The following is a 57,245-nucleotide window of genomic DNA, read 5'->3' on the forward strand; positions in this document are numbered from 1 at the left end:
ATGGCCGATCCCACCGACCTGCTCATAGACCCGCGCACGTCTGGTCGAGTCCTTGACGGCTCTCACGTCGCGGTTCTCGACGACGACGATCAGCCGCTCGCTGAGCCGGGCGACGTCGGCCGAATCGCTATCGCGAGCTATATGAGCGCCCAACGCTATGCGAATGCGGCGATCCCGTCGGTCGACATCGACGACCGGCACTACGTCCTCACGACTGATGTCGGTCGATTTGAGCAGAACGGCACCCTCCGCATCCTCGGCCGATCCAGTCGGTGCGCCAGCGCCACGGCATGCGGCGACCTCCTCGGGCTCGAAGACGATGTTCGCCTACTCCCCGATGTCACCGACGTCGCCGCCCAGGTGGCCGCTGACGGGACCTCGCTGTCGGTCGTCCTCGCGCTCCGCCGCCAGCCGACCACGGAGCCCGCACTGCTGAAGTACCTCGCCGCCCGAATCGCGGTCCAACGCCGGGTGCAACTGCCCGTCAGCGTCCACACGGTCGAGCGACTCGTTTTTTCCTCCACCGGCAAGTTCGATCTGACCACAACCCTCGCACCAACCAGCCTCGTCACTGAGTCACTCCCGAAGAACTAAGGAGCACCGTGAAAAACACATCGTTCGCAGCAGTCGTCTACTGCCTCATTCCACCGCTGATCTGGGGCGGCATGTTCCCGATCGCAAACAGCCTTTCCCCGACGGTCAATGCTTTTTACATGACGCTCATTCGGTATGGCCTCGCCGCCGCGATCCTTATCCTGATGCTCCTGCGCGCCGAAGGCCGCCCTGCCTTCGGCACCGAAGGTAAGACCGTTCGACTCTTTCTTCTCGGCGCTTCCGGATTCGCCGGATTCGGCCTTCTTGCTTTCACCGCGCTGAGTTACACGAGCGCTCCGAATGTCAGCCTCATCATGGCGATGATGCCTGCCATCGGGGCCATTGTCGGGGCCGTCGCCACGCGGAAGGTTCCCCCGCTCTACACCGTCGGCAGTATCGTGCTCGCCTTCATTGGAGTCGCGCTCGTAATCACTCAGGGCGACGTCGGCAAGCTGGCCAGCGGACAGCTCGGACTGGGTGAATTCCTCGCGCTCCTCGGCGCGATCTGCTGGGTCAGCTACACCCGAGGTGCCGGGGCATTCCCCGGATGGTCCGCTCTCCGGTACACCACCCTGACCACGGCGCTCGGATGCATCTCCATCGCCGCCGCGGTCATCGTCGCGACGGCCGTCGGCTACGTGTCTGTGCCCACCGTCGAGCATGTCCTCGCGGGCTGGCCGCAGTTGGCCTACCTCATCATCTTCGCTGGAGTCGTCGCCGTCCTGTCGTGGAACAAGGGCATCGGCATGCTCGGTGCGCTCAACGGCACGCTCTTCATGAACCTGGTCCCCGTCACGACGTTCACCATCAGCATGATCGGCGGCTTCCGCCCCGGTCCGGTCGCTCTCCTCGGCGCTGCGATCGTCCTCACTGCGCTCCTTCTCAACAACTGGCTGAGCCGTCGAGCAGCGGCGCGAGTCACCCCCTCGGCCGTCGTTCCGGCACCCCGCGAGCCTCTCAGCCAGTCGAGGTAATTGTCGTCGTCTCGAGAGAGTCGAAGTAGTGTGAGGGGGCGAATACGACCAGTATTGGCCCCCTTTCATGAGAGGACGTCATGGCGCCCCGGACCTTCCACCCAGAACTCGGCTCCGTCGATGTCATTAACCTTCTCCGCGCCGTTGCCGATCCCGTCCGTCTCCGCGTCTTTGACATTCTCGATGACGGCAATGAATACACGTGCTCCGCGCTCGCTCAACGGCTTGACATCCCTCTGCCAACGATGAGCTACCACCTCAAGACTCTCCGTGAAGCCGGATACACGCGGAGCCGCAAAGACGGCACCACGCGGTGGACTTCTCTTCGATCAGACGATCTCGACGGCGCCTTCCCGGGACTGCGTTCCACTCTCTCGACTCTCGCCGAGGCGAGCGCGCGTCAACGCTGACTCCGTCAACGGCAGTGTCTGTGTGACCTCTCGCGTTCCCTCGTTAGAGGCTGAGTCCAGGCAGAAGGGCTACTCACGCCTCGTCCACCTAGCGGGCGTCGAGCAGTTCGTCCTCAACCTCGGCGTCGCTGCGTCCCCGACGGCGGCGCCGTGCTTCGCGGCGCTCCTCTGCCGCGACCACCTCGGGGTCGTCGGCGTTGCGGAGGCGGTACTCGTGCCGAATCGCCCAGCCGAGCCCCCCAAACCCCATGACAGCGAAGAGCACCCACTGAATCGCGTAGCTGATATGCAGGCCCTCGTCGGCGACAGGTTTCATCGCCGCCAGCGGGGGAGCATCGAGGGGAGCCGGCGCCTCGGCGACAAGCAGACCGTATGCGGCGGTGCGCAGCGGCTCCTCGAGCTGCGCCGAGAGGTCGTCCAGCTGGATCGTGGCGATCTGACCGGCCGGAGCGGAGCGGCCCTCGATGCGGCCTTCCGCCGGCTTCAGCCGGGCGATGACCGTGACCTGGTCCTCGGGCGGAGCGGGGACCGTATCGGGGGAGTCCTGGTTCGAGCCAACAGGCACCCAGCCGCGGTCCACGATGAACACGCTGCCGTCGCCGAGACGGAGCGGCGTCAGGACCTCGAACCCCGGATTGCCGTTGTAGGGGCGGTTGCGCACGAGCGTCTGGCCGTCGACCTCGTACACGCCGCTGACCTCGACGGGACGGTACTCGAGCGAGTCGTCCCAGGCCGCGGCAGCGGGCAGCAGTCCGTCAAGCGCGACCGGATCGGCGGTCCAGTTGGCCGTCACCAACCGGTTGGTGGAGGCCGCCTGGTCCAGGCGAGCGACCTGCCACCGCGAGAGCAGCACACATGCGACGGCGAAGACGACGGCCAGTGCGAGGTAGCCGAACCACCGCCGTGAAAAGACGAAGCGCCAGGACGGGTGAGGCGCGTCCTCACTCATTGCGCGGCCCCGCGATCGACGGTGTAGAGCGGCTTTACCTCGAGCGGAAACTCCCGTGCAAGGAGGAATTCGCGCAAGAACTCAAGGTGCTCGCCACAGGCGAGCCAGGTCTTCCGGCGATCCTCCGCGTGAAGACGGGGATTGCGCCACTCGATGGCCCAGGTCGCGGTGTTCGGACAGCCGGCCCGAGAGCAGGCGTGAACGTCCGGTACCCGACCCAGCGGGATCACGAGTGCTGTCCCGCGGGGTCGCCGCCCTCGGGCACGTCGGTGCCGACACCGCTGTTCGTGGCAGCCGGGGCGTCGGCAGCCGGCCGCGGAGCGGGCCGGGACAGCACAATCGCTCCCGGTCGTTCGACGTTGCCCCTCTCGCCCGCACTCCCGACATTGGCGAGCACGACGGCGAAGTACGGAAGGACGACGGCTCCGATCGCGAAGAAGAGCAGCCACCAGCCGTGCGCGAAGAGGAGGCAGATCACGCACAGCAGGCGGATGCTCATCGCGATCGAATATTTGATCGCACGGGAGCGCCGCTCGGCGCTCGGCGACGGCGGGAGGGAGGTGAGTGTCTCGCGTGATTTCACAGCCCTGTAAGCCTACGTCCCACGGGGTGGGGGCAGGCCGGGTGGCCCGCATCCTCGGATCTGTTGCGCTGGGCGCCTCTAGGATGTACGGGTTGTCCGGCGCCGCCCGCGTGCCGGCAGGAGGGACACCATGACCACGCCGCGCACCGTCCTCGTCACCGGGGGCAACCGGGGGATTGGGTACTCCATTGCCCAGGAGTTCGTGGCCGCCGGTCACCGGGTCGCCGTCACGGCGCGCTCGGGCTCGGGTCCGGAGGGGTCGCTCACCGTGGTCGCCGACGTGACCGATGCCGCCTCCATCGACGCCGCTTTCACGCAGATCGAGGCCGAACTCGGTCCTGTCGAAATCCTGGTAGCCAACGCCGGCATCACCCGCGACACTCTGCTGCTGCGCATGACGGAGGAGGATTTCACCTCCGTCATCGACACGAACCTCACCGGCGCCTTCCGCGTGGTCAAGCGCGCATCCAAGGGCATGCTCAAGCAGCGATTCGGCCGCGTCGTGCTTATCTCGAGTGTGGTCGGCCTGTACGGCTCGCCCGGTCAGATCAACTACTCGTCGTCGAAGGCCGCCCTGGTCGGCTTCGCTCGCTCGCTCACGCGGGAGTTGGGCGCCCGCAATATCACCGCCAACGTTGTCGCCCCGGGCTTCATCGAGACCGATATGACGGCCGCGCTCCCGGCCGAACAGCAGGCCGAGTACCGCAAGAGCATTCCTCTCGCGCGCTATGGCACGGCGGCAGAAGTCGCGAAGGTCACCCGCTGGCTCACCAGCGACGAGGCGGCCTACATCTCCGGCGCTGTGATCCCTGTCGACGGCGGCCTCGGGATGGGGCACTGATTCGATAACCCTCTTGGGCTGAGACAGACGAAGATAAGCTGCGCTCGTCAGCTGAGCGCTGGCCCTCGGCTTCCCGGGGCTGGTCGCGATCGCCGGCCGTGAGAGCTCAGCCGCGGAGGCCGAGGACCGGCAGGAGCTGCGCGAGGTCGAGGCCGCCGACGACGAGGTCGGCGCGCTCGCGCACGAGAGGCTTGGCGTTGAAGGCGACGGCCAGGGCAGCGACGGCCATCATCTGGAGATCGTTGGCCCCGTCGCCCACAGCGATCGTGCGCTGCGGAGGGACGCCGGTCTCGGTTGCCCACTCACGCAGTGCCTTCGCCTTCGCCGCCGCGTCGATGACCGGGCCGTCGACGGCTCCTGTCAGGAGGTCGTCAGAGCAGCAGAGCCGGTTTGCGCGGACGAAGTCGAGGCCGAGGGCATCGGCGACCGGGTCGAGGATCTCGTGGAAGCCCCCGGAGACGACTCCGACCCGACCGCCAGCGACATGAACCGCGGCGACCAGTTCCGCCGCCCCGGGGGTAACTCGGACGCCTGCGCTCACCCCGGCGAAGACCGCCTGCGGGACACCCGCGAGTGTCGCGACCCGCTCGCGCAGGCTCTCGCCGAAGTCGAGCTCGCCGCGCATCGCCCGCTCGGTGATGGCGGCAACTCGCTCCTTGGAGCCAGCATGCACCGCGAGGAGTTCGATGACCTCGTCTTGCAGGAGGGTGGAGTCCGCGTCGAGGACGACGAGGAAGCGGGAAGGCGTCGCGGAACGCTCACTCAAGGGCCGGGCCAATCGGTTGGGTGGGCGTGCTGATGAGCACCCGCGGGGATGCTACGGGTGGACGACGACCCCCTTGCCGACAACGGTGATGCCCGACTCGGTGACGGTGAACCCGCGCTCGCGATCGTGACCGTGGTCCACACCGACCCGAGCGCCGGGCTCGACGACGACGTCTTTGTCGAGGATAGCGCGCACGACGAGCGCGTCCGGGCCGATCCGTACCTTGTCGAAGACGACGGAGTCGGTGACCGTGGCGTTCGACTCGATGACAGTCCACGGGCCGACGACGCTGCGCTCGATGTGCGCACCCGAGATCACCGTGCCCAGCGACACCACCGAGTCGATCGTCGAGCCCATGTTGCCCTTACCGTCGCGCACGATCTTGGCGGGCGGCGAGTTGAGCTGTGAGGAGAAGATCGGCCACTGCTGGTTGTACAGGTTGAACACCGGCAGAGCCGAGATGAGGTCTTGGTGCGCCTCGAAGAACGAGTCGATGGTGCCCACGTCGCGCCAGTAGTAGCGGTCGCGATCGGTCGAGCCGGGGACCTCGTTGAGCTTGAGGTCGTAGACGCCGGCTTCTCCGCGGGCGACGAAGTCCGGAATGATGTCGCCGCCCATGTCGTGATCGGAGGTGGAGAGTTCGCCGTCGCGGATGACCGCGTCGATCAGCGCGTCGGCATCGAAGACGTAGTTGCCCATCGAGGCGAGGACCTCATGGGGTGCGTCAGCGAGCCCCACCGCGTCCTTCGGCTTCTCGAGGAACTCCGAGATCATCGTGGGGACGATTCCGTCGCCCGCCTCGTCGCCCGCGAGCTGGATCACGCCGAACTGGTCGGCGAGTTCGATCGGTTGGCGGATAGCCGCGACCGTGGCTTTGGCGCCCGACGCGACGTGCGCGTCGATCATCTGCGAGAAGTCCATCCGGTAGACGTGGTCGGCGCCGACCACGACGACGATGTCGGGCTTCTCGTCGCGGATCAGGTTGAGGCTCTGCAGGATGGCGTCGGCCGAGCCGCTGAACCAGCGCTTGCCGAGGCGTTGTTGCGCGGGCACCGAGGCGACGTAGGAATTGAGTAGTCCGGAGAGGCGCCAGGTCTGCGAGACGTGGCGGTCGAGCGAGTGCGACTTGTACTGGGTCAGCACAACGATCTGGGTGAGACCGGAATTGATCAGGTTGGACAGCGCGAAGTCGATAAGCCGGTACTGGCCGCCGAACGGCACCGCGGGCTTCGCTCGGTCGGCCGTCAGGGGCATGAGTCGCTTTCCCTCGCCGCCGGCGAGGACGATGCCGAAAATCTTCTTTGACTGCATGGCCTAACAGTAGGGGCTGGGGCTGGTGAGCGGACCCGTCTGTCGCCGGACCAGTGCGCTGTACTACGGTTCGGGGGTGCGAGTCGATTTGCTGACCAAGGAATATCCGCCCGAGGTGTACGGGGGCGCCGGTGTGCACGTCGCCGAGCTGACGAAGGCGCTGCGCAGCGATCTGGAGGTCGTGGTGCGCTGCTTCGGGGCGCCACGGGAGGAGGAGGGGACGTTCGCGTACCCCGTCCCCGCAGAGCTGGCGCAGGCGAACGGCGCGTTGCAGACGCTCGGGGTCGACCTGCAGATCGCGCAGGACGCGTCAGGAGCCGATCTGGTTCACTCCCATACCTGGTACGCGAACGCGGCGGGACGCCTGGCTCAACTGCTGCACGGCATTCCGCATGTGGTCTCGGCGCACAGCCTCGAGCCGCTGCGGCCGTGGAAGGCCGAGCAACTCGGCGGCGGCTATCGCGTGTCGAGCTGGATCGAGCGCGAGGCGTACGAGAACGCCGACGCCGTGATCGCGGTGTCCGGCGGCATGCGCACGGACATCCTCCGTTCCTACCCGGCGCTGGACCCGGCGAAGGTGCACGTCGTCTACAACGGCATCGACCTCGATGCATGGCACCCGATCGAGGACGAGGCCGTCCTGGCGGAACTCGGCATCGACCCGTCGCGGCCGTCCGTGGTTTTCGTCGGTCGCATCACCCGGCAGAAGGGCCTGCCCTACCTCCTGCGCGCCGCGGCGACCCTGCCGCCCGACGTGCAGCTTGTGCTCTGTGCAGGTGCGCCTGACACTCCCGAGATCATGGCCGAGGTGACGGCGCTTGTTCGCGGTCTCCAGGAGGAGCGCACCGGCGTCGTCTGGATCGACCGGCATCTGCCGCGACACCAGCTCTCCGCCGTGCTGACCGCCGCGACCACGTTCGTCTGCCCGTCGATCTATGAGCCGCTCGGAATTGTCAACCTCGAGGCGATGGCCTGCGGTGCGGCCGTGGTCGGCACGGCGACCGGCGGCATCCCTGAGGTCGTGGTCGATGGGGTGACGGGTCGGCTCGTGCCGATCGAGCAGGTGACCGACGGAACCGGCACTCCCGTGGATCCCGAACGCTATGTCGCGGATCTGGCCGCGGCACTCGCTGAGGTCGTCGCCGATCCCGAGGCGGCGAAGCGGATGGGCAGGGCCGGCCGCGAGCGCGCGCAGAGCCACTTCAGCTGGACCCAGATCGCACGGGATACCCGAGCCATCTACGAGTCGCTCGTCTGAGCTGCTCAACTCCCTCCCTTTAGAATGGCTGCCATGCCCAGCGTTATCTCGTTCGTTGATGTCTCCTTTATCCGGAATGGCAAGCGGATCCTCGATCACGTGTCCTGGGACGTGGCCGAGGACGAGCGCTGGGTGATCCTCGGTCCCAATGGCGCCGGTAAGACGTCGATCTTGCAGATCGCCGCCGCGCAGAACTACCCCTCGACCGGGGCCGCGCACCTGCTCGAGGAGACCCTCGGCCGAGTCGACGTGTTCGAGCTGCGGCCGCGCATCGGCTACGCGTCTACCGCGATGGCCCGTCGTCTACCGGCCGGCGAGACGGTGCTCGATGTTGTCATGACAGCGGCGTATGCCGTGACCGGGCGCTGGAACGAGGGCTACGACGCGATCGATGAGCGCCGTGCCCGCCGTGTCCTGGCCGAGTGGAGGCTCGAGCACCTCGCTGAGCGCACCTTCGGCACCCTCTCGGACGGCGAGCAGAAGCGCGTCCAAATTGCCCGCGCGATCATGACCGACCCTGAGCTGCTCCTGCTCGACGAGCCGGCGGCCAGCCTCGACCTCGGTGCCCGCGAGGAACTCGTGCGACTGCTGGGCGGCTTCGCGAAAGACCCAGCCTCGCCCGCGATCATCATGGTCACGCACCACGTCGAGGAGATTCCCGACGGATTCACGCACGCGCTGCTCCTGCGCGAGGGCGCGGTCGTGGCGGCTGGCCCGCTCGAGGAGTCGCTGACCGAGGCGACCCTGGGCGAGACCTTTGGGCTCGACATCGCACTCGCGCGCGAGAACGGGCGCTTCTCGGCCCGCGGTCGCGGCTGAGGATTCATGACGCGCGCGGTGCGCCTTCTCCGTCCGTTCCCCGTCTGGTATTCTCGATAGCTGGTTCGGGCCCGTGCCCACCTCCTTCCACCCGTTCCCGTCAACGACAGGTGCGGTTCAGGACTATCGACGACAGGACACGACCATGAAGACCGACATTCACCCCGAGTACTCCGCGATCGTCTTTCGCGACCTCGCGTCCGGTGAGACCTTCCTCACCCGTTCGACCGCGAAGAGCAGCAAGACGATTGAGCTCGACGGCGTGACCTACCCCGTCATCGACGTCGAGATCTCCTCCGCCTCGCACCCGTTCTACACGGGCAAGCAGCGCATCATGGACTCGGCCGGCCGCGTCGAGAAGTTCAACCTGCGCTTCAAGAATTTCGGCAAGTAGCACGTCCTCGAAGGGCCCTCGACCTCGCGGTCGGGGGCCCTTCGTCGTTCTCGGGGCTGGTTCTGTCAGCAGCGGCTTCGAGTCGACGGATGCGCACGTCGGTCGGTGCAGCACGACGTAGCCGCCAGCGGCGGTGGTCGGGGCTGGAGACTCGCGGGGACTCGGGAGGAGCGGTACTTCGGGTATCCCTAGCGCGATGGGGGAGCGGACGCGGTAGCGTCCCGGCATGGTGTCTTTCGCGGACAAGCCGATCTTGCCGTTTAGCACAGCCGACGAGTGGGACGAGTACCTGCGCGGGGAGCCCGACCGGGGAGGTGTCCGGCTCAAGCTGCGAAAGAAGGCGGCCACGGATCCGGGAATTACCTATGCCGACGCGCTGGACGTCGCGCTCTGCCACGGCTGGATCGATGGGCAAGCGGGTGCCTTCGATGAGCAGTTCAAGCTCCAGGCGTTCACTCCAAGGCGTCGGGCGAGCCCGTGGTCGAAGGTCAACCGTGACCATGTGGCTCGGCTGCTTGTGGAGGGGCGAATGCTGCCCGCGGGGCTCGCGGAGGTCGAGCGGGCCCGGGCAGACGGGCGCTGGGACGCGGCGTACCGCCAGCGCGACGCAGAGGTGCCGGCCGACTTCCAGGCGGCGCTCGACGGCGATCCGGTGGCGCAGACTTTTTTCGCGACGGTGGGCGGGCAGAAGCGGTTCGCGTTCCTGTTCCGGCTCTCGCAGCTCAAGCGGCCTGAGACGCGAGAGCGGCGGATCGCGGAGTACGTGGCGTTGCTGCGGGAGGGGCGCACCCTCACCTAGGGAGCGTCAGTGGCGGACGGGCCAGGTGCCATCAGCGACGAACGAACCGTCGCGCGCTCGGCGCATGTACTCCTGGAACGACTCGGCCTGGGTGCGGCACCAGTCGATTTGCAGGTTATGCAGGGCCTCGGCGTCGACGCCGAGTTCGTCGGTATAGGCGCGGCCGAGGGCTTGGGCGACGCGGCCAGCGGCGATCGCATCGGACCCGGCGTCGTGGGCGTCGGTGAGCGCGACTCCATAGTGCTCGGCAGCGACGGTCAGAGTCCGTTTGCCCTTGCGGAAGCGGTCGACCGCCTTGTCGATGACGAGCGGATCGATCACCGGGCTCGGATCGAGTAGCACGGGCACGCCCCAGCGGCGCGCTTCATGTGCCAGGAGCGAGAGATCGTAGGGAGCGTTGTAGACGACGACCGGGATGCCGCGGGCGAGAAGTGAGCGCAGCGACTCCGAAATCTCGGCGACGACCTCGCCGGGAGGGCGACCGTGCTCGCGGGCGTGGTCGGTGGTGATGCCATGCACGGCACTCGCACCAGGCGGAATCTCGACCCCGGGATTGGCCAGCCAGGTCGTCCCCTCGAGGGGCTCGCCCGCAGCGTCGAGCACGCCGACGTACGCAGTGACAATGCGGCTCGTGCGGACGTCGATGCCGGTTGTCTCGAGATCGAACACGGCGAGGAGATCGAACCAGCACGCCCCCGCGGCCGGGGCGATTTCGCCCGGCCTGTCAAGCTCGGGATCACTCTCGAACTCGGCATCGTCGAACAGGGTGGGCTCGGTCTGCGCGGTGGTGCTCACGCGGACAGCATAAACGGGGCCTCTGACATCGGCCCGAGGCCCGTTCCGTGCTGCCGGCTCAGCGCGCCACGGGCGCCTTCGCAACGTGCAGCCAGAAAAAGCCCTGAGTGCCGAGGGTCATCGTGAGCGTGCCGTCCTCGGAGAAGCCGGGGAAGCGTCCACCGCCGAAGAGGTCGTTCAGAGTCGATCCGGGGTTCTCGGGGTCGGTGATCGTCACCGAGACCGGGTTGTGGTTGAAGCTGAAGACGCAGAGCACCTCCTCGGGCTGGTCGCCCATCTCGCTGCCCGAACCGGCGTAGTCGCGCACGAAGGCGAGCACCGACTCGTGGTCGGTCTCGAGCACACGCATCGAGCCGAGGCCGAACGCCGGGTGTCCGCGACGCACGTGCAAGACGTTTCGCATCCAGTGCAGGAGCGAGCGGGACTGCGCGAGCTGCGCCTCCACGTTGACCTGGTTGTAGTGGTAGACGAGTGACTGCACGATCGGCTGCACGAGCTTGCCCGGATCGGCGGCGGAGAAGCCGGCGTTCCGGTCGGGCGTCCACTGCATGGGCGTGCGTGAGGCATCGCGGTCGTTGAGCCAGATGTTGTCGCCCATCCCGATCTCGTCGCCGTAGTAGAGGAAGGGGCTGCCGGCGAGGGAGAAGAGGAGCGCGTTGATGAGCTCGAGCTCCGCGCGCGAATTATCGAGCAGTGGCGCAAGGCGGCGCCGGATGCCGATGTTGGAGCGCATCCGCGGGTCGTAGGCGTACCAGCCGTACATCGCCTGGCGGTACTCCTCCGACACCATCTCGAGAGTCAACTCGTCGTGATTGCGAAGGAACACGCCCCAGGCGGCTCCGCTGGGGATATCGAAGGTCTCGGAGAGCACTTTCTTTAGCTCATTCGCTGTCTGCGCGCGGAGGGAGTAGAAGACGCGCGGCATCACCGGGAAATCGAACGCCATGTGGCATTCGGGCTCCTCCTCGGTGCCAAAGAACGCGGCGACCTCGCGCGGCCACTGGTTCGCCTCCGCGATCAGAATGCGGCCCGGGTAATCGCGGTCGACCATTGTGCGCAGGTTCTTGATGAAGTCGTGCGTCGGAGGCTCGCCCTCACCGTTGCCCTCGTCGGATTCGTAGAGGTAGGGGATTGCATCGAGGCGGATGCCGTCGACGCCGAGGTCGAGCCAGAACTTAACCACGTCGTGGATCGCCTCGTGCACCGCCGGGTTCTCGAAGTTGAGGTCGGGCTGGTGCGAGAAGAAGCGGTGGAAGTAAAACTGGCGGCGTTCAGCGTCGAATGCCCAGTTCGAATCCTCGGTGTCGACGAAGATGATGCGGATATCGGGCCACTTGTCGTCCGTGTCGTTCCAGACGTAGAAGTCGCCGTACGGGCCCTCCGGGTCCGAGCGCGACTGCTGGAACCACTCATGCTGGTCGCTGGTGTGATTGAGCGGGAAGTCCATCACAATGCGCATATTGCGCTCGTGGGCCTTCCGCACCAGGTCGCGGAAGTCCTCCATCGTGCCGAACTCGGGGAGGATCGCAGTGAAGTCGGAGACGTCGTAGCCGCCGTCGCGCAAAGGAGACATGTAGAAGGGCGGGAGCCACAGGGCGTCGATTCCGAGCCACTGCAGATAGTCGAGCTTGGACGCGAGTCCGTTGATGTCGCCGGCGCCGTCCCCGTTGGAGTCGTAGTACGACCGGATCATCACCTCGTAGAACACCGCCCGGCGGTACCACTGGGGGTCGAGGGCGAGTCCGGGGAGTTGGATCGGCGACGTGAAGCTCACGGTGCTCCTTCTGCTGCTGCCTGAGCGGATGACCGTCTCGCGAGACGGGGGCGGTACGCCGCGATGCGAGCGCGTGCTCATGGTTGCGGCTTGGATCAGGGCCACGCAAGGCGTTGCGGCGAGAAGTTCCACGGGCTTTCCCTACGATGGGGAGCGTCATGACGTCACCCTCCCCCTACGCCGCCGACCTCGGCCGTCTCCTGATCGAGGAGGCCTCGGTGGACGTCGCGGGAGCGCCGACCGCGTACTGGACCTACGGATCGTCGACCGCGTCGACCGTGCTGGTTCTGGTGCACGGGTTCCGCGGTGAGCACCACGGCCTCGAGCCGGTGATCGCTCGCCTCCTGGGTGGGGGAGCGGACGTCCGGGTTGTGGCGCCCGACCTGCCGGGTTTCGGCGCTTCTCCGCCAATGACCGCGGAGCCACATGACGTTGACGGGTACGCCTCCTGGCTGAACGGGTTCCTCGACGCGCTCGGGTTGCGCGGTCTGGCTGTCGTGCTCGGCCACTCCTTTGGCTCCATCATCGCGGCGGCGGCGGTTGCAGACGGGCTGCCGACGCCGCTCCTGGTGCTGGTGAACCCCATTGGGGCGCCGGCGCTGGCGGGACCTCGCGGCGTTCTGACGCGCCTCGCCGTCCTCTACTACAGGCTTGGTGCGGTGCTGCCGCGCCCGCTCGGCGACCGCCTGCTCAGCGCCCCACCGATCGTGCGGGTGATGAGCCTGGCGATGGTGAAGACACAGGATCCGTCGCTGCGTCGGTTCGTGCACGACCAGCACGATCGCTACTTCAGCGCGTTCGCCTCGCGGGACACCGTGCTGGAGGCGTTTCGTGCCTCGGTCTCGCACGACGTTGGCGAGTACGCCTCTCGCATCGCCGTCCCGACGCAGCTGATCGCGGCGGCGCAGGACGACATCACTCCGCTCTCTGCGCAGTACCGTCTGCTCGAGCAGTTGCCCCACGGTCGACTGCACGTGATCGATGGTGTCGGTCATCTGATTCACTACGAGACGCCGGACGAGGCCGCCGCAGTCCTCCGCGCAGCCCTCGAGGAGGGGATCGACCGATGAGAATCGTCGTCGACTGCCGGTATACCCGGCTCGAGCGCCACGACGGCATCAGTAGATATACGGCCGAGCTGGTCCGTGAACTCGCGCTGCTGCACGACGTGATCATGTTGATCAGCGACCGCCGCCAGCTCACGATGCTGCCCGCGCTGCCGTGGGAGCGGGTGACCGGTCCGAGCAGCCCCTTCGAGCCGTTCGTCGCGCTGCTGGTCAACCGACTACGGCCAGATGTGGTGTTCTCGCCGATGCAGACGATGGGGTCGCTCGGCCGCCGCTACCGTCTCGTTCTCACCGTGCACGACCTCATCTACTACCGCCACCGCACGCCGCCGCGCGATCTGTCGGCGCCCGTGCGCGGACTCTGGCGCCTCTACCACCTGGCCTGGTGGCCGCAGCGCAGACTGCTCGAGCGGGCGGATGCCGTGGTGACCGTGTCGGAAACCACGCGAGATCTGATCCGCGAACACCGCCTCACGACGCGGCCCGTGGTCGTCGTGCCGAATGCGGCGACCGAGCCGGACGAGGCGAGCGCCGCACTCGCCGCGTCGCTGCCCGACCGGTCGGAGGCGCGCTCCCTGGTCTACATGGGCTCGTTCATGCCGTACAAGAACGTCGAGTCGCTGGCGCGGGCGATGCGCCTCCTGCCCGACTACGAGCTGCACCTGATGAGCCGGGCGAGCGACGAGACGGTCGAGACGCTGCGTGCGCTGGCACCGACTGCGAAGCTGGTGTTTCACCAGGGGGCTCCGGATGCGGAGTACCGTGCGGTCCTGGCACGGGCGACGGCGCTCGTCACGGCGAGCCACGACGAGGGATTCGGAATCCCGCTGGTCGAGGCGATGGCCCTCGGGACGCCGGTCGTCGTGAGCGATATCCCGATCTTCCGCGAGATCGCGCAGGATGCGGCGGTCTACGTCGATCCGTCAAGCGCCAAGGCCATTGCCGACGGCGTGCGCTTGCTCGAGGACGGCGCGGTGTGGCGCAGGCAGTCGGACCTAGCGCGCGAGCGGGCGGCGGCGTACTCGTGGCGCGACTCCGCCCGGGTGCTCTTCGGGCTGCTCGGCGATCTCAGCGGCCGCTGAGTCTTAGGTGCCCGCGGTCGGGCTGAGAACGTCATCGAGGTCGACGTCGGCGACCACGACGTCACCGGAGTCGTCACAGCCGACGACGCGCAGTGCACCGTCGACCATCGCGAAGTCGTGCCGCGAGCCGTTGCCCACCGAGATGCCGTGCGACGGCAGGTCGTCGCTGCTCAGAGCGCGGAGGAGGCTGCCGATCACGGCGCCGTGGGTGGCGACGACGACGGAGGAGCCAGGGAAGCGCTCGGCGAGTTCGAGCAGCGCTGCGGTGGCGCGCTCGACGACCTCGGCCCGAGTCTCGCAGCCGGGGACCCGCCCGCCCTCGATGCCACCGGGGAACCGCTCAGTGAGTTCGGGTCCGGTCATCCCCTCAGCGTCGCCGTAGGAGCGCTCGGCGAGACCGGGCACGGCCAGCGGCTCGTCAAGGCCGAGGCCGCGGGCGATGATCCCGCCCGTGTCGTAGGCGCGCTGGAGAGGGCTTGCGACCACGGCGTGCCAGTGCCGGTCTCCGAGGAGGCGGGCGGCTGCGCGGGCCTGCGAGCGGCCGACCGGGTTGAGGGGGATGTCGCTCCTGCCCTGGATGCGGCGGGCAGCGTTCCAGTCGGTCTGGCCGTGTCGGACGAGGGTGAACTGGGTCACGGGGGCCTCTCGGGAGGTCGGGGTCGGGCGGGTCGGAGCGGCCGTAGCGGAGTCAGAGTGCCGCGGAGTGCGGTGCGGGCAGGCGTTGGGCGAACTCCTGGAGCACTTCGCTGGTGCCGCCGTCGATCTTGATCGAGGCGCGAGAGTCACCCTTGGTGGCGCCTCTGTTGACGATGACGATCGGCATCTTCGCCCGGCGTGCGATCTCGAGGAATCGGATGCCCGAGTTCACGACCAGGGAGGATCCCGCCACGAGGAGAGCGTCGGCGCCCGCGACGATGGCGCGCGCCTCCTGAAACCGCTCGGTGGGGATGAACTCGCCGAAGAAAACGATGTCGGGCTTGAGGATTCCGCCGCACACCGTGCACGCGGGCACGGACATCGCCGAGACGTCGTGCACCTCCGCGTCGCCGTCGGGGTTGAGAGAGGAGACGCCCGGATCGTCCAGCCAGGGGTTGAGGTCCTCGATTCGCTCGGCGACCGCGTCGCGGGCGAAGTACTGGCCACAGGTCATGCAGCGCACGCGGTCGGCGGAGCCGTGCAGGTCAACGACGCGGCGGGAACCGGCCCGCACGTGCAGTCCGTCTACGTTCTGGGTGACGACGCCCGCGAGCAGGCCGCGTTCCTCCAGGCGTGCAAGCGCGCGATGCCCGGCGTTCGGGACGGTGCTCGTGAAGCGGCGCCATCCGAGCTGACTGCCCGCCCAATAGCGGCGGCGGTAGTTCGGGTCGGCGACGAACTGCGAGTACGTCATCGGGCTGCGCACCGGGGCGCCCGCACCACGGTAGTCGGGGATGCCCGAGTCGGTGCTCATGCCCGCACCGGTCACGGCGGCGATGCGTCGCCCGCTGAGGAGTTCAACGGCCTGCTCGATCGCCAGAGCCGCGGGGCCCGTGGCGACCGATGTCGGACTCGACTCCATCCGCGCCTCCTTCGACAGCCGTTCGGGCGGCCCCTGGCGAGTTTAGTCCGCGGCGTGCCCTAGATTGCCGGGATGCCGATCGTGCCCATCGACAACCTCGACCACCCCCTCCTCGCCGACTACCATCGCCTGACCGATGTGGCGCTGCGGCGGGTGCTGGAGCCGGAGGGTGGCCTCTACATCGCCGAATCGGCGAAGGTCATTGGCCGTGCGCTCGACGCAGGGCACAGGCCGAGGTCTGTCCTGGTGCAGCACAAGCGGCTACCGGACGCGGCCGCCGTGCTGGAGCGCTTTCCCGAGGTACCAGTATTCGTGGGGCCTGATCCGCTGATCGAGGAGTTGACCGGCTTCCACCTGCACCGCGGTGCGCTCGCCTCGATGCATCGTCCGCCGCTGCGACCGATGGCCGAGCTGCTCAAGGGTGCCTCGCTCGTGGTGATCCTCGAAGACCTCGTTGACCACACGAACGTCGGGGCTGTCTTCCGCGCGGCAGCCGGGATGGGCGCGGATGCCGTGCTGGTCACGCCGCGATGCGCTGATCCGCTCTACCGACGCAGCGTCCGCGTCAGCATGGGTACGGTTCTGCAGGTGCCGTGGACCCGCACACCGGAGTGGGCGCCCGCGCGGGAGACGCTGCTCGCGGCGGGCTTCTCGGTTGCCGCGCTGGCGCTCGCCCCCGACGCGGTGCCGCTCGATGAGTACGCGGCGGCGCGGCCGGAGCGCGTCGCCGTCGTGCTCGGAGCAGAGGGGGACGGGCTGAGCCGTGCAGCGCTCGACGCTTCGGACACGGTGGTGACGATCCCGATGCTGCACGGTGTCGACTCGTTGAACGTGGCCTCGGCCGGGGCCGTGGCGCTGTGGGCACTGACGCGCGGGCACTGAGGCGGCGCACCGTCAGCCGAGACCGCGACCAGATACCGCCCGTTTCGTGCCGGATCCGCAGGAAGTCCTGCGGACGGGAAGAGCCTTGATATATGTTTGCGCTAATCGACCCCCTCCCAAGCCTCTCGCAGACGCTCACATGGGAGGGGCCTTTCTCTTTCCTGGATGACCCGTGAAGCCGTGCCTGTCCGTCGCCCAGCAGGTCGACCTGCTGATCAGACGCGGGCTTATCGTCGATGACGAGTCGGACTGTGCCGCCTTTCTCACGGCGACGAACTATTACCGATTCTCCGGCTACGCCCGGTACTTCCAAAAAGCGCCGCATCTCGGCGACGACTCCTTCCGAGCGGGCACCTCGTTCCTGGAGGTCCGAGCGATCCAGGAGGCCGACGAAGCGCTCCGTTCACGATTGGCCGGACCACTCGCCCAGGTCGAGCTTGTGCTCCGCACTCATGTCGCTCGCTGCATCGCGGACCACCACGGCGCCTACGGTCGCTTCCTCCAGGCGACCTTCTACACCGACATCGGTGATCGTGAACCGACCGTCGATTCTTGCCTGCGGGATATCGACCGCAGCAAGGACCACCACATCCTGCGCTTCAGAGCCACCGTGGATAAGGGCCTCGATTACAGCGCCCTGCCCGTCTGGTCGGCGGTCGAAGCGTGGTCCTTCGGAACCCTCTCCAAGACGATCGAACGGGGAGCGCACGGTACCCTCGGCGACGTGGTCGCCTCAGGTCTCGGAGTTGGCAAGACAGGATTTTCCTACCGTGTCCGGGCACTGGTCTATCTTCGCAATCGCTGCGCTCACCACGGCCGCCTCTGGCATCACTCGGTGCTCGACGCCGGCCCCACGCCGAACAACGTGCGAGGAAAAGCGAAGAAAGCCGTCGGGCAGTTCGACCCGCGATCGGTCGTCGATATCCTCGCGTCGCTCGACGACATTATGACGCGTGCAGGGGTGTCCGCTCCTGTGCTCCCTGCACTCGCACGTCACTACGGAGTGACATCCCCATTTTGGGAAGGACTGCGACGACCACAGAGTCCGCAGGACCACACCGCTGCGTGATGACGGGTTCCGGCTGAAAGCCTTGTCGGTGAAGTGAGGCAGGAGGCGCCAGGGCTCGGCCTCAAGGAGCGTGCGGCAACGCCGCCTTACGATGACGGGATGACCTCCGTGACCCGGCCCGACGATGCGCATGAGCTGCCCGGGCACGCTGCGAGCCGGGTGGGGCGTCCGCGTCGTCGTGGGCCGCTCGTCGTGGGCGTGGTGCTCGCCACCGTTCTGGTCGGCGCAGGCGGCGCCTACGCGACGAATGCAGCGACCGCGGAGCTCCCCGCGGCGACCGCCGTTGTCGTCGAACCCGTCCCGAGCACCCTCGATACACCGGCCGTGGCCTGGCCTGCCTACGGCTCCGGCGCGGTGGCGGCCGTCGGCATCGAGGGCGCGGAGGAGGACGGGCTTCTCGCGCGCTACGGCTCCCAGGAGGTGTTGCCCACCGGGAGCATCGCCAAGGTGGTGACGGCACTGATGATCCTGGCCGCGAAACCTCTTGCCGACGGCACCGACGGTGCGACCATCACCTTCACCAGCGCCGACGTGCAGTACTACAACGAGACCCTCGCTGAGAACGGTTCGAGCGCGCCGGTGACGGACGGCCTGCGCCTGACCGAGCGGCAGGCCCTGACCGCCATGATGCTCCCCTCCGCCAACAACTATGCGAAGTCGCTCGCGATCTGGGCCTACGGCTCCGAGGCGGCGTTCCTCTCCGCCTCGCGGGCCTGGCTCGACGGGCAGGGGCTCGAGCACACCTCACTCGCTGACACGAGCGGATTGTCGCCGGCGACGGTCAGCACGACCGCCGAGATGGTGCGGCTCGGCGAGCTGCTGGTCACCGATCCCGTGTTGGCGCCGATCGTCGCGATGCCCGCCGCGACCCTCCCGGGTGTCGGGACGCTCGAGAACACGAATTCGCTCCTGGGTCGCTCCGGCATCGACGGGATCAAGACCGGCACGACCGACGAGGCCGGCTCCTGCCTGCTCTTCTCGCTGGATGCCACCGTCGAGGGGCAAGCGGTGACCCTGGTCGGCGTTGTGGTCGGGGCTCAGACGCATCCGCAGCTCGCGGCCGACGTGCTGACACTGATCCCGAGCATCGAGGCCGGGTTCCGCACCGTCCCGCTGAGCGCCGAGGGGCAGGACTACGGCAGTCTGACCAGCGCCTGGGGAGAGACGGTGACGGCGGAGACTGCCGAAGCGCGGTCGGTGCTGGTCTGGGGTGGCGTCTCCACGACCACCACCATCGCCCTGGATCCCGTCGAGATCGTCGCCGACGGCGAGCGTGTCGGAACGGCGACGATGCAGGTGAACGGCACGCCCTATGAGCTGCCGCTCGTCGCGGACGGCGCGATCGAGGATCCCGGCTTCGGCTGGCGGATCACTCACCCGGGTGAACTCTTCCGCTAGTCGCCGGGGACCTCGATCCGGACTCCGGCCGTGGCGATATCGGCGGCGACCTGCTCCGGAGTGGCGTTGCCTGGCGCCTCGCCGCCGGGAGGGGTGGCGCCGACATGCCAGAGCTGCGCCGACGGGCGTTTCGCCGTGATGAAGTCGCCGGAGGACTGGTGCCGCACTCGGCGCAGCACCCACGGCACGAGGTATTCACGGGCCCACTGCAGATCCTCCGTGCGTGCCGCGCGCCACGTACGAGCAGGTAGCGGCGCGGGAGCGAGGGGTCGCAGGTCGTTCTCGACGTTCAGAGCCTCGAGCACCATGCGAGCCACCTCGTGGTGCCCGTGCGGGTTGAGGTGCAGGCGATCGGGCGCCCACATCCGCACATCCTGAATCTCGTGGAGTGACCACTGGTCGGCGACGATGCAGTCGTACTGCCGGGCCAGCGCCCGCAGATTCTCGTTGTAAATGGCGACCTTCCCGCGGATGCGGCTGAACACGGGGGAGAAGCCGACGTCCACACCGGTGAAGAGCACCACCGTCGCTCCGTTCGAGCGCAGCCGTGCCAAGCCCGACTCGAAACGTGCCGCGATGTCGTCGGGGTCGGTGCCTGGGCGGATGACATCGTTGCCGCCGGCGGAGATCGTGATGAGGTCGGGCCGCAACTCCAGGGCCGGCTCGACCTGCTCATCGACGATTTGCTGCAGGAGGCGCCCACGAACGGCGAGGTTCGCGTAGGCGAAGTCGTCGTTTTGGCTGGCCAGAACCTCGGCCACCCGGTCGGCCCAGCCGCGGTGCCCGCCGGGGCTGGCGGGCTCGGGATCGCCGATGCCCTCGGTGAAGGAGTCGCCCAGGGCGACGTAGCGGGACCACGGATGACGCTGCTCGACCATTCCTCCATTGTGCTCCGACGTCACTTGGGGCGCCGCGGGAGGCGCGGTATGGAGCGACACGCCGGGCCTGCCGAAAGGCGCCGCGGAGGACCGTCCGCTGTCGGAGGGGTCGGCTAGATTCGATCCACGTGAGCATTCCCACGAGCTTCGGTCATCAGGTCGGCACGTCCGCCGCTGAGCACCTGTCCCCGTCGTTCCCGGGGCGGGCCCCGTGGGGTACCGCCAACAAGCTCCGGGCGTGGCAGGCCGAGGCGCTCGAGGCCTACTTCCAGCACGAGCCGCGCGACTTCCTCGCTGCAGCGACCCCGGGGGCGGGAAAGACCACATTTGCTCTGCGCCTGGCCGCGGAGCTGTTGCACAACCGTACGGTCGACCGCATCACGGTCGTCGCCCCGACAGAACACCTCAAGCGCCAGTGGGCCGAGGCCGCGCACCGCGTCGGGATCCGCCTCGACCCCACCTTCACGAACCGCATGGGCCGGCATGCCCGGCACTACCACGGGGTCGCCGTCACCTATGCGCAGGTGGCGGTTCGCGCCGAGTTGCACCGCGAGCTCACCCTGTCGGGTCGCACCCTGGTGATCCTCGACGAAGTGCACCACGCAGGTGACGCGCTCAGTTGGGGGGACGCGGTCCGCGAGGCCTTCGAGCCCGCCGTGCGTCGGCTCTCGCTGACCGGGACGCCGTTCCGTTCGGACACGGCGCCTATTCCGTTCGTCAGCTACTTGCCGGACGACGAAGGCATCCGCACCTCTCTGACGGACTACGCGTACGGCTACGGCCGTGCGCTCGCCGACGGCGTCGTGCGCCCCGTTCTCTTCATGGTGTACGCCGGCCAGATGCGCTGGAAGTCAAAGGCCGGCGACGAAATGGAGGCGCGACTCGGCGAGGGCAACACGAAAGACATCACCTCGCAGGCGTGGCGGACCGCGCTCGACCCGAAAGGCGAGTGGATCCCCTCGGTGCTGCGTGCAGCCAACACGCGTTTGACCGAGGTGCGGCGCGCAGTTCCCGACGCGGGCGGCCTCGTTATCGCGACCGACCACTACTCCGCCCGGGCTTACGCCGCGATGCTCCGCGAGATCAGTGGCGAACCGGTCACCGTCGTCCTCTCGGACGAGAAGGAGGCGAGCGAGCGGATCGAAGAGTTCGCACAGGACACCGGGCGCTGGATGGTCGCCGTGCGGATGGTGTCGGAGGGTGTCGACGTGCCGCGGCTCGCCGTGGGGGTCTATGCGACCTCGGCGTCGACTCCGCTGTACTTCGCGCAGGCGATCGGTCGGTTTGTGCGCGCCCGGCGACGCGGCGAGACCGCCTCGGTGTTCCTTCCGAACGTGCCCGGCCTGCTCGCCTTGGCCGGGTCGATGGAGGTGCAGCGCGACCACGCACTCGATTGCCGATCGTCGGAGGACGAGGAGTACCCCGAGGCCGACCTGATGGCCGACGCCGAGCGCAGCGAGAAGGCCTCGTCCGAGTTGCTCGAGGAAGGACGGTTCGAGTCGCTTGGCTCTGCCGCGACCTTCGATCGCGTCGTTTACGAGGGTTCCGAGTTCGGGATGGAGGTCGAGGTCGAGAGCGAGGAGGAGCTCGACTTCATCGGATTGCCGGGCCTGCTCGAGCCCGACCAGGTGCGCGAACTCCTGCAGAACCGGCAGCAGCGTCAGGCGAAGCGGGCAGGTGCCCGTACGGGTGCGGCGGCCCCGGCGGAGACGGCGAGCGAGATCCCGGCGCCGCTCTACCGCACCCTCAAAGAGCAACGGAGCCTGTTGAACTCGCTGGTCGGGCTGTGGGCCCGCGGGAGCGGTGAGTCGCACGGGCAGGTTCACACCGAACTGCGACGGCTGTGCGGCGGTCCGGCGGTGGCGCAAGCGAGCGTCACGCAGCTGCAGGCTCGGATCGACCTCCTGCGCCGCAGGCTCGGCTCCCACTGACGTCGGCGTAGCCGATGCACCGGGCGCGGCGCCAGCCCTCCCGGGGGGCATCGGGCCGCCCGTACTGTTCCATCGTGACCCACCGGAACGTCCTCCTCGCCCTCGCGCATTCAGGACATGCCGGACGGCTGCTCCGGCCCTCGGTCGAGACCGCCGAAGGAGGAACGTGCGATGAGCGCTGACCAGCAGGGGAATGCACGACAGCCGCTCGCTACAGTGGGCAGTCGGTCCGATGCGGAAGTGCCGGACCACCACCCCCGACGTCGGGCATCCGCAGACCGCACCTCGGCCTCTCCTGGATTGCCCGAGCATGATCCCCTGAGGAGTCTCGTGGAGACCTGGCCCGGAACCGCTTACCCGCTCGGCGCGACTTTCGATGGAAGCGGCACGAACTTCGCTCTGTTCAGCGAGATCGCCGACCGTGTCGAACTCTGCCTGTTTGATGACGACGGCATCGAAACGCGGGTGGAGATCCTGGAGTCTGATGCGTACGTCTGGCACTGCTACCTCCCGCAGGTGCAGCCCGGCCAGCGCTATGGGTTCCGGATCCACGGCCCGTACGACCCCGCGGCAGGCCATCGCTGCAACCCGAACAAGTTGCTGCTCGACCCCTATGCCAAGGCCGTAGCGGGCGAGATCGACTGGGATCAGTCGCTCTTCTCGTACACATTTGGTGACCCGGACTCCAGGAACGACGAGGATTCCGCCGCCCACATGATGATGGGCGTCGTCATCAACCCGTTCTTCGATTGGGCGGGAGATCGCCGACCGCGCACGTCGTACGACAGCACGGTGATTTACGAGGCCCATGTGAAGGGGCTGACCCGGAGCCACCCCGAGGTCCCGGAGGATCTGCGCGGCACGTATGCGGGCGTCGCCCATCCTGCGGTCATCGACCACCTCAAGCACCTCGGTATCACGGCGATCGAGCTCATGCCGGTGCACCAGTTCGTGAACGATTCGACGCTGATGGAGAAGGGCCTCTCGAACTATTGGGGCTATAACACCATCGGATTCTTCGCTCCGCAGAACACCTACGCCTCGATGGCCGGCCAAGGCCAGCAGGTGCAGGAGTTCAAGAGCATGATGAAGGCCCTCCACGCCGCCGGAATCGAGGTCATTCTCGACGTGGTCTACAACCACACGGCCGAGGGTAACCATCTCGGTCCGACCCTCTCCTTTCGCGGCATCGACAACGAGGCCTATTACCGCCTGGTCGACGACGACAAGCGTTACTACATGGATTACACGGGGACGGGCAACACCCTGAACGTCCGTCACCCGCACTCGCTCCAGCTGATCATGGACTCGTTGCGCTACTGGGTGACAGAGATGCGCGTCGATGGCTTCCGCTTCGACCTCGCTTCGGCTCTCGCACGAGAGTTCTACGACGTCGACCGGCTGTCGACCTTCTTCGAGCTGGTGCAGCAGGACCCGGTGGTCTCGCAGGTGAAGCTGATCGCGGAGCCGTGGGATGTTGGCCCAGGCGGCTACCAGGTCGGCAACTTCCCGCCGCAGTGGACTGAGTGGAACGGCAAGTACCGCGACACTGTGCGGGACTTCTGGCGCGGCGAGCCGTCGACGCTCGGCGAATTTGCCTCCCGGCTGACCGGCTCGGCGGACCTCTATGCGCGCTCGGGCCGCTATCCCGTCGCCTCCATCAACTTCGTCACGGCCCACGACGGCTTCACGTTGCGCGACCTGGTCTCGTACAACGAGAAGCACAACGACGCGAACGGCGAGAACGGCAACGACGGCGAGTCGCACAATCGCTCGTGGAACCACGGCGCCGAGGGGCCGACGGACGACCCGCACGTGCTCGCGCTGCGGGCGCGGCAGCAGCGGAACTTCCTCGCGACGATGCTGATCTCGCAGGGCGTGCCGATGATTCTGCACGGCGACGAGCTGGGCCGCACGCAGGACGGCAATAACAACACCTATGCCCAGGACAGCGAGCTGACCTGGATCGATTGGACGCATGCCGACCGGCCTCTGCTCGAGTTCACGGCGGCGCTTATTCGCCTCCGCGCCGAGCACCCGACCTTCCGTCGGATGCGCTTCTTCGACGGGCGTCCCGTGCTGCGAGGGACGGGCGAGCCGCTGCCGGACATCGTGTGGTTCACGCCGGCCGGAACCGAGATGACGCCGTCCGACTGGGATTCTGGTCTTGGCCGCTCGGTGGGCATGTATTTGAACGGAGACGGAATCCGTGAGCGCGACGAGCGTGGCCGTCCGGTGACCGACGACAGCTTCCTGCTCTACTTCAATGCCGACGACGTGGACGTGGAGTTCGCTATCCCGAGCGACGAGTACGCGCTCCAGTGGAGCGTTCTGGTCGATACGGCCGGCGCTGAGGCGGATTCGATCCCGCGCCCGGCCGGGGCGATGCTCACCGTTCAGGCGAAGTCGCTGGTCATCCTGCAGGAGCACAGCGCCCCCGAACCCGAGGTCGACCACTCGGTGGCCGCATCGCTGGCGTCGCTCGCGGCGACCTCGGCGATCCCGATCGTGACTTCGACCGGCCCCACGAGCCCCCATGCCGAGTCGACCGACTCCGCGACCGCCCCTTCGACAGGAGTGTGACGTGCGTCTGCCCGCCTCCACCTACCGCCTCCAGATCCGCTCCGCGTTCGGCCTCGATGAGGCCGCGCGCGTGGCCGACTACGTGCGGGCCCTCGGTGCCGACTGGCTGTACTTCTCGCCGCTGCTGCGGGCGGAGCCGGGCTCGGACCACGGCTACGACGTGGTCGACCACACGCAGGTCGATCCTGAGCGCGGTGGAGCGGCGGGCCTCGCACACGCCTCCCGTGCGGCACGCGCCGAGGGCCTTGGCGTGTTGATCGATATCGTGCCGAATCACATGGGAGTCGCCACGCCGAGTGAAAACTCGTGGTGGTGGGACCTGCTGAAGAACGGGCGCGCCTCGCGCTACGCCTCCGCGTTCGACGTCGATTGGGAGGCGGGCGGAGGCAGACTGCGCGTCCCGATCCTCGGCGACGGGGCGAGTGAGGGCGACAGTGACAGCGAACTCGATGCGCTCGAGGTCGTGGGCGACGAGTTGCACTATTACGAGAACCGCCTGCCGATCGCGCCGGGGACGGCTGAACCCGTCGACTCGGGTCGGGCCGTGCACGCACGGCAGAACTATGAGCTCGTCAACTGGCGTCGCGCCGACGCCGAGCTGAATTACCGCCGCTTCTTCGCAGTGAACACCCTCGCCGCCATCACGGTGGAGCGCCCCGAGGTGTTCGACGCATCGCATCGCGAGATCATCCGCTGGTTTACCGAGGGGCTCGCAGACGGTCTCCGGGTTGACCACCCGGACGGTTTGGCCGATCCGGGCGGCTATCTCGACGATCTTGCGCGTGCCATCGGTGGCGCACCGGTCTGGGTCGAGAAGATCCTCGAGGGCGACGAAGAGCTGCCGCCGCACTGGGCGACGGTTGGCACGACGGGCTATGACGCCCTCGCAGACATTGATCGCATCCTGGTCGATCCCGATGCGCGCCCCGTGCTCGAGGGGCTCGACGCGGAGATGAGCGGCGGAGGCTCTCCCGTCGCTTGGGCCGATCTGATCCACGACACTAAGCGGGGCATCGCCGATGGCATCCTCCGCTCCGAGGTGCTCCGCCTCGCGCGTCTCCTGCCCAGCATCGAGGGTGCCGATGACGCACTGGCCGAGCTTCTGGCCACCTACCCCGTCTACCGCAGCTACTTGCCCTACGGCGCGGAGCATCTCGAGCACGCCAGGATCGACGCGATCCGCCGCCGGCCCGAAATGGCCGCAACCATCGACGAGGTCGCCGCTGCGCTGGGCGAGACCGGCACTCCCGTGTCGATGCGGTTCCAGCAAACGTCGGGCATGGTCATGGCGAAGGGAGTCGAGGACACGGCGTTCTACCGCTTCAGCCGCCTCACTTCGCTGAACGAGGTCGGAGCCGACCCGGACGAGTTCGCGATCGACCTCGTCGAGTTCCACCGCCGTCAGGGCGTGCGGCAAGCGTCGTTCCCGGCGTCCCTCACGACACTCTCGACTCACGACACCAAGCGGGGCGAGGACACTCGGGCCCGGATCACGGCGCTGGCCGAGGATCCGGAGGCCTGGGCAGCGGCGCTGCGGGAGCTGCACGGTCTGGTCGGCTTCGGCGACGGTCCCGTCGAGCACCTGCTGTGGGAGGCCGTGGTCGGCACGTGGCCGGCGAGTCGTGAGCGTCTGCACGCCTACGCCGAGAAGGCGTCGCGCGAGGCCGACAGCTCGACGCACTGGACGGCTCCGAACGAGGCGTTCGAGGAGCGGATGCATGCGGCAATCGACGCCGCCTTCGACCAGCCTGCCGTGCGTCGTTTGGTGGAGGAGACAGTCGAGCGTGTCTCGGCCGCCGGCTGGTCGAACGGACTCGCGGCCAAGCTCGTGCAGATCACGGCACCCGGAATTCCCGATGTCTACCAGGGCAGCGAGCTCTGGGAGACGTCCCTCGTGGATCCGGATAATCGCCGCGAGGTCGACTTCGACCGGCGCCGTGCACTGCTCGAGCGGATCGACGGAGGCTGGAAGCCGGCGATTGACGCCGAGGGTGCGGTGAAGCTGCTCGTCACCTCCCGTGCCTTGCGGCTGCGCCGCGACCACCCGGAGTTGTTCACCCGCTACGTGGCCGTGCCGGCGATTGGCCCCGCGGCCGAGCACGCGATCGCGTTCGATCGTGGTGGGGCACTCATCGTGGCGACTCGTCTGCCCGGGGGTCTCGCCGCTCGGGGCGGCTGGGACGACACCGTCATCGTGCTCCCCGGTCACCCCGTTGAGGACGTCCTCACTGGTCGCACCTTCGCCGGCGGAGTGACGCCGGTCGCCGCGCTGCTCGTCGACTACCCGGTGGCGCTGCTCGCTCCGATCGCCTGACCGGCCGACCCGCCCTTCCGTCGTCCATCCCGACCCCTTCAGGAGACCGCCGTGACCCGCACGACTTCCTACCGCTACGCCCTGCCCTCGTCCGGGGCGACCCGCTTCGATGTGTGGGCTCCCGAAGCGTCGACCGTCGAGCTCGTGCTGGGCGCCGACTTCTCTGTCACGATGACCCGTTCCGGCGACGAGGGCTGGTGGCGTGCTCCGTCGTCGGCGCCCGAGTCGGGTGACGTCGACTACGGCTATCGGATCGACGGAAGTGGACCGTTTCCCGATCCACGGTCGCGGCGGCAGCCGAAGGGCGTGCATGAACTCTCGCGCACGTTCGATCCCGCGGGCCACGAGTGGGAGGACCAGTCGTGGACGGGTCGGGAGCTGGCGGGCGCGGTGATCTACGAGCTCCACATCGGCACTTTTACCCCGGAGGGCACTCTTGACGCCGCGGCCGGCAAGTTCGAGCACCTGCGTTCGATCGGGGTCGATTTCGTCGAGATCCTTCCGGTGAACGCTGTCAATGGCACGCACAACTGGGGTTACGACGGCGTTCTCTGGTACGCGGTGCACGAGCCGTACGGGGGACCGGAGGCGTATCAGCGGTTCGTCGATGCGGCTCACCGTGCCGGTATCGGTGTCGTGCAGGACGTCGTCTACAACCACCTCGGACCGAGCGGCAACTACCTGCCCGAGTTCGGTCCCTACCTCAAGAACGAGAAAGCCAACACCTGGGGAAGCTCGATCAACCTGGATGGCGAAGGCTCGGACGTGGTCCGCGGCTACATCATCGACAACGCGCTGATGTGGTTGCGCGACTATCACGTCGACGCCCTGCGGCTCGATGCGGTGCACGCCCTCTCGGACGAGCGCGCCGTGCACGTGCTCGAGGAGATGGCTTCGGAAGTGGCCGTGCTTTCGGCGCATGTCGGGCGTCCGCTCACGTTGATCGCGGAGTCGGACCTCAACGATCCGACGCTCATCACGCCGCGCGAGGCGGGCGGCTACGGGCTCGATGCACAGTGGAGTGACGACTTCCACCACGCGGTTCACGTTGCGCTGACCGGTGAGACGACGGGCTACTACAGGGACTTCGCACCGCTCAGTGCTCTCGGGAAGGTGCTGACGAAGGGCTTCTTCCACGATGGCACCCTCTCGACGTTCCGCGGCCGGCATCACGGACGTCCTGTCGATACGGAGCGGATGCCCACCTGGCGCCTCGTCGTCTGCAGCCAGAACCATGACCAGATCGGCAATCGCGCGATCGGCGACCGGCTGACGGCAACCCTCGACGAGGGTCGTCTCGCGATTGCGGCCGCCCTCACCCTGCTCGGCCCGTTCACCCCAATGCTCTTCATGGGCGAGGAATGGGCCGCGTCAACGCCGTGGCAGTTCTTTACCTCGCACCCGGAGAAGGACCTCGGCGAGGCCACCGCACAGGGCCGCATCGAGGAGTTCGCCAAGATGGGGTGGGATCCGGAGGTCGTGCCTGATCCGCAGGATCCCGAGACCTTTGCGTGCTCACGGCTTGACTGGTCGGAGGTGCAGGAGGGGCGCCACGCGCGCATCCTGGCCGTGTATCGCGAGTTGGCGGTGCTGCGGCATCGCTTCCCGGAACTCACCGATCCGCGGTTTGGCTCGGTACACGTCGAACTCGATGAGCAGGCGCGCTGGCTGACTCTCAGTCGCGGACGCGTCACCATCGCGATCAACGTCGGTGATTCGGCCGCTCGGGTCCCGCTACCGGAGGTGGCGGAGTCACTTCTCGGCGTGGGCGAGTACGCGGTCGAGCCCGGCGGCATCGAGGTCGCCCTCGGTGCCTCCTCGCTGCTGGTGACCCTGGGCGCCCCCGCCTGAGTGCTCATGTCGTGACCGCGCCGTACTCCGTCGCGTGCACGACGCGGACGCCCTCGTCGTGCACGAGGAGCAGGGCTCGCAGCAGGATCGCGCGTCGGTGGCAGGCTGCGGCGAGGTGCCGAGCGAGGAACCGGTCGTTTTCGCTGAGGAATGCCTGCCCTGGTCGCTCCAGTGCGAAGGCGAGTGAGCCCACGTCCTGATGGGCGACTGCCTTCGCGAGCATGGCGACGATCCGCTCGGTCTTCTGCTCGTCGGGATGCACGGGAATCCCGTCGACGGGGTAGAGGATAGGCAACTGCACTCCGGCTCGATCGAGGAAGATCGGCCAGAGCGCTCGGCGGTAGGCCGGTCCAATCAGTGACGAGACGCGATCGCGCAGCTCGCGGTCGTTGAGAAGTGGTGCGTCGAGGTGCGGGGATGGAGCGGCATGGTCGAGGGTCGTCATGGTGTCGCTTTCTCGTGGCCAGCGGCTGGTGTCGTTGGCGGATCATCGGAAGTTGCGGGACGTGGTGCGGGCGCCGACCGCCAGGGTCTCGAACCGGTCGGCGAGGAGGTTCGTTACCCCCTCGCCGGAGCGCTCGAGGATTCCCCTGACGAGCAGGGCGGGTGCCTCGCGGGCTACACGGCGGTAGCGGTTCCATACTCCGACGGAACAGATCACGTTGAGGATCCCGTGCTCGTCTTCGAGGTTAAGAAAGGTCACTCCGCCGGCTGTGGAGGGACGTTGACGATGGATGACCACCCCGCCGACCTCGATCCGTGTGCCCGAGGGGGTTTGGGGGAGATCGGCCGTCGAGCGGGCTCCGCGGTGCTTAAGGTTCTTGCGGAGATGCCGCAGCGGATGGTCATCGGGTGAGATTCCGATGGCCCAGAAGTCGAAGACGACGCGCTCCTGCGGGGAGAGCATCGGCAGCAGGGGAGGCTGCACGACGACCGTCGAGCCGGCGAGGAACTCCTCGCGGTCTCCTGCCGCCGTCCCCGCCTCCCACAGCGCCTGCCGACGTTCAAGCCCGAGGGAGTCAAATGCGCCCGCGGCACCGAGCGCCTCCAGCTGGGTCGCGTTCGTGCCCACTCGCCTCGAGAGGTCGGCCATGCTCGCGTAGGGGCCATCGCGCTCGCGCTCGGCCACGATGTGCTCGGCCAGAGCGGTGCCGATGCCCTTCACTCCCGCCAGTCCGAGCCGGATCACGAAGTCGCTGTCCCGGCGGTGGTCGTCTGTGTGGAAGTGCTCCGAGCGGTTAAAGAGACCCGTCGGGGGCTGATCGGCCGAGAGGCACTCGTCCTTCCCATAGGGTGCGTCTGCCCGGCGCTGTGCTGGTGCGCCCTCCCGCGCCTCAAGGCCCGGGTGCGCCAGCGAGCGGTTGACGTCGGGGGAAGCGACGTCAACCCCGTGTCGCCGGGCGTCTGCGACCAGGGTGTGCGGTGCGTAGAAGCCCATCGGCTGGGCCCGCAGCAGTGCCGCGGTAAAGGCGGCGGGGTAGTGCAGACGGAGCCAGGCGCTCGCGTAGACCAGCAGAGCGAAGCTGATCGCGTGGCTCTCGGCGAAGCCGAAGTTGGCGAAGGCCTGGATTCGCAGGTAGATGTCGTCGGCGACTTCGCCGGTGATCCCGTTGCGCGCCATCCCCTGGTAGAGCCGTTCGCGGAGAGTCTCGATCTTCTCGGTGCCGCGCTTGGAGCCCATCGCGCGGCGGAGCAGGTCGGCGTCTTCCGCGTTGCAGTCACCGACCGCCACGGCGACCTGCATGAGCTGCTCCTGAAAGAGAGGCACCCCCAGGGTGCGCTTGAGCGGGGTCACGAGCAGAGGGTGCTGGTAGACGACCGGCTCCTCGCCGAGCTTGCGGCGGATGTACGGATGGACCGCTCCGCCCTGGATCGGCCCGGGGCGGATCAGGGCGACCTCGATCACCAGATCGTAGAAGCGTCGCGGCTGCAGCCGAGGCAGGGTCCCCATCTGGGCACGGCTCTCGACCTGGAACACGCCAATGGAGTCGGCGCGGCAGAGCTGGTCGTAGACGCCCTTCTCCTCGCGCGGGATGGTCGAGAGGTCCCACTTTTCGCCAACGTGCTCGGTGACGAGGTCGAAGGTGTATTGCAGCGCGGCGAGCATCCCGAGCCCGAGCAGGTCGAACTTGACCAAGCCCATCCAGGCGCAGTCGTCCTTATCCCACTGCAAGACGGTCCGGTTCTCCATCCGCGCGGGCTCGATGGGGCACACCTCGCCCACGGGGCGGTCGGTGAGGACCATTCCTCCGGAGTGGATGCCGAGGTGACGCGGGGTGCCGAGCACCCGGGTGGTCAGCGCCACGACATCCTCGGGGATGTCATGGTCGGTGCTCTCGGTGATTGAGCCCCACCGCTCGACCTGCTTTGACCAGCCGTCCTGCTGACCGGCACTGTAGCCGAGGGCCTTAGCCATGTCGCGAACGGCGAACTTCGGCCGATAGGTGATCACATTGGCCACCTGAGCCGCGTTCAGCCGCCCGTACTTGCGGTAGACGTACTGGATTACCTCCTCGCGCCGTTCGGAGTCGAAGTCGACATCGATGTCGGGCTCCTCGTCTCGGATGCTGGAGAGGAATCGCTCGAACGGCAGGTCGTAGAAGATCGAGTCGACCGCGGTGATCCCGAGGACGTAGCAGACCGCGGAATTCGCGGCGGAACCGCGCCCCTGGCAGAGAATCCCCTTGCGTTTGGCGTAGTGCACGATGTCGTGCACGATCAGGAAGTAGCCGGGGAAGTCTTTTTCCTCGATCACCGCGAGTTCCTTGTCGAGCCGAGTGAAGACGTCAGAATCGGCGTGCGGGTACTTTTCGGGCACGGCTTCGCGGACGAGTTCGCGCAGCCAGCTCATCGAGGTGTACCCCTCCGGTACCTCCTGCCGAGGGAGGCGGGGACGGACGCGGCCCAGTTCGAAAGCGATCTCGTCGGCGACGCGCACGGTGTTCTCGACCGAGCCCGGGTAGCGGGCGAAGCGCTCGGCCATCTCGGCGCCTGAACGTAGGTGCGCGCCGCCGGCCGCGGGCAGCCAGCCGTCCATCTCGTCGAGACTCCGCCGCGCCCTGACCGCCGCGAGTGCCGTCTGGAGGGGGCGCTCCTCGGGACGGGCGTAGTGCACGTTGCCGGTCGCGACGACGCACAGCCGGAGGCGCTCGGCGATGCCGGCCAGCAGATCGTTGTGTTGCGAGGCGAGCGGATCACCGTGATCGTAGAGCTCAACGAGCACGTTGGCCGATCCGAAGAGCCGGACGAGTTCGCGGACCTCGCGTTCGGCGGCGGCTTCACCCGAGGTGGTCAGCGCCTGTCGGACCGCTCCCTTGCGACAGCCGGTGAGCACGATCCAGTGCCCGTCGGCCGCGCGAGCGAGCTCGTCCAGGTCGTAGCTCGGCTTGCCCTTTTCGGCGCCGGCGAGCTGGGCGGAGGTGATGGCGCGGGCGAGGCGATGGTAGCCCTCTTCGCGGCGAGCGAGAACCAACAGGTGCGAGCCTTGCGGGTCTGCGACGCCGTTCTGGGGCGCGCTAAGCCCGAGCGAGAGTTCGGCGCCGAACGCGGTGCGCACTTCCTGGCCCTGGGCCGCCTCGGCCATCCTGACGATGCCGTAGAGCCCGTCGTGGTCGGTGAGGGCGAGAGTGTCGATTCCGAGCCGGACCGCCTCCTCGACCAACTGCTCGGGCTTGCTGGCTCCGTCGAGGAAGCTGAAGTGGGAGTGGGCGTGCAGTTCGGCGTAGGGCACCTTCTGCGCGGGAGGGCGCACGTCATCGCCCGGCATATAGGCGGGTCGTTTGTGCGACCATGCGGGGCTGTCGCCGCCGTCACCGCGGACGATCCTGCCGTCGGTGCGTTGGCCGCTAGAGAGGCGGCGCTCGAACTCCGACCAGGGGATCGGCGGGTTGTTCCAGCCCATCGGGGCTCCTTCGGTGCTCGTTGGTGGAGGATCGCTCGTGCGTGGAGGATGCGCTCGTTCGTGGAAGATTCGGGAGTGCGGGGCGGAGGATGCTGCCCGGTTTCAGTCGTAGCGGGCTTCGGCGGTCCACTCGCCGTCGAGGCAGACCAGCAGCCAGGCGACGCCCGAGGAGTCGATCACCTGGAAGCGGTCGTAGCGAACGGCCGTGCGCGCATCCCACCACCGTTCGTCGATCGGCCAAGGTCCTGCCCATCCCGCCACCGGCTTGAGCCGGGCCTGCGAAGTGCCCACTGTGAAGTAGGCGGGCACGGAGGTGAGGGCGCCGCGCTCGTCGACCGAGACCGGCTCGCCCCGCGGCCCTCGTACCAGCACGGCGGCGGGTTCGGCGAAGACGGTCGGGGGTAGCGGTGGCGGCAGTGACCCGGGCCACGGCAGACCACGAGGCTGGGCGTCGCCGGGCTCGCGGTCGCCCCAGGGGATCAGCTGTTGACGGTCGCGCAGCGCCCGTCCGCCCCCGATCGACGCGGTCGTGACGGCTTCGTGCCCAAGCATGCTCTGGATACGGCTCAGCCCGTGGTGCACCCGCTCCTCGGGGGCCGTTCCCCAGAGGCCCTGCTCGTGGTGCCCGATGGCATCAACAGCCTCCGGTTCGATGCGGAGGCGCGAGATCGGGGCTCCGAGTCCGGTGTCGACCGCTCCGCTGCCCTGTAGCTGCCAGCGCACCCGGTCGAGCACATCGCCCGGGGTGAACCAGCGCGGGTGCAGCCAGCTCCGTGACGAGACTTCTCCTCGCTCGCTGACGACCTCGATGCGGATCGCGGTCGCGACCAGCTGCGCCCGGGTGAGCCCGGCAACGAACTCCTCGGCGTGGACGCGGAAGGCGAACGCCACCTGGTCGATACGATCCAGCGGAGGTTCGAACTCCAGGGCGCGGTCGAGGCGCTCGGGCGGCAGCCGTGGCACCACAGTCGCCGTTTCGGCGCCCGCCGCGAGGAGGTGTGCGCGGGCGCCGTCCGGTCCGAACCGCGCGGCAACATCGTCGCGGGGGAGGGCGGCGAAGGCTCCGATTGTGCGCACGCCGAGCTTGCGCAACAGGGCCACGAGGTCGTCTCCGCGGGTCGGCACCCGAGCCGGGGCTGCGACGGCCTCGGTATCGAGCACGTCGAGAGGGAGCGGAGCGAGGAACTCGGCCGCCGCGCCGGCGGGCACGATCGCGATGGCTCGGTCGGAGTGCTTAGCGGCGAGTTCGGATGCGAAAAGCCCGTCGGCGATCCCGATCCGCGCTTCGGGAAGGCCCAGGTCGGTGAGCCGTTGCAGGATCGCCTCGGCCGCGGCCTCCTCACCGCCGTAGTACCGCTGAGGCCCCCTGGCGCGGATGGCGCAGAGACCGGGGCGGATCAGCTGCACCCCCGGCGTGATTTCCTCGAGTGCCTGCATCAGCGGCTCGAACGCCCGGTGATCGAGCACCGGATCGTACGGCAGCACCGCGAGACCGGTACAGCGGGACTGCGCCTCGCGGATCCGCATCCCCCGGCGTACCCCCTCGGCCCGGGCAGCGGGGGAGGAGGCGAAGACGAGACTCTTCTCGGTGAGGGCCAGGGGCTGCTCGGCGCCGAGCCCCGCATCGGCGGCAGCGGCGAGGAGGGGCCAGTCGGGGCACCAGACGAGGATTGTCCGGCGCAGCTCGGGTGCGCTCGCCATCTCACACCGCCCGCTCGTGCAACCGGGCGTGCTCACTCCGGGTGTGCTCACTCAGAGTGCCGAAGGCATGCTCAGTGCCCGGCATATTCATCCGCACTGTACGGATCCGTGTGCCGGCGCGACCAATGACATCGACCATTGCCTCGCGAGAGCGGAGGTAGCCATGACCGGTTCCGAGCCCCTCCCAACGGCTGCTGCGGATGCTCAACCGAGCTTCGGCCTGCGGCCACCCCCCGAGGATCACGAGCGCCGCTCCCCGCTGCCGTAGCCGCGCCCCCAGTCGGGAGACATCGGCAGAAGAGACGGAGGTGGGTGGACGGGTGAGCACGACGGTCAGGACGTCGACCAGCGCGGCCGTGACGGTGAGCCAGTGTTCGGCGGGCGCAGGCACCAGCACCAACCGCTCGAGGTCGATGCCCATGCCCTCCGCCGCTTCGGCTCCGAATTCGGGGACCCCGACGACACCGCACCACGAGCCTTCGGACGAGGGGCCGGCGAGCAGCCCCATCGCGAGGCTCATCGAGCCCTCGACCGAGTAGGCGGCCCCCTGCTTGAGCGAGCCTCCGGGGAGCACCGAGGCGAACGCGGGCAGGGTGGCGAGGCTCTTCGTCTCGAGGGTGGTCGCCTGCATGTCGCGGATCCGCGACTGCAACTCCTTCACCGACGCGAGCTGGCGCAGGAGGGGACCTGCGACCTCGGTCGTCTCCGCAGAGAGAAGGGAAAAAGGGGGGCGCATCTGCCCATGTTCGAACATGTGTTCGAGTATGTCAATCGCCACCGACATCGTTGGCGGGTCGGGTAAACCGGTGGAGAAATGAGTAATAAGCCCACCTGTGGAGGAGTGTCCGCGAAGCGCGGAGGCGACGGCTGAGGCCCGCTCCGGCAGTCTGACAGCCGCCTCCGACATACCCGCTGTGCCGCGTCACGGCGCCAAACCGTCTCCGCCCGCGCCTCTACCATGAGAGCCATGCCCGCCGATCTGCCCGACCTCGCCGCCCATGACGTCTTCGTTCCTGGTGCCTCGGCGGCCCCGCGCAGGCGAACTCTCGTGGTCAAGATGGGCTCCAGCTCGGTGACCAAGCAGTCCGGCCCCGACCCCGTGCTCCTCGCGAGCGCGCTCGAGAGCGCCTTCGCCGCTCGTGCGCTGGGCTGGGACGTCGTGCTCGTCTCCTCCGGCGCTGTCTCCTCCGGTCGGGCACTCTTCGCCCGCACCCAGCAAGAGCCGATCAGCCCGCGCCTGGCTGCAGCCGTCGGGCAGACCGTTCTCATGGGCTTTTACCGCTCCGTTGCCGAACTCTCGGGTGCACTGGTCGCGCAGATCCTGATCGGTGAGTCCGATCTCGCCTCGCCTCGGCAGATGTCGCACGTGGCGGAGGCGATCCGGAACGCTCTGGACGCCGGCGTCGTTCCGGTGGTCAATGGCAACGACACGATCGACTCCGCCGGCTCGGACAACGACGGCGTCGCAGGCGGTCTCGCGATGCTCCTCGGCGCCGACCTGCTCCTGCTGCTCACCGACGTGCCGGGCGTTTTCGCGGGCAGTATCGCCGAGGGGGTGCACCTGGAGGAGCTCGGCATCGGGGAGCTGCGCCGGATCGGTGTACAGAAGGGGGGTACGGGCCGCGGCGGGATCCGCTCGAAACTGCGTGCCGCCGAGCTCGCCGCGCACAACGGCGTCTCGACCAGGATCGCCGGAGCACGGACTCCCGAGGTCGTCCTGAGCGCCTTGAACGGTCCGGGGCCCGGCACTCTCGTCCGCGCTGTGCACGCGCATCCGCCCGTGGAACAGCGCTGGATCTCAGGGGTCGCCACCAGCCGTGGCCGCGTCGAGATCAATCTCGAGGCCGAGCGGAGCATCGCCGCCGGCTCGAGCTTGTTCGCCTCCGGTATTAAGCGCGTCTCGGGCGATTTCGGCGGAGGAGACGTGATCGAAGTGCGCGCGCTCGGCGGCGAGCTCCTCGCCCGCGGTATCTCGCGCGTCTCCTCTCGCCTGCTGACCCTGGTCAGGGCCCTGCGGGTCGACGAGATTGCCCGCGTCTTCGTGGCGGTGCTGGGCCACGCAGCCGCACTTCCCGCCGGTTTCGCTCCCGAGGCGGAGGAGCGTCCGCAACTGACCCGCGCACTCGAATACGCCCGCGCGCTGTCTCCGGAGCACGCCCGCGCCGTCGCGATGGAGATCGTCTCGCTCTTCCCCGCCGAGAGCATCTCCGCGCTGCTGGGCCAGGGCGCGGGGGAGGATGAGTTGGTCGAGCGCTATACCCGTCTCGTGCGCACTCTCGCCATTGTTGAGAACGCGGACCTCGCGGTCTTCCGCCCCTGATCTCGCGGTTCTCCGTCCGCGACTTCACCGTCTTCTCACGCGATTTTGCCGACGTTCAGTCCCGACGCGTGGTTCCTGTCGGCAAGGTAGCGCGCCACTTCGTGACGAGTTTCGCGCCGCCGCGTCATGATCGCCGTGCTCGGAAGTCTCTCTTGTGAAGGCGCCACTCATGGGCGCCCCGACGGAATGGAAGATGATGAGCGTTCCTACTTTCACCGCTGACCGCCCCTCCGAGAACCACATCTCGGTCGAGAGTTTCGAGTCCGAACGGCTCGCCCGTCGGCTCGCGCTGCTCGAGGCATCGATTGCTCAGGGTGAGCGCTCGCTGCGCGGCCGGCTCGATCCAGGAACCGGTGCGCCGATTCCTGGCGCCTGCGGCGCGCACCGTGCCCAGATCGTCAGCAATCTCGCAACAGAGCGCGCTCTGGCCGAGCGCATCCGCTGCATAATCCACTCTCGGGGCTGATGCGGATCGATGCGGCACGATGGTGGCATGGTCACCATCACCGTCGCGGGCACCGCCCAGCACTTCCATCCTGCCGAGCGGGGAACGGTTCGACTCGAGATCCGCCGCGAGTCGCTCTCGCGAGCCGAGTCGCTCGCCGAGGTCACCTCGCTGCACGCGAGGGTGCGAGGGGAGGCGGCGGCCGAGCAGGCTTCGGGAGTCGCGACGTGGTGGTCGTCCGACCAGATCTCCGTCTCGACGGTCCGCCGGTACCTCAAGGACTCCGATGTCACGCAGTTGTTCCACGTGGCTGCTGCCAGTGTGCGGGTGAAATACCGCGACTTCGCGGCGCTCGGCCATTGGGTCGGGTCGATCTCGGAGGTGCCGGGGATCCAGGTCTCCGGTGTCGACTGGGACGTCACCGCCGTCCGACGCGCGAGCATCGAGCGTGATGTTCGCGTCGCCGCGGTGCGCGATGCTCGGGAGAGGGCGGAGGCCTATGCCGCCGCCCTCGGATTCTCGGACGTGCGCGTGTTGACGCTCTTCGAGCCGGGACTGCGCCCGCACACGCGCGTCGAGGGCAGTTCGGCGATGATGAGCCGCGCGGCGGTGTTCAGCGCGTCGGAGGAGCCGCTCGCCCTCAAGCCGGAAGACATCGCGGTCACAGCCTCGGTCTCGGCCGATTTCGAAGCGCTCTGAGACCGAGCCGGGGGTGCCGCAGGGTCGCGGCACCCCCGGAACCGTGACGATCACCGTCGGCATGACGTCTTCCTCCGCTCCCGGCGAGCACGGTGCTCGTCGTACGGACACCATATGAGTATTGAGTAGTTCTCGCGCGTTTTGACGCGGATTAGCGGTCATCCCGTGCCACGACGGGGAATACCCGCGACCGCCGAGGCGCTTCACGAGGCATGGTCTCGCGCATTGGCTTCCTCTCCTTTGGTCACTACCAGTCGGTGCAGGGGTCACTGACGCGAACCGCCGCCGACGTCCTCCTGCAGACAATCGAACTCGCCGAGGCTGCCGAGGAGATCGGGCTCGACGGCGCGTACGTCCGCGTGCACCACTTCGCGCCGCAGCTGGCCTCGCCCTTCCCGCTGCTCGCTGCCATCGCCGCCCGGACCCGTCGCATCGAGATCGGCACCGGCGTCATCGATATGCGCTACGAAAATCCGCTTTACATGGCGGAGGAGGCAGCCGCGACCGATCTCATCTCGGGCGGCAGACTCGAGCTCGGGGTGAGCCGGGGATCACCCGAGACAGCCTTGCGCGGTTCCGAGGCCTTCGGTTTCGTCCCGCCCGAGGGCATGACCGACGCGGATCTCGCCCGCCACAAGGTGCAGATGTTCCGCGAGGCTCTCGCCGGGGCTCCGGTCGCGCAGTCCGACCCTGCGATGACCCGCCAGTCGCTTCCGCTCGCGATCGAGCCGCGCTCGCCCGGACTCGAGGACCGCATCTGGTGGGGTGCGGGCAGTTTCGAGACTGCACGCTGGGCAGCGCAGCAGGGTATGAACCTCCAGTCCTCGACGCTGCTCCTCGAGGAAGAGGGCATTCCCTTCGACGAACTCCAGGCACGCCAGATTCGCGAGTACCGCTCGGCCTGGGCGGAGGCGGGCTGGGAGCGCACGCCCCGCGTCTCCGTCTCGCGCAGCGTTCTCCCGATCACGAGCGATCTCGACCGCCTCTACTTCGGCGGTCGCGACGAACAGGACCAGGTGGCATCCCTCGAGGGCGTCCGTGCCCGCTTCGGCCGCAGCTACACGGGCGAGCCGGATGCGATCGCCGCCGAGCTGGCCACCGATGTCGCCGTGCAGGAGGCGGACACGCTGCTGCTCACGATTCCGAACCAGTTGGGGGTTGCTTATTATATAACGCTCCTCGAGAACTTCGCGAAGCACGTCGCACCCGCTCTTGGATGGCGGCCGAACACGGAAGGTCCCGTCGAGGGATACGCCATCTAGGCGCCCAGGATCGCGCGATGGTTCGATGATGCGTCGGGATTGCGCGAGCGCCTGACACTGTCGCCTATCGCCGCTGAGCGTTGCCCGAACGGTGATGCGAGACTCGCGCTTGCGCTCGCGGCTGGCATCGGCGCACTGGACAAGCCGTCCCGACGCTACTATCAGTGCAACAATGCGGTGGGGATCGTCGCCGTCGCTGAGCAGGGGGAACAGTTGCACACTCTTACGGGCAAACGTGTCGCCAAGTTTGCGCGCGACTTTGGCTTCGAGGTATCGGAGGATAAGCAGTTCGAACTCTATGTTGCGGCCAACTACCTCTATGCCTACCTCCGAGACGATGTGGAAAAGATCGAGCGGTCGGTGCGCGGAGGAGGCGGGGACGAGGGGATCGACATCGCCGCTGTCGTCGTGAACGGGCAGCTCGTGTTCGAACCTTCGGAGATCGAAGAACTGATCTCAGAGCAGGCTTCGAACACCGCGCGGGTCTGCTTTATCCAGGCCAAGACGAGCGAGTCTTACGACGCAAAACTGATCTCGAAGTTCCTGCACGGCATCGAGTCAGTCACGAAATATGCGATCGACCCGCAGAGCATTGCTCTCCCTGCCGAACTAGTCGACCTCGCAGCGTTGATCGACAAGATTGCCGAGAACGGTGACAAGTTCCAGGAAACGCGAATCCCGTGTGAAGTGCTCTACGTCACGACCAGCGGCCACGACGGGGCTGATGCGCGCAAGGAACTCCAGGTCACCGAGGCTGTTCGCCGGATCAAGGAACTAGGGGTGTATACAGAGCCCTTCGAGTTGAAAACTCACGGGCACGACGCACTCTCAGCGAAGTTGAAGGAACGGCACGGACCGCAGAACATCCGGTTCGACTTCACTAAGCGTCAGACCATCCCCGCGACGGAAAGGGTCAGCGAGGCCTACATAGGACTGTTGTCTGGCACGGAAGCTCTGAAGCTATTGACAGACGAGACTGGTTCCATCCGGCCCGGTATTTTCGATGACAACGTGCGGCTCGATCTCGGAGCGCACAACACAGTCAACCTGCGAATCACTCGAACCCTCGAAAGTGAGGAGCGTGCGCAGTTTCCGTTCCTGAACAACGGTCTCACGATCATCGCTAGCTCACTCAGGGGAGCAGGAGACAAGTTCTTCATATCTGGCTACCAGATCGTGAACGGTGGGCAGACGAGCCATCAGCTGGTGAGGTGGGCGGCGAGTCAGAAGGTCAAAGAGAACCCGGAACTCCTGTCGGATCTATGGATTCCAGTAAAGATCGTCAGTTCAGACGATGCAAGCGTGCGGACCAGTGTGGCCATTGCTACGAACCTCCAAACTGCGATCGGTTCGACGGACATCCAGGCGAGTTCGCAGACCGCCAAGGACGTGGAGGAGTATTTCACTCAGTCAGGCGCCGATGGTCTGCGATACCTGCGTCAGATCCAGCACGCTGCACTTGACTTTCCGAGGACACGGGTCGTCACCACGCCGGAGCTCAACCGTGCCGTCGCCGCAACCCTCTTCGGCGAGTCCTTCCGAGCGATCGGTTCGCCCAAGGAACTCGAAGCCGAGGATTCCTTCGTGTGGGGAAGCTACTCGGTCGAGGCGTATTACTACGCAGCCTGGATCCTCTACCGGGTGGATCGATACTTTGCTCGCACTCCCGACTCCACAACTCTGAAGGCGGCGAAGTATCACATTGCGATGATGGTCTCCGTCATCATTAATCCGCAGATAGCACCGGTGTTCGAAGCGGGCGATCTCGAGTCCGCGAGGCGCAAGCTTGTTGCCGTCAAGAGGACTCAGTTCAAGGTCACTGATTCTGACCGGATCGAGTTCGCCATCTCCAAGGCGATGGAGCTTGCCACGGACCAGTTCCAGACCGTTCTCTCCGAGGGGCGAAGCCTCCGGAAGGACGATGTGCGAAACCGACGCCATCAGGAAGCCCTCCTGCAGAAGGCGAAAGCGGTGAAGCCGCAGGCGTAGTGCGCTGATGACATAAGGAAGGCCGGGGACCGACCCTCAATGAAAATCCCCGGCATTCTTGTCTATCGCATCAGCCCATAGCGACCTCCCTCGCTGCCTCGGCGTTGACCTGTTCCACGGCCTCAGCCATGACTCGGGACATCTCCTCCATCAGCTCTGAGTTGATGGCTTCGACGTCTGGCTGGGAGCCATAGGTCAATTCGTCGGAGGTGTCCGGTGGTCACGTCTAAGGGGGTGGCCAGGTTTAGATCGGTTAAGCAGGGATCGTGAACAGCGCGTCCTCGTCGATCTGAAGCGATTCGCACATCGCAGCAACGTGTTTGGGGTCATTTGCCTTCATCCGCAGGAAAAGCGATCGGAGAACCACGGTCGCCTCGCTCGGGTCGATCATTGCCGAGATATTTCCCTCCTCGTTGTGGGAGTAGGCGTGCAGGTAGCGTTCGACGTGCGTCCGCACTGATGGCTCATCGAGCTCGCTGATTGCCGCTTTCATGCCTGCGTGGAAGTTTCCGATATGCTGTGGATATCGGAAGCTAAGGAACGCTTCGACCATCTTTCGAGCCGCGTTTGGCGCCAATGCAAGCAGATCCATCCGCTCGGCCAGCCCTAGCTCCGGTGTCGCTTCCAAAATGGCGTTCGCGACTCTCGCAAAAAGGAAGTGGTACAGCGATCGCAGGCGTCGGCTCTGCAGCTTGTCTTTCGTCCAGGGGTCGAACTGGGGAAGACGTCTTGGGGCTGCTGTTCCCCGCGAGCGAAAGCGCATCCGGACCTCGTGAATGGTGAATCCACCAGGAACATGCTTACCCGCATTCTCAAGCTGGAGGACCCACTGCCGGAAGAGCTCGAAGTTGTGCGTGAGCAAGATGACCTGGCTGGCGTAGTCGTTCTCGACTAGGGTTGCCCATAAAAACGATGAAACGCCGAACAAGATGCCCTCGTCCATGCTCGAGACGGGATCGTCAATCACAACAATCGGCGCGTCGCCCGCAACAGCGTTGCGCTGAACGCTCGCTAGGAAGTGAAGAAGTGCGATCGCAGTCCGTTCACCTTCACTGAGGTGGGTGGCGGGCTGGTTCGACCGCTCGATCTTGTAATGCTTGCCGTCTGCTGTCGGCTGGAACCGCAGCTCACCGCGTCCGAGGAGGCGGGCCACATCGTCTGTGAGCTCCGCTGCCTTCGGGACGGGGTCCGCATCGACGTTGCTCAGAGCGATGATCTGGTCGCTGACTGTTTGAAGCTCGTCTTCGAGTTGATCAGCTAGCTCCTTCTGGTTCTCAAATTCCGCCGAGCGATCGTCAAACTCTTTCGCGAGGACCTTCACGCGCGCCAGCTCAACTCGGCGGGCGGCCGCCGTCGCCTCAGAATTGTGTGACGTCCGTCTATGTTCGTGGCTTGCAACGACCGCGGCAACTTCGTCCATCGAGGGCGCCTCAATGTGAGGTAGCACCACTTCAGGTTCCGCAAACGGGTTCGCGGCTTTATCCTTGAGGGCAGCGATGATCGTCTCAATTCCGCTTCGATATCGGTCGGATTGATCTCTGAGGGTGCTACGCGCGGTTCTAAGTTCACCAGCGAAGTCTGGGTAGAGGTCTCCATCACGGGGAATACTCTCGGCCATCTGCTGCGCGGCGGAGAATGCCTGCGAAAGCTTCGAAATGAGGGTATTGATATCTTTCTGCAAGTTGATTAGAGAGCTATCGAAGTGTGCAGCAAGCTCAGCGCGGCGGTTCGCGGTGATGGCGCCTCCACAGAAGAGGCACTCTTCTCTGTGGTCGTGAAGATCAATTCCGTCTTGAACCCATTTGGCCTCTCGTGGACGACCTGCAAGAGTTTCAATGACCTTCGATGTCACGTCGCGCATAAGGAGTTCGTTTGCAGCAACGAGCACTTCGGGTCCGTCTAGCAATCGCGCGCGCGAAAGTTTGGTGAACGCATCCATCGCGGGTGACGTGGCTGTCGCTCGATCCGCGGCGACATCGCGCGAGGCGTCGTCGAACACTGTTCGATCTTTCTTTAGTAGAGTGCGTACATTCGCGCGCGTATAGGAGTTTGTTGCCCGATAGGTAGCGACAGGGGACGCGCGCAGGTCCTCAACGACCTGCCCTGCGACCGCCGTCAATCGCTCTCCGAGCGCTCGCTCCAAGCTAGTCGTTTTTATGCGCGCCTCTCGCGCCAATGGGGCGAGCTCGCTCTTGCGATTCTCGGCGAGGCGAAGCTTTTCCTCGGTGTCGACGTTCGCTTCGCCCAGCGTGAGCACGCTCTCCGACTGCGGGCCGCCGTCGTCATCGAAGCGCAGGTTTTCGCGCACGTAGGCTGCATTGAAGACCTTCGTACGTGCCCAGAAGTCAGAACTTGACTCCGTGATTACGCTCGCGATTCCATCAACCGTCGCGTCGAACTCGACGCCAACTGCCCGGGTGGGCCCGGCAGATCCTGCTCCTGCGCAGTGGCGGAAGAGGTTGGCTAACGTACTTTTCCCGCTGCCGTTAGTGCCGTAAATGAGATTAACTCGCTTGAGCGGAGCGGCTCGCGATTCATCGGTCCAGGTCTGGAAGGCACGGAAGTCCGCGATTTTCCGCATCCGTACGATGTTTGCGCGCGACATTGACACCCCTTAACTGGACCTCACCCTGGTCGGTGGTCTTCAGCATGCAGTCCGCTCGAGCAGACGTGCGGCTGTATGCCCAAGCATGGTGCATCGTCCCTCGAACGCAGCGCGTCAAAGGACGCGATCCAACTTACCTCGTAGCTCTGTGCTGGCTGCGATGCCGCGTTCTATGAGCGTCCCGCATGGGGATCGCTGAACGGTCGCCTGAGGGACGGGCGACCTCCCCGCGGATTTCCGCGGGTCGCACCGTCCCGTGAGACCCGCCCGTTGAAATGTCCGGTGTCGGGGCGATTATCGAGACACTTGGGGTGTGGATCGGATGGTGAAGCTGTGCACTCGCGCCGAGGTCCTGGATGACCTCGAGCAGCAGGTGCGACCGAACGACGCCTTTTTTGGGGATCGGATCGTGCGAACGGAGCATGGCTTTCGACTGCAGAAGACGGGAAGGATCTCGGTCGCGGTCTGGAAGATGCTGGACAACTGGCGACTCGTGGTGATGCCGCCGCTGCAGGAGGTCGAGGTGACTCACGACTACTGCTACTTCGGCACCGGGCTTGAGAGGCTGGCGCGCGCGGTCGCCGCTGGGCTGCAGTGGGTGGATCCGCTGAACACGGCTCCAGAGGGCTTCGACAAGCAAGCGTTCTGACGCCTCTGGAGAGCCAAGCGAACGCGAAGACTCGACCGGCGAGCGAGTGCTCGGCGTGAAGCGCAGGTCCGCCAGGGCGAGCGCTGCGGGCGACGCACTTCTCGCGGACTCGGTACCTGAGACGGCGGAGCGTCCGTCGAGGAGCCCAGTCGACTACCAGCGCTCTTTCGTCTCATGGTCTGTCACCGGTCTAGCGCTGGGTGAGGCGGGTTGTGCCGGATGCTCGCGGTCATCGGGGCGTGTTAGCGCCCGGAGAAACAAGAATCCCCCCGCCATGCGGGGGGATTCTGAGGTAATCACGCCGGTCCAAGCCCGACGCTTGCGTGTAGAAAATTACGCTCGTTCGCATGCCAAGTCAAACAGCGCTGGAGCTGCTCCTCGGTCGGGCTCGCCTCGCTCCCTACGTGTTGGCCGCGAGCGGTGACCTCACTCGCGCGACGGACCTCTACCTCTGGGCGACGCAGCGGTCGGGTGCTCTGCACGGTCAGATCTCGTTCGTCGAGATCGCGGTTCGCAACGCGATGGACGTGCAGCTGGCGTCGTGGAACGACGCTGCGGGCCTCGGACGCGATTGGTCCGCGGACAACCACACTGCGGAGCCGTTGTACTCGCTGCTCCGCAAGGCGTTGAAGGAGGCTCGCGGCCGAGCCTCCCGGGAGGCGGCTGAGCGTGATTCAGGGCACCCCGGTCCGGGACCTCCGTCACACATGACGACGTCGTCACACAGCTCATGTTCGGGTCGTGGGTCGTCGTCGTTCGTCCTAGGTCTAGGACGGAATCGTCGCACCGTCAGGAACAGCCGTGGAGAGAGGCGTTGGCGCAGGCGTTTCCTTACGCCACGGCCGACGATGCAGGTCGAGTGGACATTGGCAACCAGCTCGAGACGCTTCGGCGGCTTCGGAACCGGGTCGCTCATCACGACAACCTTCTGAGGGTCAACGTGCAGCACCGCTTCAACAGCATGCTCTCGCTTCTGTCGAAGATGGACCCGAGCTACCCGACGCTGGCAACAGGCCGTAGCACCATCCGGCGGCTACTCAGAGAGGATCCGCGCCGCTCCTGGTGAGCGACGATGTCCGCTTCGGCGAGCACACGCCCTGCTACTTCGCAGCGGCCCTCACTCGTCCGTGTGTGGCTTCCCCGCTTGTATGTGTCGATGGGCTCGAACGATGGGTGAAGTAGCAGAGCGCCACGAATCACTCGACGCCCGCGTGATCGACCGCGCAGAGACCCCGCAGGCCCCGTACGCTGAACCGCATGGGTGCGATGGCCGACCGCAAGCTGCTGACAGCGCGCTCCGCTGCCGCTGCGATCCGCATCGAACTCGCTGCAGACGACGAAGCCGCTGCGATCCGCCTCGCCACCGAAGCGCTCGCGCACCTCGCTCGAGCGACCACGTCCGAGGAGATCCAAGATTTCGTCCGAGCGCCGGGCAGCACGGGTGATCAGCGCTTCGACACCCTCCTGGCGACACTCACCCGCCTGCACCTGAGCGAACGTGGCGATCCCGCCCCGGAGTGGACTGATGCGCCCCCACTGGCAAGGGAGTGGCTACCCGGCGCAACCGGCGAGCCCGTCCCTGAGTGGCTTGCCATCGTCCGAGCGCAGACGCCGGCGCTCCTGCTGCGGAAGAACATCCTCTCGCGCGTGCATGACTGGACGGCCGCATGAGCGCCGACGCTGGGCGTCTGCTCACTCGGGACGAGATCCTGTCGCTGCTCGAGGAGGTCGCGGACCGGCTCGACGCCCGAGGCGTCGGTGTCGAGGCGTACATCATTGGCGGGCTCGCCATGGCGGTGCAGCTCGACGCACGACGCGTCACAGCGGACGTCGACGGGCTGTTCCAACCATGGGAGGACGTTCGGGCCGTCGCCGAAGACCTCGCCGCCGAGCGGGATCTTCCAGCGGACTGGCTGAACCGACGTGCGTGGTCGTTCATGGCTTTCGACGTCGACGGCGATCACGACGCCACGAAGGTCCAGATCGGCAAGATGCGGGTCCGAGTCGCATCTCCTCGCGTGCTCCTAGCTATGAAGATCGCCGCCGGGCGCCGCAAGGACACGGACGACATCACCGCTCTCATCCGGCACCTCGAGATCCACGACCCACAGCAGGTCGTCGACATCGCGTTCGACATCTTCGGCGACGAGTCCATGACCTTAACCGATTCCCGGGAGAGCATCTTCTGGCAGGCGTCGGAGGCGATACGGCAAGCCTGGGATGCTCCGGCGACAGCGAGACCAGCAAGCACCTCCGGGCCCGCGCGCCGTCCTGCAGGCAGCCCTGCCGCCACTGGGGGACAGCTCACGAGCCGGGATCACAGCGAACCCGAGACCAGCCTGTAGGAGCGCGGCCCCGCCCGTCATCGCCTCGCCTCGCTTGCTCCCCGCGCCCACAGCGCTGAGACGAACGCGAGGGCCGCTTCCGGTGACGATGCTGCCTGGCGGCGGAGTGTTCACGCTCGCCAGCCTGCGACGCGTCCTCGACAACTCCCAGCACTCCGGTGAGACCCTCGACGTCGTCCTGATTCGCTCCGACGAGTGGGAGTACGTTCCCGGCCCCACGGCAACGCTTCCGCTCATCGAAAACGTCGAGCTCGAGACTGCCGCCTGAGCCGCGCACATCGAGGGTATGAGCATCGGCGATGAGCGGCACCCGCGCGGCCACTCCTCCCGTCCTGGCCGTTTCTCCACGAAGCCGCAATCGGACCAGGAAGGCTCCCTCTCAGAGCAGTCGCGGCCTGCCCAGACCGGTTCTTCGTGGTCGGGGCAGGAGAGGAGAGGAGGTGGAGCCCGCGGGAACAACGTTCCGGACCGAAACGACGACGTACGCCGACGGGAAAGGGGCCTCTGGCTCATCGGCCCGCGCGGCAAGGCCTATCAGTTCGTGCCCCGGTCAGCCGACGGCACCCGCGGGACCCTGTGCTCGTTCCTCACCCGCACCGTGTTCTCGAAGCGTGGGAACCCGGTGACTGTGACGAAGATCGGCGACACGATGGAAGTCAGTCGATGATGAGCACGAGGGTGCCGCCGCCGCGTACATGACCGGCATGACCATCTTCAATCCGTCGCTGCATCCGCGCAACCACGCCTCTCACTCCGGCCGTTTCAGCGAGAAGCCGCAGTCCGCCCCTGAGACGTCCTTCACCACGCCTCCCGCGCGGCCTGTCCTGTCCGAGAGGGAGTACCGACTCGTGTGGCCCGACGGGACACCCGTTGGAGTCCCGGTCGATGCGCACGCCACCGTCGAGGAACGCCTCGAACAGCAGCGCACCTTCGACGCATCCAGCACCGGCCGCACCCGCATGCAGCTGCGCGCCGTTTCCGTCCCCGAGGACGTCGATGTGGACGACCCCGCACTCAGCCTCTCGAAGGCGGAAACCCAGACCTACCGGAACGGGAAACCGTGGCTGTGGATGTCTGCCGAGTCCGGAGACGAGCCGGTCGACATGCTCCGGAAGTTGATCGCTCGCGACTCCCGCCCGAGCGACACCATTCGCGTCGAGGTGAAACGCACCGGCGCGTGGGAGAACACGACCGCGACCACCCCGGGCGAGGTGAACGCATGACCGGATTCGACGAGTATCAGCACCCGCGCGGCCACCCGTCGACCCCGGGCGCCGTCGCAGAGAAGGACAACACCTGCCCGGAGACGGACCTCGCCGGTCCCACCCGTGCATTTGTCAGCGCGCCCCAGGTCTGCTATCGCGCTCGCCGGGCGATCCAGACGACCACCTACCAGGCTGGGTATGGCGGAGCGATGCCGGGCGTGCTGAACGTGCTCGTCGACCGGTACCGGGACGATCCCGAGATGCTCGACCGGCTCGCTATGATCGACGCCGCGGACGTCGAGCACTGGTACGACATCCACGTCGGCCCGGCGCTGGACCAGATCGAGGACGACATCCGATCCCGCTGACGCTCAGCGGGCGCCGCGCAGACGAGGAACCATGACCGATGCCATCCTGGCGGCGCTGCCCGCTCCCTCCGGGCGTCCGTTGCTCGTGCTCGACCTCGACGGCGTCCTGAACCTTTTCGGGGCCTACACGGCCAGCACGACCGTCATCGTTTCGACCGACGGGCACGAAGTTCGCCGCCTGCACTTCACCCCGGCTGCCGCCCCACTCCTTGACGCTCTGACCGTGGCCGGCCACATCGACGTTGTCCGCTCCCGGAAGCACTCCCGTCTTGGGCTGCGCAGCTCTGTTGCGACGACGCCGGGGCTGAGCGCGGCAATCGCGGACGGGACCGTCGCGGCGACGACGGAGACGCTCGTGCGCACCGCCGACGGTCAGAAGTTCGTCATCACCTTCCGCGAGGACGTCGTCGACGCTCTGCACGCCCTGGTGGCATCCGGCGCCGTCGAGTTCGGTTGGTTGACCACCTGGGGCCCGAACGCTCGGGCGGTCGTCGAGCAGGCCTTCAGCGGCCGTCTCGCCGGCGGGTACGTCCTCGCGAAAAAGCCCAAGAAGCTCCGCGGCTACCGCAACCCCGACTGGAAGCGTCACGCGCTCGAGAACCGCGTCGCCGAGCTCGGAACCCGGTGGGTGTGGGCGGACGACGAGGAGGTCCCGCGCGCCCGCGCTGACGGGTCCCTCGACGACGACACCCTCGCCGGAATCCCTGGCCTGGCGTTCGGGACTGAAGAGAGCGTCGGACTGACGCCGGCGGACGTCGCCCGGGCGACAGCATTCCTGCTCGGTTGACGCGCACCGCCGCCTACATCCTCGGTATGAGTTCCTTCTCCGAATCCGACCACCCCCGAGGCCACGCCACCAACCCCGGCCGCTTCGCCGCCAAGCCGCAGTCGGACCCGGAATCGAACCTGCTCGACGTCGTGCAGGCAGCCCAGGAAGCGACTGGCAGCGCACACGCTAACGAAACCCGCATCGCCGCCCGCGCGATCGCCGCGTCGATCCTGGCCAAATACCCGACCGCCGACCATCTCCGGATCACCCCGTTCCTGGAATCCGTCGAAGGCTACTTCCCCGAGGACGTCTTCGACGCGGACGGGAAGGAACTCGGCGCAGCGCCGGACGAGGTTGCCGACATGCTCTACTCGATCCCGCAGCACGTTCCCGCGCTCGACTACGATCTGGCGACGAAGTCCTACCCGGCGGATCCCGCGTTTGCATGGCTTACCACTGCTGACGGAGAGTTCGACAGTGGACGCATCTCGCTCCGGCACGAGGCGATCGCACCGCCCGCCACACCGGAGGAGCGCATCGCGGCTGCCAAGGAGCGCGCAAAGGCAGCGCAGCTGGCTGCGTTCGAGGCAACGGTTCAGGCCGGCCTCGCGACGCGAGAGATGGTGAAGCTGACGTACCAGGCGTCGTACCCAGACGGCACGCAGGTCCTCCTCGCGCAAGCATGGGACGACGACGGGCCGCAGGTCCTCGCCGTCATCGGTGACGACGGGGTCCTCGCCGACTTCACCCAGGACAACTACCTGCCTGGCGCCGACGTCCGCTACAACATGTCCGAGTACCCGGACCGGCTCGACGACGGCGACGCCTTCCGCCAGCACTTCACAGAGTTCGGCTACGGCGAGGAGTGCAACGTGTTCGTGATCCCGCTGCGGTAGAGACATCTGGTGACGGAGTCGGACAGTACGGGGCGCGTTCGGGCGGCTGCGTTGTTCCGTTACGGGTCCCGACCGACCACGCCGGTAGGGCGCCTGACAGCTGAGTCGAAGGACCGCGCATAGCCCCAGGGTCGGCTGTCTGATCTAGGGGCCGACCCGCCGTCGCAAGACGTGCTGATGGTGTGAGACACGTTGAACGGGAGCCGCGCACGTGAAGGACATGAACACGAAACTCGATCAGACACGTTCTCGGCCACCATTGAGAGGCGCGCGCCAGATCCCTCTCGGCGATAATGAGCGCGCGTTTGCCCAACCAGCCGACTCTGGTGCAGGCGATCCAGGATCACCCGACCGGCAGGGACTCCGCTTGGTCGACGAGAGCGTCATGTCTGCCCGTGGGCACGACCCCGTTCGAGATACTGTCGCATTGAACCTCCCCGGAGTGCCCGTGCTCACCCCGGCAGCGGCTGAGGCGCTGCGTCGACTCATCGACGAGGCCGTCAGCCGCAAGCGCAGCGCAGAGATGAAGGACGCGGCATGATCGAGACCACTTCCGACCCTTGGGCAGAATTCGACGCCCACGTCGGTACGGAGATTGTCGATGTGCTGCCCGCGAGCGGGCGGTTTGCCTTCTACGGCCGGTGCTCGACTGAAGACAATCAGGATCCCGAGACTTCCCGGCAGTGGCAATTGCGGGCTGCGGAATCGCTCATCGGGCCGGCAGGAGGAAAGGTCGTGGCTAGCTACTTCGACATCGGTTTCAGCCGCTCGCTGCCGTGGCGGCGGCGGCCCGAGGCGCTTCGGCTACTGACCGAAATGTCGTCGCCGAATCGTGAATGGGACGCAATCGTCGTTGGCGAAGGACAGCGTTGCTGGTTCGGATCGCAGTTCAGCGAGGTCGCCCCGCTCGTCGAGCACTCTGGAGTCAGCCTCTGGGTGCCCGAGCTCGGTGGCGAGTATGACCCGCGTAACTCCTCGCACTACATCCTGATGACCGTCAACGGAGGTATGAGCAGGGGCGAACGCCAACGCGTTCAGGAACGCGTGTATCTGGGCATGGCGGCGCAGGTCGAGAACCAGGGCCGGTTCCAGGGCGGGCGTGCGCCTTACGGCTACTTGGCAGTGCCAGTCGGGCCACATCCGAACCCGAGGAAGGCCGCCGAGGGCTTCCAGCTAAAACGTCTCGCCCCGAACACGGACACGGCCCCTGTTGTGAGCCGAATCTTCCAGGAATACCTCGAGGGACGCAGCATTCGTGAGATAGCGTCACGGTTGAACTTCGAAGGAGTCCTGTGCCCCTCAGCCGCAGATCCGGGTCGAAACCGGCACCGTCTCCAGGACGGCTGGCAGATTTCGACGATCAGCACGATCCTCAGCAACGGCCGCTATACCGGTTACGAATTCTGGGGGCGATTCAAGAAGGAGGAGGTACTCATCGACGCGACAGACGTGTCGCTCGGCTACCAAACTCGGCTCGCGCGGTCGGACAAGCCTTTGGTCCGTAGCCGCTGTGTTTCGCACGATGCCATCATTTCGGTCGAGACATTCGTTAGCGCGCAGTTGCGCCGGCGCGAAGCCAAACGGCTGAGCATGCGGCAACTCGGAGCGACCCCGAAGCGCGCGAAGGCCGCGAAGACTGTGGCGAAGGTTCCGTCATCGCTGTGCGGCTTCGTTCGCTGCACGCAATGTGGGCGTCGAATGGAGATCTCCCGCAGTCACGGCACGGCGTGGCTCCGGTGTCGCGCACGCGACCTCACGCCCGGGACGAAGGCCGCCACCCGGCATCCGTCGAACATCAGTGTCCCCGAGGCGGCCTTCGTCGACAGCCTCTCGAAGACGATGGCTGCTCTCTTCTCACCGGCTAACCGTGAGCAGACGTTTGCTGATCTCGAGTCGGCGGGACAACCGACGGCCTTCGAGCGAGCAAGGTACGAGCGCGCCAAAGAACAACTGGCGGACGCTACCGCTCGGCTGAACCGGCTTTACGCTGCCCTCGAAGACGGCGAGATTAGCGTCGATCGCTTGAAACCCCGCATAGTCGCGCTCGATGCAGAAATCGAGCGCCTCGAAGCCGAGATGCAGGACGCATCCGGTTCGGCACCGCGCGCTCACGATGCTTTGGACATGCGGGCTGCCATCGAGTCGCTGGGCGACCTCGCGGTCTCCGTATTCCAGACAGCCGAACCGAGCTCGTTGCACTGGTTCTTCACTGCCATTGGCCTGCGCCTGCAGTACGACCACACTCAGAGGGCCGCGCAGGGCTCCATCGAGATCCCTGGGCAGCCGATTGAGGTCGCCTCAGCCGGCCTCGCCAATGCAAAAATCCCCACCGAATCTTCTGACGAAGGTTCGGTGGGGATCAGCGTTCGTGTCCGAGGGGGGACTTGAACCCCCACGCCCTATACGGGCACTAGCACCTCAAGCTAGCGCGTCTGCCATTTCCGCCACCCGGACGAGTGATGCTTCTGGCCTGCGTTTCCGCGGCCGAAGAAGACTTTAGCACGGTTCCGTAGCCTTCCCCGCCATCGCGAAGACCGGCCGAGAACCGCGCACGCCGCTGCGTCCAGTCCCGGCGACAGGCCTGCGCCGGTACCGTTGCTCGCATGTCAGACAGCGCAGATCCGACCGAATCTAGCCTCGACGAGACCGCGCTGATTGCGCGAGACCTCATCCGCTTCGACACCAGCAATTATGGCGACGGCAAGGCGGAGCCGGAGCGGGAAGCCGCGGAGTACGTCGCCGCGAAGCTGCGCGATCTCGGCCTCGAGCCCGAGCTGATCGACTCCGATCCGGGGCGCACGAGCGTCGTCGCTCGGGTCGCGGGGGAGGACCGCGACCGAGGGGCTCTCGTCGTGCATGGGCACCTGGACGTGGTACCTGCCATCGCGGGCACGTGGAGCGTCGACCCGTTCGGGGGCGTCATCAAGGACGGCATGCTCTGGGGCCGCGGTGCGGTCGATATGAAGAACATGGATGCGATGATCCTCGCGTCGCTCGGTGACATCCTCCGCGAGGGACGCCGACCCTCCCGCGACCTCGTCGTGGCCTTCTTCGCCGACGAGGAGGCGGGTGGCGTGCGCGGCTCCGCTCATCTCGTCCGCACCCGGCCCGAGCTTTTCGCCGGCGCGACCGAGGCGATCAGCGAGGTCGGCGGCTACTCGATCGAACTCGCGGGCAAGCGGGCCTATCTCGTTCAGACGGGCGAGAAGGCCCTGATGTGGTTGACGCTGCGCGCCCACGGAACTGCCGGTCACGGGTCGCAGATCAACCCGGAGAACGCCGTCATCCGCCTCGCGGAGGCCGTTGCCCGCATCGGCAGCGAGGAGTGGCCCACGCGGCTGACCGAAACGACCCGTGAACTGCTCGACCATGTCGCGCGGCTGCTCGGCCACGACCCGCAGCGCAGCACTCCTGAGGAGCTCGCCCTCGCGACCGGCACCGCCTCCCGCTTTATCGCAGCGACCCTGCGCACGACGGCGAATCCGTCGATGCTCTCGGCCGGCTACAAGGCGAACGTCATCCCAGACACGGCCGAAGCGACGATCGACGTCCGCGTGCTCCCCGGAGAGGAGGACGCCGTGCTCGAGCGCGTGAAGGTCCTCGCGGGCGAGCACGTCGAGATCCTGGTGCAGCACCGCGACATTGGGTTGGAGGTTCCCTTTGCCGGACCCCTGGTCGAGAGCATGGCGGCCTCGCTCCGCCGCTTCGACCCGGACGCCGAGGTCCTCCCGTACCTGCTCTCAGGAGGAACCGACAACAAGGCCCTCTCGACCCTCGGGATCACCGGCTACGGTTTCGCGCCACTCCAGTTGCCCTCGTCGCTGGACTTCCCGGCGCTGTTCCACGGCGTCGACGAGCGCGTTCCACTCGACGCACTAGTCTTTGGCAGGAAGGTCCTGACCGATCTCCTGCTGCGATCCTGAGGCTGCTGCAACCATGAGGTTGTTACAACCCTGAGGATGCTGCGATCGTGTGGTCAGCGCCGACCGACACTGACCGCCTGCTGGCCGACGACGCCCCAGCTCTTCTTGAAAGTGACGCATGGGCCTGCTCGACGCGCTGATCCTGGGACTTGTCCAGGGTCTGACCGAATTCCTCCCTATCTCCTCGAGCGCACACCTCCGGATCGTGAGTGAGTTGCTGCCCGGTCTGGGCGGGCGCGACACGGGAGCCGCGTTCACCGCGATCACGCAGCTGGGGACCGAGACCGCGGTCATCATCTACTTCTGGCGCGATATCGTGCGGATCGTGTCGAGCTGGGCTCGATCGCTCGTCGGCCGCGTCCCGCGCTCCGACCCGAACGCACGCATGGGCTGGCTGATCATCCTCGGCAGCCTCCCGATCATCGTGCTCGGTCTCGTCTTCCAGGATGCGATTGAGACGACTCTGCGCTCGCTCTGGGTCGTGGCGACCACGCTCATCGTCTTCGGGATCCTGCTCGGCATCGCCGATGCGGTCGGAGCGAAGAAGCGCCGCTTGCGCGACTTGGGCGTGCGCGACGGCCTGATCTTCGGAGGCGCACAGGCGCTGGCCCTCATCCCGGGCGTCTCGCGCTCGGGAGGCACGATCACGGCCGGCCTCTTCCTGGGGTACGAGCGCAAGGCTGCGGCCCGCTACTCCTTCCTCCTCGCGATCCCCGCGGTGTTTGGCAGCGGTCTCTACCAGCTGTACAAGAGCATCAGCGACCCGGAGATTCTGCCCAACCAGGTCCAGGTCGGCGGACTCGAGACCCTGGTCGCCACGATCGTGGCGTTCGTCGTCGGATTCGTTGTCATCGCGTTCTTCATGAGCTACATCTCGCGTCGCAGCTTCCTTCCGTTCGTCATTTACCGGATCGTGCTCGGAGTCGTCCTGATGGTCGCGCTCGGCACGGGCCTTATCGCCGCCTAAATGCGCGCCTGGACCGCCGTCGACATCCCGGCGCTGCCTGGCCGAGGGCGGGCCCCACGTCTGCACGACACCGCGACCGCGGCTCCCGTCGAACTCGACGCACCGAGCGGAGTCGCGAGCCTCTACGTCTGCGGCATTACGCCCTACGACGCCACCCACCTCGGCCATGCCGCCACCTATCTCGCCTTCGACATCGTGCAGCGCGTCTGGCTCGATGCGGGCTACGCGGTTGAGTACGCCCAAAATGTCACCGATGTGGACGACCCGCTCCTCGAACGCGCTACCGCCACGCGTGTCGACTGGCGCGATCTGGCCGAGGAACAGGTGGAACTGTTCCGCGGCGACATGCAGGCCCTTCGCATCCTGCCGCCGCAGCACTACGTGAGTGTCACCGAGACGGTGGCGCCGATTGCGGAGGCGGTAGCCCGGCTCGAGCGGGAGGGAATCGCCTATCCCGTCCCCGCTCCCGATGCCGCAGCCGATGGAGCGAGCGATCTCTACTACGACACCGCCGTGGGGGAGAGCCCGCTCTGGCACCTCGGCAGCGTGAGCGGTCTCGATGCGGAGTCGATGGCCCGATTTTTCGCCGAGCGCGGAGGCGACCCGGGCCGGGCAGGCAAGCGGGATCCTCTTGATCCACTGCTCTGGCGCGCTGAGCGTACCGGCGAGCCGGCCTGGGACGCCGAGGTGGGTCGTGGTCGGCCGGGCTGGCACATCGAATGCTCGGTGATCGCGCTCGATCGCCTCGGAGTGGAGTTCACGCTTCAGGGCGGAGGCAGCGACCTGGTGTTCCCGCACCACGAGTTCAGCGCGGCTCACGCCTCCTCGCTGTCGGGTCGACCACTGGCCCGTGCCTACGCGCACGCCGGGATGGTGGCCTACCAGGGCGAGAAGATGAGTAAGTCGCTGGGCAACCTGGTGCTGGTCTCCCGGTTGCGCGGCGAGGGGGTCGACCCGCGGGCGATCCGCCTCGCGTTGCTCGCCCACCACTACCGGTCCGGCTGGGAGTGGCTGCCCGAGGATCTGCCGACCGCGAAGGCGCGCCTGGCCCGCTGGGAGGCGGCGCTCACTGCCGTGGGACCACGCTCGGCGCTCGAGGTTCTGGCTCAGCTGCGCGAGGTGCTCGCCGACGATCTGAATACGCCGGCGGCGCTGTCGGTCGTTGACGCAGCGCTGGTCGAGGGTGTGGATGACCCCTCGCTCCTCCGTGACGCCCTGGACGCGCTGCTCGGCGTCCGTCCCGCCTGAGCCGCCGGACGGTTCGGGGATCCTTCAGGACAGTGGTGCCTGGGTCACGGGCGCCACGGCTCGTCGCCTGGACGGCCGTCGCCCCGGCGGCGGAGGTAACGCTCGAACTCCTGTGCGATGGCTTCGCCGCTCGCCTCGGGGGAGTCGACCGTGTCGCGCGCCTGCTCGAGCTGCGCGATGTACGCCGCCATCTCGTCGTCGTCGGCGGCGAGCGCGTCGATTCCACGCTCCCATTCCTCGGCCTCCTCGACCAGGTCGCCGCGGGGGATCGCGAGGCCGACAACCTCCTCGAGCTTCTCGAGCAGTGCCAGCATCGCCTTGGGCGAGGGAGCGTTGTGCACGTAGTGCGGCACAGAGGCCCAGATCGAGACAGCCGGGATGCCGACCTTGTGGGCAGCCTCGCCGATCACGCTGAGGATGCCGACGGGCCCTTCGTAGCTGGAGCGTTCGAGTTCGAAAGTGGTGCGCAACTCGGCGTTTTCGCTGGAGGCGAAGATCGAGATCGGACGGGTGTGCGGCACATCGGCGAGCATGGCGCCGAGGAACACCACCGCTGAGATGTCGATTGCGAGCATGGCGTCGACGACCTCAGCCGCGAAGCTCTTCCAGCTCCGCGAGGGTTCGGTGCCGATCATCAGGTAAAGCGCGCTCTCGGCGTCGACCGAGGTGTCGGCCGGTCCGAAGATCTGCGTGCCGGGCCAGGACAGGCTGCGCCTGCCGTCCTCGCCGATCGAGAGCATCGGACGCGTGTACTGGAAGTCGTAGTACTGCTCGGCGTCGACCGCGAAGAGGGGCACGAACTCCCCGGCGTCCTTGACCAGGCGCAGGGCTCCGCTCGCGGCGTCGCCGGCGTCGTTCCAGCCCTCGAAGGCCACGACCAGGACGTTCCCCGTGATCACGTTCATAGGCAGTGTCTCCGCGTTCGGCTCGATGTCCGGGGAGAGCACAGTGCGCCTGCCCCGTCCGTCAAGGATAGGACCCGCCCCGACCGCGCCTGTCCGGTCAGCGGTATTGCGGACGCAGTTCGCTCAGGGCTCGCGCCCCACCTGCTGCACCCGACTTCTGACGAGCCT

49 protein-coding genes and 1 tRNA gene (1 of these 50 cut by a window edge) are annotated in these 57,245 nt (G+C 67.0%); 34 read left to right on the top strand and 16 right to left on the bottom strand.

The features are described 5' to 3' along the window. The 3 genes from HRF29_RS01330 to HRF29_RS01340 all read left to right on the top strand — a co-directional run. Positions 1-594, top strand: the final stretch of a protein-coding gene (locus tag HRF29_RS01330) for a class I adenylate-forming enzyme family protein (protein WP_173243522.1). 879 nt of this gene lie to the left of the window's left edge; the window shows 594 of its 1,473 coding nt (coding positions 880-1,473); its start codon lies off the left edge, out of view; it ends in the stop codon at positions 592-594. Positions 595-602: 8 nt separating this feature from the next. Continuing rightward, a complete protein-coding gene (locus tag HRF29_RS15255; RefSeq protein ID WP_173243526.1) occupies positions 603-1,568 on the top strand; it encodes an EamA family transporter in 966 nt (321 codons plus the stop codon). Positions 1,569-1,648: 80 nt separating this feature from the next. Beyond that, positions 1,649-1,978: an ArsR/SmtB family transcription factor gene (locus HRF29_RS01340; RefSeq protein WP_173243529.1), complete on the top strand. Its 330-nt coding sequence runs from the start codon at positions 1,649-1,651 to the stop codon at positions 1,976-1,978. Between the two features lie 88 nt (positions 1,979-2,066). Here HRF29_RS01340 and HRF29_RS01345 read toward each other — a convergent pair whose 3' ends face one another. Beyond that, entirely contained in the window at positions 2,067-2,927 is an 861-nt protein-coding gene (locus HRF29_RS01345) for an SURF1 family cytochrome oxidase biogenesis protein (RefSeq protein WP_173243532.1), read from the bottom strand. Between the two features lie 226 nt (positions 2,928-3,153). Beyond that, entirely contained in the window at positions 3,154-3,510 is a 357-nt protein-coding gene (locus HRF29_RS01350; RefSeq protein WP_173243535.1) for a DUF3099 domain-containing protein, read from the bottom strand. Positions 3,511-3,640: 130 nt separating this feature from the next. Between HRF29_RS01350 and HRF29_RS01355 the strand changes: the two genes are divergently transcribed. After that, complete coding sequence (locus HRF29_RS01355; RefSeq protein WP_173243538.1) at positions 3,641-4,351, top strand: beta-ketoacyl-ACP reductase; 711 nt, start codon at positions 3,641-3,643, stop codon at positions 4,349-4,351. A gap of 106 nt (positions 4,352-4,457) precedes the next feature. Here the strand turns inward: HRF29_RS01355 and serB are convergent, their stop codons facing one another. Next, a complete protein-coding gene (serB, locus tag HRF29_RS01360; RefSeq protein ID WP_246226574.1) occupies positions 4,458-5,117 on the bottom strand; it encodes a phosphoserine phosphatase SerB in 660 nt (219 codons plus the stop codon). Positions 5,118-5,168: 51 nt separating this feature from the next. After that, the gene (locus HRF29_RS01365; protein WP_173243544.1) at positions 5,169-6,428 is read right to left on the bottom strand and encodes a glucose-1-phosphate adenylyltransferase; all 1,260 of its coding nucleotides are present in this window, start codon (positions 6,426-6,428) and stop codon (positions 5,169-5,171) included. Between the two features lie 76 nt (positions 6,429-6,504). Between HRF29_RS01365 and glgA the strand changes: the two genes are divergently transcribed. The 4 genes from glgA (at position 6,505) to HRF29_RS01385 (ending at position 9,698) form a co-directional block, all read left to right on the top strand. Continuing rightward, entirely contained in the window at positions 6,505-7,686 is a 1,182-nt protein-coding gene (glgA, locus tag HRF29_RS01370) for a glycogen synthase (protein ID WP_173243547.1), read from the top strand. 33 nt (positions 7,687-7,719) lie between these two features. Continuing rightward, complete coding sequence (locus tag HRF29_RS01375; protein ID WP_173243550.1) at positions 7,720-8,505, top strand: ABC transporter ATP-binding protein; 786 nt, start codon at positions 7,720-7,722, stop codon at positions 8,503-8,505. A gap of 145 nt (positions 8,506-8,650) precedes the next feature. Continuing rightward, positions 8,651-8,899, top strand: coding sequence for a type B 50S ribosomal protein L31 (locus HRF29_RS01380; protein WP_173243553.1), 249 nt, complete (start codon positions 8,651-8,653; stop codon positions 8,897-8,899). A gap of 226 nt (positions 8,900-9,125) precedes the next feature. Beyond that, positions 9,126-9,698 (top strand): YdeI/OmpD-associated family protein, encoded by a 573-nt coding sequence (locus HRF29_RS01385; RefSeq protein WP_173243556.1) that lies wholly within the window; start codon positions 9,126-9,128, stop codon positions 9,696-9,698. A 6-nt stretch (positions 9,699-9,704) separates the two neighbouring features. Here the strand turns inward: HRF29_RS01385 and HRF29_RS01390 are convergent, their stop codons facing one another. Continuing rightward, the gene (locus tag HRF29_RS01390) at positions 9,705-10,409 is read right to left on the bottom strand and encodes an exonuclease domain-containing protein (RefSeq protein ID WP_173245806.1); all 705 of its coding nucleotides are present in this window, start codon (positions 10,407-10,409) and stop codon (positions 9,705-9,707) included. Positions 10,410-10,551: 142 nt separating this feature from the next. After that, complete coding sequence (treS, locus tag HRF29_RS01395; RefSeq protein ID WP_173243559.1) at positions 10,552-12,267, bottom strand: maltose alpha-D-glucosyltransferase; 1,716 nt, start codon at positions 12,265-12,267, stop codon at positions 10,552-10,554. A gap of 158 nt (positions 12,268-12,425) precedes the next feature. Here treS and HRF29_RS01400 point away from each other — a divergent pair, with 158 nt between their 5' ends. Together HRF29_RS01400 and HRF29_RS01405 are read left to right on the top strand one after the other, a co-directional pair. After that, positions 12,426-13,337 carry an alpha/beta fold hydrolase gene (locus tag HRF29_RS01400; protein WP_173243562.1) on the top strand — a complete coding sequence of 304 codons (912 nt, stop codon included), beginning with the start codon at positions 12,426-12,428 and terminating at the stop codon, positions 13,335-13,337. Further along, entirely contained in the window at positions 13,334-14,416 is a 1,083-nt protein-coding gene (locus HRF29_RS01405; RefSeq protein ID WP_173243565.1) for a glycosyltransferase family 4 protein, read from the top strand. Before HRF29_RS01400 ends, HRF29_RS01405 begins: the two co-directional genes overlap by 4 nt. Before the next feature lie 3 nt (positions 14,417-14,419). On the opposite strand, the gene HRF29_RS01410 is transcribed toward HRF29_RS01405, so the two are convergent. Next, complete coding sequence (locus HRF29_RS01410; RefSeq protein ID WP_173243568.1) at positions 14,420-15,052, bottom strand: histidine phosphatase family protein; 633 nt, start codon at positions 15,050-15,052, stop codon at positions 14,420-14,422. A gap of 52 nt (positions 15,053-15,104) precedes the next feature. Beyond that, a complete protein-coding gene (locus tag HRF29_RS01415) occupies positions 15,105-15,974 on the bottom strand; it encodes a Sir2 family NAD-dependent protein deacetylase (RefSeq protein ID WP_173243572.1) in 870 nt (289 codons plus the stop codon). A gap of 72 nt (positions 15,975-16,046) precedes the next feature. Between HRF29_RS01415 and HRF29_RS01420 the strand changes: the two genes are divergently transcribed. From HRF29_RS01420 to HRF29_RS01430, 3 genes are all read left to right on the top strand, one after another. Beyond that, positions 16,047-16,856: a TrmH family RNA methyltransferase gene (locus tag HRF29_RS01420; RefSeq protein ID WP_173243575.1), complete on the top strand. Its 810-nt coding sequence runs from the start codon at positions 16,047-16,049 to the stop codon at positions 16,854-16,856. A gap of 172 nt (positions 16,857-17,028) precedes the next feature. Beyond that, positions 17,029-17,925, top strand: coding sequence for an Abi family protein (locus HRF29_RS01425; RefSeq protein WP_173243578.1), 897 nt, complete (start codon positions 17,029-17,031; stop codon positions 17,923-17,925). 99 nt (positions 17,926-18,024) lie between these two features. Then, positions 18,025-19,323, top strand: coding sequence for a D-alanyl-D-alanine carboxypeptidase family protein (locus HRF29_RS01430; RefSeq protein WP_173243581.1), 1,299 nt, complete (start codon positions 18,025-18,027; stop codon positions 19,321-19,323). On the opposite strand, the gene HRF29_RS01435 is transcribed toward HRF29_RS01430, so the two are convergent. Beyond that, positions 19,320-20,201, bottom strand: a complete 882-nt coding sequence (locus tag HRF29_RS01435; RefSeq protein ID WP_173243584.1) for an SGNH/GDSL hydrolase family protein — start codon at positions 20,199-20,201, stop codon at positions 19,320-19,322. The two genes, HRF29_RS01430 and HRF29_RS01435, sit on opposite strands and share 4 nt — an antisense overlap. 128 nt (positions 20,202-20,329) lie before the next feature. On the opposite strand from HRF29_RS01435, the gene HRF29_RS01440 reads away from it, so the two are divergent. The 4 genes from HRF29_RS01440 (at position 20,330) to treZ (ending at position 28,880) form a co-directional block, all read left to right on the top strand. Then, entirely contained in the window at positions 20,330-22,132 is a 1,803-nt protein-coding gene (locus HRF29_RS01440; protein ID WP_343043600.1) for a DEAD/DEAH box helicase, read from the top strand. 330 nt (positions 22,133-22,462) lie between these two features. Beyond that, positions 22,463-24,715 (top strand): glycogen debranching protein GlgX, encoded by a 2,253-nt coding sequence (gene glgX, locus HRF29_RS01445; protein ID WP_343043601.1) that lies wholly within the window; start codon positions 22,463-22,465, stop codon positions 24,713-24,715. Position 24,716: 1 nt separating this feature from the next. After that, a complete protein-coding gene (gene treY / locus HRF29_RS01450) occupies positions 24,717-27,029 on the top strand; it encodes a malto-oligosyltrehalose synthase (protein WP_173243590.1) in 2,313 nt (770 codons plus the stop codon). Positions 27,030-27,080: 51 nt separating this feature from the next. Continuing rightward, positions 27,081-28,880 carry a malto-oligosyltrehalose trehalohydrolase gene (gene treZ / locus HRF29_RS01455; protein ID WP_343043602.1) on the top strand — a complete coding sequence of 600 codons (1,800 nt, stop codon included), beginning with the start codon at positions 27,081-27,083 and terminating at the stop codon, positions 28,878-28,880. Between the two features lie 4 nt (positions 28,881-28,884). Here the strand turns inward: treZ and HRF29_RS01460 are convergent, their stop codons facing one another. The 4 genes from HRF29_RS01460 to HRF29_RS01475 form a co-directional block, all read right to left on the bottom strand. After that, positions 28,885-29,325 (bottom strand): hypothetical protein, encoded by a 441-nt coding sequence (locus HRF29_RS01460; protein WP_173243594.1) that lies wholly within the window; start codon positions 29,323-29,325, stop codon positions 28,885-28,887. Between the two features lie 42 nt (positions 29,326-29,367). After that, on the bottom strand, positions 29,368-32,781 hold the full coding sequence (locus HRF29_RS01465) for an error-prone DNA polymerase (protein WP_173243597.1): 3,414 nt from the start codon (positions 32,779-32,781) through the stop codon (positions 29,368-29,370). Positions 32,782-32,883: 102 nt separating this feature from the next. Next, positions 32,884-34,482 carry a DNA polymerase Y family protein gene (locus HRF29_RS01470; protein WP_173243600.1) on the bottom strand — a complete coding sequence of 533 codons (1,599 nt, stop codon included), beginning with the start codon at positions 34,480-34,482 and terminating at the stop codon, positions 32,884-32,886. 1 nt (position 34,483) lies between these two features. Next, positions 34,484-35,218: a hypothetical protein gene (locus tag HRF29_RS01475; protein WP_173243602.1), complete on the bottom strand. Its 735-nt coding sequence runs from the start codon at positions 35,216-35,218 to the stop codon at positions 34,484-34,486. A 231-nt stretch (positions 35,219-35,449) separates the two neighbouring features. Here HRF29_RS01475 and proB point away from each other — a divergent pair, with 231 nt between their 5' ends. The 5 genes from proB (at position 35,450) to HRF29_RS01500 (ending at position 41,197) form a co-directional block, all read left to right on the top strand. Continuing rightward, complete coding sequence (gene proB / locus HRF29_RS01480; protein WP_173243605.1) at positions 35,450-36,802, top strand: glutamate 5-kinase; 1,353 nt, start codon at positions 35,450-35,452, stop codon at positions 36,800-36,802. A gap of 169 nt (positions 36,803-36,971) precedes the next feature. Further along, on the top strand, positions 36,972-37,268 hold the full coding sequence (locus HRF29_RS01485) for a hypothetical protein (protein WP_173243608.1): 297 nt from the start codon (positions 36,972-36,974) through the stop codon (positions 37,266-37,268). Positions 37,269-37,295: 27 nt separating this feature from the next. After that, a complete protein-coding gene (locus tag HRF29_RS01490; protein WP_173243611.1) occupies positions 37,296-37,946 on the top strand; it encodes an SIMPL domain-containing protein in 651 nt (216 codons plus the stop codon). Between the two features lie 212 nt (positions 37,947-38,158). Continuing rightward, a complete protein-coding gene (locus tag HRF29_RS01495; RefSeq protein WP_173243615.1) occupies positions 38,159-39,208 on the top strand; it encodes an LLM class flavin-dependent oxidoreductase in 1,050 nt (349 codons plus the stop codon). Between the two features lie 39 nt (positions 39,209-39,247). Continuing rightward, positions 39,248-41,197, top strand: coding sequence for an AIPR family protein (locus HRF29_RS01500; RefSeq protein ID WP_173243618.1), 1,950 nt, complete (start codon positions 39,248-39,250; stop codon positions 41,195-41,197). A gap of 253 nt (positions 41,198-41,450) precedes the next feature. Here HRF29_RS01500 and HRF29_RS01505 read toward each other — a convergent pair whose 3' ends face one another. After that, positions 41,451-43,802, bottom strand: a complete 2,352-nt coding sequence (locus HRF29_RS01505; protein WP_173243622.1) for an AAA family ATPase — start codon at positions 43,800-43,802, stop codon at positions 41,451-41,453. A 313-nt stretch (positions 43,803-44,115) separates the two neighbouring features. On the opposite strand from HRF29_RS01505, the gene HRF29_RS01510 reads away from it, so the two are divergent. The 9 genes from HRF29_RS01510 to HRF29_RS01550 all read left to right on the top strand — a co-directional run bounded on the left by HRF29_RS01510 (position 44,116) and on the right by HRF29_RS01550 (position 52,422). Continuing rightward, positions 44,116-44,451 carry a hypothetical protein gene (locus HRF29_RS01510; RefSeq protein ID WP_222929571.1) on the top strand — a complete coding sequence of 112 codons (336 nt, stop codon included), beginning with the start codon at positions 44,116-44,118 and terminating at the stop codon, positions 44,449-44,451. 1,257 nt (positions 44,452-45,708) lie between these two features. After that, positions 45,709-46,122 (top strand): hypothetical protein, encoded by a 414-nt coding sequence (locus tag HRF29_RS01515; RefSeq protein ID WP_173243628.1) that lies wholly within the window; start codon positions 45,709-45,711, stop codon positions 46,120-46,122. After that, a complete protein-coding gene (locus tag HRF29_RS01520) occupies positions 46,119-46,796 on the top strand; it encodes a DUF6036 family nucleotidyltransferase (RefSeq protein WP_173243630.1) in 678 nt (225 codons plus the stop codon). Before HRF29_RS01515 ends, HRF29_RS01520 begins: the two co-directional genes overlap by 4 nt. Before the next feature lie 82 nt (positions 46,797-46,878). Then, a complete protein-coding gene (locus tag HRF29_RS01525) occupies positions 46,879-47,064 on the top strand; it encodes a hypothetical protein (RefSeq protein ID WP_173243633.1) in 186 nt (61 codons plus the stop codon). Between the two features lie 436 nt (positions 47,065-47,500). Then, positions 47,501-48,019 carry a hypothetical protein gene (locus HRF29_RS01530; RefSeq protein WP_173243636.1) on the top strand — a complete coding sequence of 173 codons (519 nt, stop codon included), beginning with the start codon at positions 47,501-47,503 and terminating at the stop codon, positions 48,017-48,019. Continuing rightward, on the top strand, positions 48,016-48,369 hold the full coding sequence (locus HRF29_RS01535; protein ID WP_173243639.1) for a hypothetical protein: 354 nt from the start codon (positions 48,016-48,018) through the stop codon (positions 48,367-48,369). Before HRF29_RS01530 ends, HRF29_RS01535 begins: the two co-directional genes overlap by 4 nt. A 31-nt stretch (positions 48,370-48,400) precedes the next feature. Then, positions 48,401-49,156, top strand: coding sequence for a hypothetical protein (locus tag HRF29_RS01540; RefSeq protein ID WP_173243643.1), 756 nt, complete (start codon positions 48,401-48,403; stop codon positions 49,154-49,156). Positions 49,157-49,182: 26 nt separating this feature from the next. Continuing rightward, the gene (locus HRF29_RS01545; protein ID WP_173243646.1) at positions 49,183-50,034 is read left to right on the top strand and encodes a hypothetical protein; all 852 of its coding nucleotides are present in this window, start codon (positions 49,183-49,185) and stop codon (positions 50,032-50,034) included. A gap of 537 nt (positions 50,035-50,571) precedes the next feature. After that, positions 50,572-52,422 (top strand): recombinase family protein, encoded by a 1,851-nt coding sequence (locus HRF29_RS01550; RefSeq protein WP_173243649.1) that lies wholly within the window; start codon positions 50,572-50,574, stop codon positions 52,420-52,422. On the opposite strand, the gene HRF29_RS01555 is transcribed toward HRF29_RS01550, so the two are convergent. Beyond that, positions 52,404-52,488, bottom strand: a tRNA-Leu gene (locus HRF29_RS01555). The genes HRF29_RS01550 and HRF29_RS01555 overlap by 19 nt on opposite strands. A gap of 149 nt (positions 52,489-52,637) precedes the next feature. Between HRF29_RS01555 and HRF29_RS01560 the strand changes: the two genes are divergently transcribed. The 3 genes from HRF29_RS01560 to mshC all read left to right on the top strand — a co-directional run bounded on the left by HRF29_RS01560 (position 52,638) and on the right by mshC (position 56,172). Further along, on the top strand, positions 52,638-53,957 hold the full coding sequence (locus HRF29_RS01560; protein ID WP_173243651.1) for a M20/M25/M40 family metallo-hydrolase: 1,320 nt from the start codon (positions 52,638-52,640) through the stop codon (positions 53,955-53,957). Positions 53,958-54,075: 118 nt separating this feature from the next. Then, the gene (locus HRF29_RS01565; RefSeq protein ID WP_173243654.1) at positions 54,076-54,924 is read left to right on the top strand and encodes an undecaprenyl-diphosphate phosphatase; all 849 of its coding nucleotides are present in this window, start codon (positions 54,076-54,078) and stop codon (positions 54,922-54,924) included. Further along, positions 54,925-56,172 carry a cysteine--1-D-myo-inosityl 2-amino-2-deoxy-alpha-D-glucopyranoside ligase gene (gene mshC / locus HRF29_RS01570; protein ID WP_173243657.1) on the top strand — a complete coding sequence of 416 codons (1,248 nt, stop codon included), beginning with the start codon at positions 54,925-54,927 and terminating at the stop codon, positions 56,170-56,172. Between the two features lie 44 nt (positions 56,173-56,216). On the opposite strand, the gene HRF29_RS01575 is transcribed toward mshC, so the two are convergent. Then, positions 56,217-57,077: a proteasome assembly chaperone family protein gene (locus HRF29_RS01575; protein WP_173243660.1), complete on the bottom strand. Its 861-nt coding sequence runs from the start codon at positions 57,075-57,077 to the stop codon at positions 56,217-56,219. Positions 57,078-57,245 lie beyond the last annotated feature (168 nt).

Origin of the sequence: Rathayibacter agropyri (assembly GCF_013249015.1) — a bacterium.
Lineage (GTDB): Bacteria > Actinomycetota > Actinomycetes > Actinomycetales > Microbacteriaceae > Rathayibacter > Rathayibacter agropyri.

What these genes read in the sequence shown, in the direction of transcription:
- HRF29_RS01340 (WP_173243529.1), top strand. Translation starts at nt 1,649, where the DNA reads ATGGCGCCCCGGACCTTCCACCCAGAACTCGGCTCCGTCGATGTCATT.
- HRF29_RS01345 (WP_173243532.1), bottom strand. Translation starts at nt 2,927, where the DNA reads ATGAGTGAGGACGCGCCTCACCCGTCCTGGCGCTTCGTCTTTTCACGG.
- HRF29_RS01355 (WP_173243538.1), top strand. Translation starts at nt 3,641, where the DNA reads ATGACCACGCCGCGCACCGTCCTCGTCACCGGGGGCAACCGGGGGATT.
- HRF29_RS01365 (WP_173243544.1), bottom strand. Translation starts at nt 6,428, where the DNA reads ATGCAGTCAAAGAAGATTTTCGGCATCGTCCTCGCCGGCGGCGAGGGA.
- HRF29_RS01375 (WP_173243550.1), top strand. Translation starts at nt 7,720, where the DNA reads ATGCCCAGCGTTATCTCGTTCGTTGATGTCTCCTTTATCCGGAATGGC.
- HRF29_RS01380 (WP_173243553.1), top strand. Translation starts at nt 8,651, where the DNA reads ATGAAGACCGACATTCACCCCGAGTACTCCGCGATCGTCTTTCGCGAC.
- HRF29_RS01385 (WP_173243556.1), top strand. Translation starts at nt 9,126, where the DNA reads ATGGTGTCTTTCGCGGACAAGCCGATCTTGCCGTTTAGCACAGCCGAC.
- HRF29_RS01400 (WP_173243562.1), top strand. Translation starts at nt 12,426, where the DNA reads ATGACGTCACCCTCCCCCTACGCCGCCGACCTCGGCCGTCTCCTGATC.
- HRF29_RS01405 (WP_173243565.1), top strand. Translation starts at nt 13,334, where the DNA reads ATGAGAATCGTCGTCGACTGCCGGTATACCCGGCTCGAGCGCCACGAC.
- HRF29_RS01415 (WP_173243572.1), bottom strand. Translation starts at nt 15,974, where the DNA reads ATGGAGTCGAGTCCGACATCGGTCGCCACGGGCCCCGCGGCTCTGGCG.
- HRF29_RS01420 (WP_173243575.1), top strand. Translation starts at nt 16,047, where the DNA reads ATGCCGATCGTGCCCATCGACAACCTCGACCACCCCCTCCTCGCCGAC.
- HRF29_RS01430 (WP_173243581.1), top strand. Translation starts at nt 18,025, where the DNA reads ATGACCTCCGTGACCCGGCCCGACGATGCGCATGAGCTGCCCGGGCAC.
- HRF29_RS01435 (WP_173243584.1), bottom strand. Translation starts at nt 20,201, where the DNA reads ATGGTCGAGCAGCGTCATCCGTGGTCCCGCTACGTCGCCCTGGGCGAC.
- HRF29_RS01460 (WP_173243594.1), bottom strand. Translation starts at nt 29,325, where the DNA reads ATGACGACCCTCGACCATGCCGCTCCATCCCCGCACCTCGACGCACCA.
- HRF29_RS01465 (WP_173243597.1), bottom strand. Translation starts at nt 32,781, where the DNA reads ATGGGCTGGAACAACCCGCCGATCCCCTGGTCGGAGTTCGAGCGCCGC.
- HRF29_RS01470 (WP_173243600.1), bottom strand. Translation starts at nt 34,482, where the DNA reads ATGGCGAGCGCACCCGAGCTGCGCCGGACAATCCTCGTCTGGTGCCCC.
- HRF29_RS01475 (WP_173243602.1), bottom strand. Translation starts at nt 35,218, where the DNA reads ATGCGCCCCCCTTTTTCCCTTCTCTCTGCGGAGACGACCGAGGTCGCA.
- proB (WP_173243605.1), top strand. Translation starts at nt 35,450, where the DNA reads ATGCCCGCCGATCTGCCCGACCTCGCCGCCCATGACGTCTTCGTTCCT.
- HRF29_RS01485 (WP_173243608.1), top strand. Translation starts at nt 36,972, where the DNA reads ATGGGCGCCCCGACGGAATGGAAGATGATGAGCGTTCCTACTTTCACC.
- HRF29_RS01490 (WP_173243611.1), top strand. Translation starts at nt 37,296, where the DNA reads ATGGTCACCATCACCGTCGCGGGCACCGCCCAGCACTTCCATCCTGCC.
- HRF29_RS01495 (WP_173243615.1), top strand. Translation starts at nt 38,159, where the DNA reads ATGGTCTCGCGCATTGGCTTCCTCTCCTTTGGTCACTACCAGTCGGTG.
- HRF29_RS01505 (WP_173243622.1), bottom strand. Translation starts at nt 43,802, where the DNA reads ATGTCGCGCGCAAACATCGTACGGATGCGGAAAATCGCGGACTTCCGT.
- HRF29_RS01515 (WP_173243628.1), top strand. Translation starts at nt 45,709, where the DNA reads ATGGGTGCGATGGCCGACCGCAAGCTGCTGACAGCGCGCTCCGCTGCC.
- HRF29_RS01520 (WP_173243630.1), top strand. Translation starts at nt 46,119, where the DNA reads ATGAGCGCCGACGCTGGGCGTCTGCTCACTCGGGACGAGATCCTGTCG.
- HRF29_RS01530 (WP_173243636.1), top strand. Translation starts at nt 47,501, where the DNA reads ATGACCATCTTCAATCCGTCGCTGCATCCGCGCAACCACGCCTCTCAC.
- HRF29_RS01535 (WP_173243639.1), top strand. Translation starts at nt 48,016, where the DNA reads ATGACCGGATTCGACGAGTATCAGCACCCGCGCGGCCACCCGTCGACC.
- HRF29_RS01540 (WP_173243643.1), top strand. Translation starts at nt 48,401, where the DNA reads ATGACCGATGCCATCCTGGCGGCGCTGCCCGCTCCCTCCGGGCGTCCG.
- HRF29_RS01545 (WP_173243646.1), top strand. Translation starts at nt 49,183, where the DNA reads ATGAGTTCCTTCTCCGAATCCGACCACCCCCGAGGCCACGCCACCAAC.
- HRF29_RS01550 (WP_173243649.1), top strand. Translation starts at nt 50,572, where the DNA reads ATGATCGAGACCACTTCCGACCCTTGGGCAGAATTCGACGCCCACGTC.
- HRF29_RS01560 (WP_173243651.1), top strand. Translation starts at nt 52,638, where the DNA reads ATGTCAGACAGCGCAGATCCGACCGAATCTAGCCTCGACGAGACCGCG.
- HRF29_RS01565 (WP_173243654.1), top strand. Translation starts at nt 54,076, where the DNA reads ATGGGCCTGCTCGACGCGCTGATCCTGGGACTTGTCCAGGGTCTGACC.
- mshC (WP_173243657.1), top strand. Translation starts at nt 54,925, where the DNA reads ATGCGCGCCTGGACCGCCGTCGACATCCCGGCGCTGCCTGGCCGAGGG.
- HRF29_RS01575 (WP_173243660.1), bottom strand. Translation starts at nt 57,077, where the DNA reads ATGAACGTGATCACGGGGAACGTCCTGGTCGTGGCCTTCGAGGGCTGG.